This window comes from Anaerosphaera aminiphila DSM 21120 (genome assembly GCF_900129925.1).
In the GTDB taxonomy this organism is placed as follows: domain Bacteria; phylum Bacillota; class Clostridia; order Tissierellales; family Peptoniphilaceae; genus Anaerosphaera; species Anaerosphaera aminiphila.
In genome coordinates this window covers 115,344-167,496 of the sequence record NZ_FQXI01000002.1, presented here as the reverse complement: position 1 = coordinate 167,496, position 52,153 = coordinate 115,344, and the positions used below count along the sequence as shown (strand labels likewise).

Here is a 52,153-nt window from a genome sequence, read left to right as displayed (position 1 = left end):
CTGCTGTATTTTCGTAAGTTCCTGCTTCTGCATCAGCTTTTACTTTTGCTGTGATTATTACAGTGATTGTTTCTCCACCATTTAAAGTAGTTTCTTCTGTAGTTACCATATTTCCGTCTACATTTACTACTAAATCTGCAGCTCCTTTTGTAGCTGTTGCTGTTACTTTTTCAAATACATCTGGCACATTATCTGTTACTACTACATTATTTATTAATGTATTAGTTGCACCACTATTTTTAGCTGTAATTGTAAATGTTACTGTATCTCCTGGGTTAGCTGTTGATACGTCTACAGTCTTATTTGTTTCAAAAGCACCTGCTATAATATTATATTTATTCGTTACTGCAAATCCTGTATATTTATCACCTGTTATTTCCACAATATAATCTTTTGGAGTATTAGGTTCTTTTGCGTAGTATTCAAATTCTCTACCACTTGGGTCGTGTTTTGCAAGTTTTTCAAATGTTGTTGATATTTCGTCTTCTTCAACACCTTCCATCTTATCTGGTGTTACTAAACTTGCTTTTCCATCTTCATATGGAACATGTTCATCAATTGCAGTTCCATCAAGTTCTACGCCTTTTCTCCATAACTCTATAGTTGTTGATGGTTTTGGTCCGCCATCCCAAACTTTTGTTACTTCAATATCCAATCCGTTTGTATCGGTAGGTCCACCTTCTCTACTATTGGTTACTTTAATATTAGCTTCTTTAACTGCTGGAGTTACTTCTTTTCCATTTGCATCTAATGTAGCATCTTTTAATACGATTTTTGCAGGTTCAGATGTTTCTGCTTCTTCTCCAACTTTGTAGCTAGGAACATAACCATGTTTTCCTATTTCTTCAATTTTGTATTCGCCATAATACATTTTATCAAGAGTTATAGAATCTCCTGCTTTTAATTTAAATGTATATTTTCCTTCGGCTGTTTTTGTTAAACCTGTGATACCATCTAAGGTTCCTTTAGGTCCTGTTATTTCAAATTCAAATTCAATTGGGTCTGTAGCCGCTCTCATCATACGAGTTTGCGGTTCTACTTCATTATGAAACTCTTTTGAAATAGTAATTTTGCCTTCCGGTGTTTTCAATTTATTTGTTATGACAAAACCTTCTGTTTTGTCTCCCGAATAACTTACTTCATAGTTTTCCGGAACATTTGATTCCACAACATAGTATTCAAATTCTCTTCCGCTTGGATCATGTTTTGCTAAACCTTTAAATTCATGGCTTAACCCATCTTCAATACTTGTTGTCGCTTGGAATTGTCCTAATTGTTCATTAATTGCAGTTCCATCAAGTTTTACACCTTTTCTCCAAAGTTCTATAGTAACGTCCGGCTTTACTATATTGCCTTCCCAAGCTTTTGTTACTTTTATATCTAATTTATTTGGGTCAGTAGTACCGCCTTTTCTACTATTTGTTACTATAATATTAGCTTCTTTAACTGCTGGAGTTACTTCTTTTCCATCTGCACCTAATTCAGCTGCTTTTAACGTAACTTTTGCAGGTCCTGTTATAGTTTCTACATCTCCCACTTTATAGCTTGGAACATAACCATGAGCTTGTGTTTCTGAAATTGTGTATTCACCATAGTACAAATTTTCAAGTGTATGGGATTCTCCTGCAGTTAATTTAACCACTTCATTATAACCATATGGTCCCGTTACTGTAACTTCAAAGACCAATCTACCTTGGTCATCTATAGATCTCTTAGCACGTGTTTGTAGTTCATTTTGAAGTTCTTTTGTAATAGTAAGTTTTCCTACTGGGGCATTTACTTTATTTGTAATAGAATTTGTTTCAAAGTCAAAACTTCCCAGTGTCCAGTTACCATTTGTTACATTCTTTTCTGCAAAATTTTCTTTTACATAGAATGTATATCCTTCTCCAGCAGCATTTGTCTTGTTTAAGTCATTCCATATTGCTGTTGTCTCTGTTCCAGTTATTTTCCTAACAAGTTCTCCAGGAACCTTTTCATCGGTTTTCCCTTCAATTTTTCTCCACAATTCAAAATTCATGGTAGGACGAGTTACTTTTTCTTCGCCTTCCCATACTTTTGTTGCTGTGAAAGAAGATCTGTCATAATTGTTGGTAATATTAAAACCTTCAATTGTAGTTTTGTAATTTTCAACTGGATTTTCTGTAATAGTATAAACTATTTCTTTACCTTCTTTATACGTAGGCTTATTAGTAAATTCATAGCTCCAACTATCTTGTTCGGTTACTATTTTGCTTTCTACAATTTTACCATCTGCCAATAAATTTACAGTGATTTCACTTGGACGTTTCTCATATTTATTATCATCATCGTTCCAAGTCTTAGATCCCTTTAAATCTTCACGTACTTCCGGAACATGAGTATTAGTAATTATTATTACTCCTCTATCTCCAGTTGTTTGAAGACCTTGTTCTTCATCATTATATCCCGGAACCGGTATTTCTTTTACGCTATATTCTAATTCAGTTTCACCGTCATATTTCGGTAAATCTGTCCAGTTACAATACCATTTATTATCCTCGTTTAATATTTTTTCTTCTTTGAATTTAGCTTCTTCAGTTGAGCCTTTTGCTTTAACAAAAAGCTGAATTGTTACATTTTCCGGTCTTATACCATCCTGATTCTTTCCATCATTCCATACTTTTGACACTTCTAGTGATGTATTTCGTGGCGCATAGGTATTTTCTATGTCTGTACCAGGATACTTAGAAATATAGTCTAATTCTTTTTCTTTATCTTCGTCATAGAATTTTTCTTTTACAAAATAGTCAATTTCTTTTCCATTTTCATATTTTATTAAATCAGTGAACTTATAGTTCCAACCTCCAGTTTCAGTTACTTCTCTGGTATCTATCAGTACTGAGCTTTCATCAGTTCTCTTGTATAACTCCACCTCTATTTTAGAAGGACGTTCCTCCTCTAAATTATCTTCGTTTATCCAAATCTTAGTTCCTGAATATTCTGTATATATTTGTTTTACAACAACATTAGCACTATCAGTTGTTTTACCTTCAGTAAGCCAAAAAACTTTTCCGTATACTACACCAGTTTTTCCACTTTTCAAAGTAACAGTATCACCATCGTTTGCTCTATTTATGGCTATTCTGTCAGCTGCTGTTATTTCTCCTGTATACTCTGTTAATTTATCTGCAGATGCTATATTCGTTATGGTTTTTCCTACTGCTGATAAACCAATTTCAGCCTGATAAATATATGGCTTTGTTTCTCCAGAAGCAAGAGTGTCCTCAATAAAAATATCCACCCCATCATTTGACATAAATTCAGAAGAAATTAGTTTTAAATTTTCCAAACCATCTTGGATTGGATCTTCTATATAAATCTTTTGTGTAATATTTGAATTATTAGTTACATCAATTTTATATTCTACAATTTGCCCTGCTTCAGCATCCACAGTATCTAGATATTCTGTATTAGTAATTGTGTTTTTCACTGTTTTATTCAGCGCAATTCCGCCTAGTGGTCCTTCCGGTAGTGATACTTCTACAAATCTTATTGTAATTACAGGTTTCGCTTCAGTTCCACTTCCACCAGGTTTTACTGATAAATAACCTTCTAATGATGAGCCATTTGCTTTTTTAAATGAGCTCATGTCAAAAGACACTGCAAAGGTTGTTTCCAAATACTCATTACTGTCAGTGTATCCTTCAATTTTTACCGGTATTATTTTAGAAGCACCATTTAATACATCGTCTATACTGAATTCATAATCTTTTGGAGTTAATTTGTCAGTAACATCAATTCCTTCTTCTGTACCACCAGTTTCTCCACCTTCATATTTAGCTTGTAAATATATTTTTAAAGGATTATTTAAATAATCGTCCAATTTATATTTACTATTTGCCACTGGCTCATATACAGTTTTTAATTCAATATCTATTCCCTCTGATGATACATCTCTTTGTGGAAGCATACTTCTAAAAGATATTTCATCATTTTCTTCCATGGCTTCTATTGCTTCTTGAATCGCTGCTGTTAAATCTACTAACGGATCTCCACTATCTATCGTAAATTTAACTTCTCCAGTTGAAGCTCCCGGATAAGTTCCTGCCTTTATTATTGACTTTTCACCCTTTGCGACAACATTGAAGCTTGTAGAACTTTCTACTTCACTTATATTATCTCCTTGCACAGTATTCATGAATTGAATTCTTCCGGATTCTACTGTTGCCGTTGTCTTTAATGTTATTTCTACATTAATTACCTCATTTGGATTTAAGTCTCCAAAATAAGCACTGTAAAAATTACCATTGACTTCCATATTTGAGGAATAATTTATATTTACAAATTCAAGTCCTTCCGGAAGTTCAAAATTGTATACAAGGTTTCTAGCAACATCATTGCCATAGTTTCTAATTTCTGTATTGATTACAACTTCTTCTTCACTTGTAATTTCTTCTCTCTGTGAATTTGTAACTACCTCTACTAATGCTTGTACTTCCTCCGATATTTCTTCTTCAGGAATTACTTCCTCCGGAAAACCAACTTCCGGATTATTTCCCTCAGAATTGTCAATATCTTCGTTTTCTTCTACACTGTTTCCAGTATCCTCACTCTCTGAAACATCTTCGCCATTGTTTTCACTTTCAACAATTTCCACTTCATTGTCATAAGCATTTTTAACTTGGGCGAAAGCTTCAATTGGAGTGGATAGAAGAATTATTAATGCCAAAAATAAAGATATTTTCTTAGAAAAATGTTTTATCGTCTTCGACATATTTCTTCACTCTCCTTTTTTTATTAACAGAGTAAGTTATTTCTCAAACTTACTCTGTTAATATTTTATTACACTGTCACATCAATTCTAGATTCAGATTTATCCGGTGCTTTAACAACAATTGTAAGTGTTGTTCCTGGAGCTTGTTTTTCTGCAAATATAATATATTTAAGTTCTTCATCTAAACTTGTGTCTGCTGCCTTTAATTCTTTTCCATTTGCATAAACTGTTACAGTTGCTCCATCATCTGTATAGAACATGATTAGCTCTTCATCTACGTAATCTATTTCTATCATTGTTCTTTCTTTGATTACTCTGTCTTCTACTTTTGCTACATCGCTATTTGATAGTAGTTTTTGTCCTGGTCCAAATTCCATAGGTTTTTCTGTTTCTTTATCTACTGTAATTGGCCCTTCTTGGAAAATGACTTCTATTGGGTATGACCCTCCACTTTCAGTGTCATCTCTTCGAACTTTTCCAGCGCCATTTCCGCCATAAACTCCGGCCAACGCTTCATAAAAAGCTTTGTCTTGCTCATTTTCACCATTAGTTATAAGAACACCATTTCCATCAGATTCAAACACTCCTATAAGATTTTTATATTCATTATTCTCATCTTTTTCTAATGCATTTATAGGTTTTTTATCCAATGTAGTCTCTTCAGAATATTCCTTCTTAAATACATAGAACCTTCCAAATTTTTCATCTGGATTTGTAAGTTTAACATATCCATAATGTTCATCTATTTGTGTTGAGTTTTCTATAGGTAGAAATTCTGCGTTTACTTTAGATAAAATATTTCCATTTGCTATATAATTGAAAACATATTCTATTTCTTTAATTTTTTTCTTAGTCTTACCTGTTTCTTCATCAATATTTTCAATCAATTTTTCTTCATCAGTATCTCCAACCCACTCAATTGTCTGTTTATCATCTAATGTTATTGTTGGATGTTTTTGGATTGTTGTAGCAATATCTGTTGTTCCTAATTTCAATAAATCCCAACCATCTGCCTTAAACTTAGTTGGTTCATAACTGGAAACTTCTACAGTGTCATAACCAAAAGTTGGTGCTACATCTTTAATAACTGAGTTTCCACCAGGTGTAGGTCTAGAATTAATTACCTTTCCATTGACATCTAATGGGAAACCAATTAATTTTTTAGATTGTTCTTCTGGTAGTTTAGTGTCTTTACTATCGTCTTTAGTTTTTACAACATTTTCTGATGTGTTTGCATATACAGGCATATTTTCTTTGCCACCATTATCTGCAAAATTCTTTGCATCTCCAACACCATTATGAACTATCGGCGCTTTAGTATAGAAATTATCTATTACTACTGCCTCTACTGTTCCATTTGATGTTCCATATTGGTTAAAAGATGATCTAATAAACAAAATGCCATTATCTGTTACAGGCACAGAAACATCTATTTTAGTTTCACCTGGTTGTAATGCTTCATATTCTCCATCTCTGACTCTTTCACTTATATATAGTGGGTTCCCATCCTCGTCTTTTTTATTCACTAGTTGATCAAAATCACTTTCGATTTCCTGAACTTGTCCAGTAGACATATCTGTTATAGTTTTAGTCTCTCCAGATATATCTAAATTAAATGCATCTGAGTTTTCCATATTGTATGGTACAAATACCCAATCAACTGATTCTAGTTCTGCATCTATAACCAGTCCTAAATTATCATCCCTTATTTGTTCCGGTATCTCTGCCGTTAATGTAACATTTAAAGGTTTGAAGCTTTCATCGTCCTTATATATCTTTATATTTTCCATAGTTGGTTTTGTAATAGTAGGATTTGTCTTAGAAGGTAAACCTCTCATATATACATATTCATATACATAAGCATCAGCTATTCCATCTTCTGCATTTTTAGAAGCATCCGGTCCAGCAAAATATTTTGAATCCCAGTCCCAACCCCATGCAATAGAGCCTGATCCATCATAGGATGTCTTGAAAATATTGCCCGATAAATCTAGGAAAACCGAAGATGATCTTTCTGTTGATATATCATATGTATATCCTGGTTGTAAAAATGTAAGACCAATCCAAGATTCTTTAGGATCAATTGCAGGCATTCCTTTTGTGTTAGTACCTTTTTCATAATAATATCCATCAGATCTATATTCCAATTGTTTGCCGTTATTATCAAGAACTACTCCACTATCATCTTTAAGCATATACTTCTCATCCCAAGCAGTTGGGTGCAAATTGTTGAATCCATACCCATGTTTATTCGCAAGGCCAGATTGTTTCAAATCCTCGGAATCATTTGTTGCATATATTGGAAATTTTTTATCTCTATCTCTATCTTGTGTATCACCATCACCTGTTATTCTTGGATATAGTGTAGCTTCTGTTTGCCTAAAATCAAGAGCATCCATATATCCACCTTCTCTTGCTTGACCATGATATCTACCGTCACCCCAAGCCCAAGTACGCCCCTTTTGGTCAATAAAGAATGATACGGATTCACCAGCAAAAACTTTTTGAGCTTTTGGCGTATATCCTACGTGGTTTATATCTTCCGAATTAATGATAACTTTTGTAGGTGTACTTACTACACGAGAACCTCCTCTACTTGGTCCTCCACCAAAAATTTGCCCCCATTCAAAAACATTTCCATCCTTATCCATAGCAACATTTCTTGAATAACTAGTGTCTATTGCTGTTATATTTGATAATGCATTTATTTTACTAAATGTGGTAGTCGTTCCTGTCGTACTACCATCTCCAAGTACTCCTCTTGCCCTACTGCCCATTGCCCAAACCGTTCCATCATCAGCTAATGCAAGTGTGTGATGGTCTCCAGGAGATACCTTAATAAATTTTACCCCAGCGGATAATGTAGGTAGCGAAACTTTTATTGGAGTACTATTATAACCTGTTGATCCTGGTATTCTACCTCCAGATCCATATCCCCACATGAAAATATCTCCATTTTCATCTACTGCTGCTATATGATGTGCCTGATTTGCTTTTGCAGGATAAAAATCAACTATCTTCGTTGAAATATTAACTTCAACCGGAGTTACATTTGTAGTTGCATTTGTTCCGTTGCCCATTTGACCTTCTAATCCTCTACCCCAAGCATATAGCTTACCTTGGTCTGAAAGTGCATAGCCGGTTTCATAACCTGCAGCAATTTTTACAATTTTGATATCCTTATCTACAAAATATGGAATTCTCCTAAGTCCTCCAAGGTACATTTGTTGTGCTGCAGTTTGTCCTATTCCAGTTCTCCCTGAAAGATTATATCCCCAAGACCAAACTTTACCTTGAACATCCAGCGCATGACCTCCAAGTTTACCTGACGCCGTTTGAGTAAATCTAATTATAGACAGTTGATCATATATTGGTGCATCTTTACTATAATCAAATGTATAATTCTGCGTTTGGGTGGTTCCTCCGGTGGCAATTTTATATCTTTCATATAAGTCAGCTGCCGTTAAATAATCTGTCTTCTGTTCCGGTTCCGCTATTGCACTAACATTTTCTTCAGCATTAACCGGGGTAATTAATCCTGAAAGCATTACACCTACAAGTGCTAAGCTTAAAAACTTTTTCTTTTTCAACTTTTTATTCCTCCTTTATATTTAATTTATTTATAAAATTATTGTAACTAAAATGTAAATCAAGTGAGTTTAATTGAGAAGTTTCAGTTACAGCAATTGCAAAAATAACTATCCACTTAGTTGTTGTCTTATTTAAAGCTAATATAATGTACTATATAGTTTAAATTTTTAAATATGTATTTTTTGAAAAGTATTATGTGCCTTAAAATTAATTACACCAATTTTGTATATTTTAATTTTAAACTACATTAATTAATTAATATTATATCATATTTTTTTCGTATAGAAACAATTTTATATACAATTTTAATATTGTATGCCAAAATATCCAATGTTTTAATTTCCGAAACACATAACCTTTTAATTCAACCTTTTCAAGCTCTTATTAAGATTCCTTTTTTTATTTAATTAAATAATATTTTTAAAATTTTTAGTTTTAAAATTTAATATACATCTTTAATTTAGTGTACATTTTTAGTTTATTAATAATCATTATTTTTTTAAATAATCTGCCTTATCATAGTACAGTATAGTAAGTTTATATTTCCAAAACTATTAATTCTTTATTCAACATAAAAATTTCCTTTTCTCATGTTTTTAAACCCTTCATACTAGTATTTTAAATATTTATTTATATATGGGTTAATCACTATTTTAATCTACATAAAAAAGCACAGTTGATTTTTTATTTTCAACTGTGCTTTTTTATGATTTAATCTTCTGCATAATTTATTTTGCAAAAATCTCTATTAAATTATTTAATTACACTGCCTCCACCTGATACAGAGTTTGTACTGCTCCTTGCTTTTTCAAGTGCTGCCCAATCTCTAACCGGAAGTAATTCTTTCCATATTTCTATATTTGTCTTTGACGCTCTTGTATAAGTGTGTGAGTTTGTAGCTTCTTGAATTTGTGCGTAGTACCATGCATTTCTATTAGAGTTGTCTGTCCATGTCTTCATGTTAGATAATAAGTGGTCTTTATCCGGTGTTCTCTCTAATACTGCATTCACTAGTGTTGCTGCTTCTGCTCTTGTGATTTCCTGGTCCGGTTTAAAACTTCCATCTGTATATCCGCTTATTAAACCAAGTGATGCTAATTTATTTATTTCATTTTCTGCCCAATTTCCCTTTACGTCTGTAAATTTATTATTTGCTAATGAGCTTGTATCTGACAGGAATCTGGATGCCATTGTTGCAAATTCACCTCTTGTGATTTTCGCATTTGGCTTAAAGCTTCCGTCCGGATATCCTGTTACTGCCTTTGCATTGCTTAGTGTTGAGATTGCATTGTTATACCAAGTTTCTGCTCCAACATCATTGTAGTTATTTATACTACTCCAATTACTGTTTCTTGAGCTATCTGTCATCATTCTAAAGAATATTGTAGATACTTCTGCTCTCGTTATTTTTCCTTCAGGTTTTACTGTTCCATTTGGATAACCTATCATATATGCATAGTGGTCTTCTTTATTTAGTGTAGTAGTTGTACTTCCTCCACCACTCCATGTCCAACCTGTTGATGTTGATGGTTCATCTACTATAAGTTCTCTACTTGGAACGTCTTCACCATCTACTACTGCAATATTTTGTATTTTATCCCCGTCTTTTGCTGAACTATTTACTTTTACTTCTATAGTAATTGTAAATGTTTCGCCAGCTTTAATAGTTGGCACAGTATACTCAACTAATTGACCTGTTATTTTAGCAGCACTTGGAACTACATTTCTAATATCAAGTTTACTTGGAACTCTATCTAAAATCTTTATATTTTTAACGTCTATGGCTCCGGTGTTTTTAATATTAATATAGTACTTAAATGTATCTCCAATTTCTACTTTATTGCTTAATAAATTATCTGTTTTTGTAATTACCAATTTAGGATCTGTTGGTTTTATTTCTGTCCATTGTGCATATAATGTTATATTTTTAGTAATATTAAACTTAGTACCAGCTGCATAAGCTGTTCCAGTTCCATTTTTTTCAGTATTCCAGCCAGCGAAAGTATGATTAGCTTTTACTAGATCACCTTTATCTTTAACAGTTACTTCATCATTTAAATAATATTCTGTTAAATCATTTACTGCACCACTATCTGCACCATTTCCATCATATGTTACTTTATACTTATCATTTTCTATCCATTGTGCATAAAAAGTCATATCTTCAGATATTTTAAACTTAGAATCAGCTGCATAAGCTGTTCCAGTTCCATCTTTTTCAGTATTCCAGCCTGTGAAAGTATGATTTCCTTTTTCCATATTTCCTTTGTCAAGAACAATTACTTCGCTATCTATTATATATGGGCTATTTGTATCAGTTTGGGAACCTGTTCCGCCATTTGCATCATATTCTACTTTATATAACGGTTTAACTTTTACCGTAGCTGTTACAGTATCTTTTACTTTTACAAATGGTTTACCACCATAAATAAATATTTCCGTTCCATTTTTAGCTATAAAGGAATCTCCATCTTCTCCCAAGTCTACTTCATCCTGATTATCATCAGTTAATTCACCTTTGTATTGTTGCAATTTTTCATATTCCGCTATATTGATAATATTTTCTACAGCATCTTTCGCTACTACAGCCTTGTATATAAACACCTTAGGATTATTTTCTTTTGACCCTACTGTAGTAGATATATTTATTTCTCCATCTTTGTTTTCAAATATATCATCTTCAGTTAATCCATCCTTTACTAATTCAATATTAGTAAGCTTTTCATTTAATTTATCCTTTACTGTTACAGGATTATCTATATTTGCTGAATTGGATATTTCAATTTTATAAGAAACCTTATCCCCAGGGTTTGCAACTATTTCCTCTGAGTATTCAGTTTCACCTTTAGTTTCATTTAAAACCTGCTTAGTAATCACAGCGTCTCCTAATACACCATCCGGCTGTGCTTTTTCTCTCAAAATTAGTCTTAATTCAGGAATAGCTACTGATCCTCCACCACCAGTTGAAATAGCTAAATATGCATCTAATTTTTCACCGCCTACTTCTTTAAGTACACTTTTATCACATCTCAATAAAAAATTTGTACACAAATAATCTGCTATATGATCATATCCATCTACTGTCATATCTTCAGTAAATAAATCTTTGTCTTCAACTCCACCATTGCCATATATATCGGATATATTTATATCAAAGCCTTCTGGATTTATTCTATCCGTTATATTATCACCGTTTGTTATGTTACCAGCAGGTTCGTCACCTACATATATTCCTTCAAAGTGTAGTGGAATTATATCTTCTATATAGTCGGACAATTGATATTTTGAACCGGGTACTGCTTCAAAAGTTGCTCTTACTATTATATCAATTTTTGTTACAAGTCCTCCTTCATTATCGTCAGAAGGAATTGATCTCTTTTGTCTTGGTTTAGGCATACTTTCTAAATAATTGTGAATTTCTTCTGTTATATCAATTTTTTGATTAGAGTCAGTATTTAGCTTAATTATTCTTTCCGTCGGCTCTATTCTTCGTGAATTAAACTGCTCTAAATATTTTTCTAATTCAATCTGTTCTAGTTCTTCTTGCCTTAGTTCTTCTTGTCTCAGTTCTTTTTCTAAATTAACTTGATTTAATTCTTCTTGCCCAATCTCTTCCATGCCTTCTTCTGATCCTTCTTGGTCTAAGTTTTCTAAATTATTTAAGTTATTATTAGCTTCTTCAGCATCTTCAACATTTATTACTTGTTTCTCGTTCTCCTGTGTTTTATCAGCATATGAAATGTTTGAAGGAAAAAATGTTGAACAAATTATAACAAAAGCTAGTATAAAACTGGTTAATCTCTTAATGTTTTTATTCATGTCTTATCATCCTCTTTTCAATATCAATATTACAAATTTTCTTTGTTCATTACCATAAATTGCAGTTCTTCACAAAGACAAATAATCTTCTTTCATACTACATATATTTAATATAGTATTTAATCACCTCCATTTACCTTTAGGTAAAACTCATCGTTTTTATGTACTACGAAAACCAAATTTACTATTTTTACAAAAGTAAAAAGTAAATTGAATATGTGCATTATATCATACTTTTTAAGTATAGTAACTATTTTATATACATTATTTTAAATAACGCTAATAATGCATTAAAAAAAACTCAACATCAGTTAAATTCTAGTTTTACAACTTCAAATTTTTTTATTTTTTCAAATCTCTGATCATTGTCTACCTTTTTAATTCTCTTTTTGGTGATTTGTTTATCTTTAATATTATTTCCCGATTGTTTGTAAACTACATATTTTTAATGGATATTCCCTAAAAAAATCAAGAACACATCACAACAAAAAAACTTATTTATTCTATATTAATACATATTAAAAGGACTTCGTCATTTTAGACAAAATCCTTTTATTATTTCAATAACTAGATATTGAAATGTTAAATTTCATTTATTTAACCACACTACCTCCACCTGATCCAGAGTTGGCACTACTCCATGCTTTTTCAAGTGCTGCCCAATCTCTAACTGGAAGTAATTCTCCCCATGTTTCTATACTTGTCTTTGATGGTCTTGTATAGGTGTGTGAGTTTGTGGCTTCTTGTATTTGTGCATAGTACCATGCATTTCTATTAGAGTTATCTGTCCATGTCTTCATATTAGATAATAAGTGGTCTTTATCCGGTGTTCTCTCTAATACTGCATTCATTAGTGTTGCTGCTTCTGCTCTTGTGATTTCCTGGTCTGGTTTGAAGCTTCCATCTGAATATCCACTTATTAAACCAAGTGATGCCAGTTTATTTATTTCACTTTCTGCCCAATTTCCCTTTACGTCTGTAAATTTATTGTTTGTCAGCGAGCTTGTATCTGATAGGAATCTGGATGCCATTGTTGCAAATTCTCCTCTTGTGATTTTTGCATTTGGCTTAAAACTTCCATCCGGATATCCTGTTACTGCCTTTGCATTGCTTAGTGTTGATATTGCGTTGTTATACCAAGTTTCTGCTCCAACGTCATTGTAGTTATTTACACTGCTCCAATTGCTGTTTCTTGAGCTATCTGTCATCATTCTAAAAAATATTGTAGATACTTCTGCTCTTGTGATTTTTCCTTCAGGTTTTACTGTTCCATTTGGATAACCTATCATATATGCATAGTGGTCATCTTTATTTAGTGTAGTAGTTGTACTTCCTCCACCACTCCATGTCCAGCCTGTTGATATTGACTCATCTACTATAAGTTCTCTACTTGGAACGTCTTTTCCCCATTGTGCAAATAGCACAACATTCTCCGTAATAATAAAGGTGTCTCCTGATTCATATTCTATGCCATTTCCATTTGGCATTGTGTTCCAACTCTTAAATATATGATTTGCTTTTGTAAATTCATTATCTTTTACAGTCACTACTTCTTTATTACCGTATTCTACAATATCCAAAACAGTTCCAGCATCAGCTTCGTTTCCATCATACAACACTTTATATTTTCCAACTGGAAGTTTATCTATTCCAACAGTAAGTGTCATCGCATTTTTTTTGCCTTCATACACACTAGGGTAATGGGCATCTCTACCTTCCGGAGTTTGTATCCCATAGTATTCATAGGAATAATCCATCGAATTTTTCTCATCTTCACACAACGGAGGCACCGGAAAGGCAAAATTAATTTTTCCTTCAACTTGCATTTCAATTGTATTTATATCAACGCCCTTATCACTAATCACCAAATTATCTTTCATGTATAAATAATTGTCTACACTTGAAAATATCTCTTGGGTAATAGCTCCATTTATCTTGCTTTCTAAAAAGCTCAGTGGCGTACTTTTATAATCTTCCTCTTCTTTAAAGTCAACTATAATTTTTTTGCTACCATCTTTAAAACCATCCTCATATTTAACATTTTCAATTTTATAGAAACTTGCATCATTACCCATTTTATATTCCAAAGATTTTTTAATTCCAGCGTTTGTTCTATCAATTAAGTCTATTCCATTGGGAATAGTTAACTTTATTTGAAAAATGGATGTAAAATTCTCAACTTCCACAGAATCCGTAGCTCCTCCAAAATGATAAAATATATTTTTAAACAATTTCATAGCCGGATAAATATCTAAAGTTCCTAATATTGTAAGCACATCTCTTTTTTCCACTTTAAAAACCTTTTTATTTTCTGTATCATAGTCATCTAAAATTGACATTTGTTGATTATTCCCCTTTTTATTTACAAGTAAGTCTCCATTAATTCTAAATGGAGCTAGAACTGTTAAAGTTGGCTTGTACATATACTTTTTATGTATCTCAAGTAGTTTATTGTTATAATCCTCTTCACTTGTCCCATTTACATCAATAAGAAATTCATTATTTAAGATATAATCTTCCCCTCCAGGCAACTGATCTAAATTACAAAGATGAAATATCTGATTTAATGTACTCTGCTTAGCTTCTTCAACACGTGTTTCTGTTGTTTTAAACTCCCCATCAGAGGATACAAATGTAGTTGAATATCCGGACATATTGTCATTTGTCATTAATTTAATTTCTATAAAACCTTTTAATTGATAGCCATACTCATTTAAAGCTGCACTGCTTCTTAAATCTTTTAAAAACTCAGCAATACTCTCATCATCATATTCCTTTTCCAAGGTAATCGGAATTTTTAAAGTATTCAAATCAGAATCGTAGTCAACACCTTTTGTATCATCTAATTTAAATAAACTTCCCCTTCCCATTTCAAAGGAAATACTACCATTAATATAATCCAAACCTTCCGGCAACTCTACAGTAAATGTTTGATTCAAAGTTGCAGAAAATTTGGTGCCTTCTCCTTTGTTTGCAAGTTCTTGTTCCCTTTCAATTTTTTTATCTAGTGATTCGTTTAACTCTGAAAAATATTGTATTAGCTCATTCCAATCAACCTCTATCCTAACTTTAAACTCTTCTTCACCTGAGCCATAATCCATTAAGTTTCTAATAGTCGGAATACCTTCTTTTTCAGTGTTCCAAATTCCCACATTCCTATCATAGTACTGTATGTCCGCTCCTACACAAACTGATTGTAGACATTCTTCATAGTCATCTCTATTAATCCATTCTAAATATAAATGCAAATCCTCCTCAGACGCTTTAAAAGTCGGAAACTTATTTTCATCACTATCTGCATACTCTATTATATTATATTTATTTCCTTTCCCATCGTTCCAAGTTCCCGAAAACATCATATCCGGATTTTTATTTGTTATTTTTTCTCCATAGGAGTTTCTATTCACTTCTTCTAAAGATAATATACGCACATCATCCCCTATTTTGTATCCATTGTTTTCAAATCCTTTATCAATATAGACGGCATTCTCTCTAGTCTTAGCATCCTCTTCATTTTTATAGTAATTTATGTAAATTTTTCTATCTGTAACCTCATAATTCGTATCTATCCTTTCTAAACTATCACTCTTTGTCTCATCATTCTGCTTCTTTTCTACTTCTGTTGGAAAAATACTCTTCATTTCTCCAAATTCTACACGCTCAATTCTATCCCCAATGTAGGCGCCTTCTTCAATAGCAAATCCCGAAAATGATGATATTAGAATAAACAGTGCTAATAAAACAATAGTTCTCTTTCCTTTTACTCTTCCTTTCATTTTGATTCTCCTTTCTAACATTAAGTTTAAGCTTCTTCTCTCATATACTCTTTATGTACTCTAATTTATACAATAAAAGCACAATATTGCAATATAAAATTTACTTACACATTATCTGCTTAATTCATTTAGATCGAAGTATTTTTATTCTCTATATATAAACAACAAAAGACAAATATTCCTTTCTAAAAATTTGTCTTTTGTGTTTTAATTTATGCACTTTTAATTTTATTAATCACATAATTTAATATCTTACTATTTAATTACACTACCTTTTCCAGATACAGAGCACTGCTCCATGCTTTTTCAAGTGCTGCCCAATCTCTTACCGGAAGTAATTCTTTCCATGTTTCTATACTTGTCTTTGATGGTCTTGTATAGGTGTGTGAGTTTGTAGCTTCTTGTATTTGTGCATAGTACCATGCATTTTTATTAGAGTTATCTGTCCATGTCTTCATATTACTTAACAAGTGGTCTTTATCCGGCGTTCTCTCTAATACTGCATTCATTAGTGTTGCTGCTTCTGCTCTTGTGATTTCCTGGTCTGGTTTAAAGTTTCCATCCGAATATCCGCTTATTAAACCTAGAGATGCCAGTTTATTTATTTCACTTTCTGCCCAATTTCCCTTTACGTCTGTAAATTTATTATTTGTCAGCGAACTTGTATCTGACAGGAATCTTGATGCCATTGTTGCAAATTCACCTCTTGTGATTTTTGCATTTGGCTTAAAGTTTCCGTCCGGATATCCTGTTACTGCCTTTGCATTGCTTAGTGTTGATATTGCGTTGTTATACCAAGTTTCTGCTCCAATGTCATTATAGTTATTTACACTACTCCAATTGCTGTTTCTGGAATCGTCTGTCATCATTCTAAAGAATATTGTAGATACTTCTGCTCTTGTGATTTTTCCTTCAGGTTTTACTGTTCCATTTGGATAACCTATCATATATGCGTAGTGGTCATCTTTATTTAGTGTGGTTGTACTTCCTCCACCACTCCATGTCCAGCCTGTTGATATTGATGGTTCATCTACTAGCAGTTCTCTACTTGGAACGTCTTCTCCATCTACAACTGCAATATTCTTAATCTTATCTCCGCCTTTTGCTGAACTATTTACTTTAACTTCTATAGTCATTGTAAATGTTTCACCTGATTTTATTTCAGGCACTGTATATTCTATTTTTTGCCCTGAAATTTTCGCTGTACTTGGGGTTACGGACTTAATATCTAGTTTACTTGGAATATTATCTGTTATTAAGATATTTTTAGCAGCTGTGTTTCCAGTATTTTTTACAGAAATTGTATATTTAAAAGTGTCTCCTATTTTTACTTTGTTGCTTGATAAGTTATCTCTCTTCGTACTTACTAAATCTACTTCTGTAGGTATTTCCTTTTCCCATATTGCATAAAGAATAGTATCTTCTGTTATTACAAAAGTATCACCTTCAATAAATTCTGCCGCATTTGCATTTTTATCTATAGACCAACCTGAAAATACATATCCATCCCTATATAAATCATTTTGTCCCAGTACTGTTACCTCTGAATCACTCATATATTTCCTGCTATCTACCGGGGTTGTTCCACTTGTATGACCGTTCCCGTCATAGGTTATTTCACATCCTGCTCCGGTAAAATAAAATGAAAATCCAAAATCAAAAAACACTTCTTTCTTCCAAGCATTTGGGACTTCAATATAGCCTTTAACCTCATCAAGTTTTATAGATTCTCCATCTTGTAGTATTTCTCCATCATTCATAACTTCTCTTATATGATCATTTGCAAGTTCAGATTTATCATAATATGATTTAATTCCTGAAAAATCTCTTTCAGATGTTTGATAGTAGTCCGGTTCAATACTAATAGGTCTGGAATTGTTATCGAATGTCAGTCTGATTGAACTGCCATATAAAAAATCAATTGCCATAGCTAAGACTTCCGGGTCTGATTCCATTAGATAAAAGTTTCCGCCATATGCATACGTTGCCGCTTCATCAGCTGATATAGTACCTCCACCCTTTAACCACATATCTCCTTCTTCGACGAAATCTTCTGCATATCCCCAGGTTTTAAAAAAATCTAAAGTTCCATCATTTAATTTTTCATAAGGTATGAGCCAATTCTGTTTATTGCTTTTCCCTGAGCCATTTGCATAGTACGGGACGATTTCAACTTGAGCTGAATTTGGTTCCCCAAGAACATTTCCCAATACAGCATACTTTTGAACACTGTTCAATTCATCTAATGATTCTACATTGTAAAATGCACATATTAAGTCTGCATATGTCCTGTCATAATCAGCCTCCATGGTTATAGCTATCCCAAGATAATTTTTAAATGTAAAAGCACTTTTAATCAATTCCGGAAATGCATTCATTTGTAACAGAGTTACTGATGCAGCAGTATTTGTTAAATTATTTCCCGTTAAACCTAAATTCTTTCCAGGATTGCTGGAAAAATAAGATATTATCACCGGATTTATAGCCCTTAATGGCGCCATTGAAAGGCGTGTATTCTTTCCATCAAAATTTTTACTCTCAAGTGTTTTTCCTACAACCTCTTCACCTAACATCATTGGAAGATATTCCTGCCACACGCTTCCATATCCATAAGTGTACATCTTTGAATATTTATGATTCAATATTTCTCCTGGGATTGGATGTACAGTTTCTCCTGCAGGTATCCAATTTTCTGTCCTGAATTCATAGTCTTTATATATTATCTCACGGCCTGATTCATTGACTATTTTTATAGGAAATGTTTCCAGCTCACCCCAATTCAAACTTACACGCATCATCATCTCCATATATCCTGAGAGCAAATCTCCATTTACTTCCACTTTATTTCCCACAAAATCATCGGATGTTATTGTGTAGACAAAATAACCTTCATCATCCTTCTTTAAATTTCCCATTTCATCTAATAACCACCCATGTTTAAAATTTACTGACTCATTTCCCTCTGCTTTTACTACATTTCTATTATTATTGCTTTCCATAGCAAATCCTTCAAAAGCTGTAAAAGATACCATTAAGAATACCAATATTAATGAAATTATTTTTTTAATTCTTTCTTTACTCATTACTTTTCCCCTTTAAATTAATAAATTTTTTTCCATTAATACCCAAATCTCTATTTTTATAACTGCAGAATAATAATTTATTTTTAAGCGTAAGTAAACAAAATCTCAATAGTCTCTGATTTTTTTTATACAAATAAGACAGTCCTTAATATTAAGAACTGTCTTATTTGTATTATTTAATTTTTAAAATTATTTATTATTTAATTACACTGCCCCCACCTGATGCAGAGTTGGCACTACTCCATGCTTTTTCAAGTGCTGCCCAATCTCTAACCGGAAGTAGTTCTCTCCATGTTTCTATACTTGTCTTTGACGACCTTGTATAGGTGTGTGAGTTTGTTGCTTCTTGAATTTGTGCATAGTACCATGCATTTTTATTAGAGTTATCTGTCCATTTCTTCATATTGCTTAATAAGTGGTCTTTATCCGGTGTTCTCTCTAATACTGCATTCATTAGTGTTGCTGCTTCTGCTCTTGTGATTTCCTGGTCTGGTTTAAAGCTTCCATCTGTATATCCGCTTATTAAACCTAGAGATGCTAATTTATTTATTGATTCTTCCGCCCAGTTTCCCTTTACGTCTGTAAATTTATTATTTGTTAGTAAGCTTGTATCTGATAGAAATCTGGATGCCATTGTTGCAAATTCTCCTCTTGTGATTTTTGCATTCGGTTTAAAATTCCCATCCGGATATCCTGTTACTGCCTTTGCATTACTTAGTGTTGATATTGCATTGTTATACCAGGTTTCCGTTCCAACGTCATCGTAGTTATTTACACTGCTCCAATTGCTGTTTCTAGAATCATCTGTCATCATTCTAAAGAATATTGTAGATACTTCTGCTCTTGTGATTTTTCCTTCAGATTTTACTGTTCCATTTGGATAACCTATCATATATGCATAGTGGTCATCTTTATTTAGTGTAGTAGTTGTACTTCCTCCACCACTCCATGTCCAACCTGTTGATGTTGATGGTTCATCTACTATCAGTTCTCTACTGGCAATATATTGCCCATCTACAAGGGCTACGTTTTTAATCTTATCTCCGTCTTTTACTGAAGTATTTACTTTCACTTCTATAGTCATTGTAAATGTTTCACCTGTTTTTATTTCAGGTACGGTGTATTCTATTTTTTGCCCTGTAATTTTTGCATCTTTTGGAGTTACAGATATAACGTCTAATTTGTTTGGTATTTCATCTGAAATTTTTACTTCTTTTTTATCTATATTGTCTGTATCTTCAACTGTAATTGAATATTTAAATACATCGCCTATCTTTACTTTGTCATTTGATAAATTATCAGTTTTTAAAATAATTAATTCATCTACATAGCTAATATCATAGTTATTATATGCTGTGTCATATTCTAAATCAGCTGGAGTTGACAATGACTTTAGCCCTTTAACATTAGTTTTATATACTCCATAAATTTTAGGAAAACTATCTTTCGCCAATCTATAGAATCCATTTCCTGCTGTATTTTCTGTAAATTTCGAATCACTTACTTTTAGTGGACTATAGTATATAAAGTCTTCATCTGTTGTAATTCTATCTTCTCTTGGAAACACATTTATAGCGCCACCATTTATACTTGCAGTGTTTTTAGTAAAGTTAGAATTAGAAATTTCTACAGAGTTTGCTAACTCTAAATGAATTCCACCACCATAAGTCGCCTTATTTTCATCAAAATCACTGCTTGCTATATTTAGCTTTCCCTTATCTCCATAGACGTATATTGCTCCTCCCAGTGATTCTTCAGGTTCTTCCTCACTACTAGTTTTATTATTTGTAAACTTGGAATTATTAACATTTGTAACAGAATCATAAACTACAACTGCTCCACCCCAACGATTGACACTATTATCAGTAAAAGTGGAATTATCTATTTTTGCATCAGAATCCATTATATAAAGAGCTCCACCTGAAGCTGATTTTTCTGTACTATTTTTAGCAAAGTTAACTGTATCTAATACTACTATGTCACTATTCGTAAATACTGCTCCACCATCTCCTCCGGAACCTGTTGTTTTATTCTCTTCAAATTTTGTATTTCCTATGGTTAAGGTATCTTTCTCTTCAACAGGTGATTTACCGCTGTATATTGCTCCACCAAATCCATTTTCATCACTGGTGCTGTTGTTTTTAAAATTTGCATTTGAAACAGTTAAATTAATTCCAGTCGGTTTTTCACCATAGGAATTTTCTGCATTGTCATTTATATAAATAGCACCGCCACCGGCTATTGCTGTGTTGTCTTCAAAATTCCCACCATTTATCTTTACAGTTGCATTATCAAAGTGTAGCGCTCCACCTTTCCCTGCTATTGCTCCAAGTTCAGGATCTCCATACGTTGCAATATTGCCAATGAAATCTGTATTGTTAATCTCTATAGATTTCGAAGATTTTCCCGGTGTGTAAATAGCTCCACCATTATTGCTTTTATTGTTTTTAAAAGTACTGTCATCTATTTTTAAGGAATTTTTCTCCGTAAAATAAATTGCTCCACCATTGTTTCCAGTCGTATTTTCTATAAATTTTGTATCTCTTATATTCATAGATCCGCCACCATTTTCATATTCTTGACCTGCTTCAAAGTAAATGGCTCCCCCTAGCTCCCTAGCAATATTCTCTTTAAAACACCCATCATTTATATTTATAGTTCCCGCATTTCTTATAACACCTATTGCACCACCTAAAGCAGTTGAATTTTTTTCAAAGTATCCATCATTTATATTTATAGTTCCGGAGTTGTCATTAATGCATATTGCGCCACCATAGTAATTAACTGAATTACCTTTGAATTTATTATTACTTATATCTATAGTTCCGGAATTACGTTGAATATTTATTCCTCCAGCGTAATAGTTATCTGATTTATTATTTTCAAATAGAGAATTTTCAACAATAATTTCAGCATCTTCTTCTGCAGCATCAATTATTAAAGAACTCATTTTATTGTTTATAAATTGTGAATCGCTAATCTTTAAATATTTTGCAAAACTGCTAATTGCCCAACTTTTCCCACTGCCATCAAAAATTAAATTTTCAAAAGTTACAGCGGAAGCCTCTTCACTTATAGTAAACATAAACCCATAATAATCATCTGACGGCTTTAATATTTTAAACGACTTACCTTTCCCTATTATAGTCAATGGTCTTCTGATATATATTTCCCCATTCATCTCAATGTCATTAGCAATTATTATAGTGTCCTCAGTTCCCTCTTCTATAGCTGTCTTTAATTCTTCGAAATTTGTAACTTCGATACCTGTTTCTAAATTTTCTTCATCTGATAGTACTGTAACTTTAGCAGATAAAATATGTTCTATATTCTCTACTGTTTGTATTTTTACATTTTCTACATCATCAATAGATTTGGAATCTTCAATATTTTTCAAAGCCTTATCTACTTCAGTTTCTATTAGTCCTACAACCTTTTCTTTATCATCTACTTTTATTTCACCTGATTTTACTTTTAAAATACTCTCATTTACAATTTTTTTTATTTCCTCCGTTATTTTTAATTTCAAATCAAATAATTCATCGCTTACCTCTTCTATATCTTCTTCAAGATTTTCAAGATTTTCCTCATTTAAATCATCATTTACTTCGGCCTCTTCATCGGTACCTTTCAGATTGGCATTTTCTGTCATTGATGATTCAACATAGTTATTTCCACCCATTGCAAATTCTTCAACTGGCGTTAAAACCACAATTACAAGAGCTAACATCACTAAAAACAACTTATAAATTTTACTTTTTCCCATTTATTAATCAACCTCATATTTATATTTTATAAAACTGTCTAAAATTCAATGTTATAATAGTATACCTTATTAATATTATTTGTAAATACACTTTTCCTTGAATCTTATATTAGCAAATATTCTTAACATCTAAATAAGAGTTATTACACCGCTTAATCACTCTTTCACTTTCTAATTCATCCTTTTTTAAAAGCTCTTACTTATAAATTTAATGTTTAGTTATTTTATGATAACACTTAAAATCTCCTTTCAAAGTAAAAGTAAAATTTATAAGCAAAACAACCTACTAATCCTAGGATTAATAAGTTGTCCAAATTTATTTAGATATTTAAAATCATGTATTTCTATATTTTAATTATATATCTACAACTAAAAACTTTCTATATTTCCAAGTATTTTTTTACTTATCCAAAACCAATATAATATAAAAAAGAGCAAACTACTTTAAGGTCCATCAACCTTTAAAAGCAATTTGCTCTTTATGTATTTTTTTAAATACCGATATATTTTAACTATTCTTTAACATCTCTTCATATACTACACAAAGTTCATCAGGTATTTTAAATGTATATAGTTTCCCATCATTTATTGTAAACAAAAACAGCATTCCCAAATTAGTAAATTTTTTTAAATTTACATATACATTTTCATCTGAATAGTCCACTACTCCATTGTAAAATTCATTAAATGACTTATGTTCTTCAGCTGAAAATTTTAATAATCTTTCTCTAAACTCCGCTTTAATTTTTTCATTTAATTCTGAAATCTTTTGATTTCTGGTAATTTCATCATCTACATAGTAATTTTTTACCAGCAATTCCAAGTAATCGTCCTGTATAATTTCCAATGTTTCTGAAAGTGTTTCCAACTTAGGATGTTCTATAGTTTCTACGCTAAATAGTTCTCTTACAAAGTTATTCATTTTATTCTCCTACTTGTAGTTATTTCGTTTCTATATAAATTATAGTACAATTTCACTTTAAAACAATTTAAATATTGAGACCTAACCTAACAATCTATAGGAACTTTAGTTCCGTCATAGATTTTATGCAAAAATTTCCCAAGAGAACAAAGTTCGATTGGTTGAAATTCACTGCTAATCTTTGATTTCGTTGTAGGTCCAATGTCAAATTTTCCCAAGAAAACGAAGTTCGATTGGATGAAATTTACTGCTAATTAATTCTTAATCTTATCCTTTGTCCATATACTCCAAGTTTTTTATCCACACTTATAAATATTCACATTAAAAAAGGCCGGTTACCCAGCCTTTAAACTTAAAATTTATCCTATATCCGCTTCTATTAAACCGTAGTTGTCGTCTTTTCTCTTATACAGTACTTCCACTTGATCTGTGTCAGCATTTAAGAATACAAAGAAGTTGTGATTTAGTAGTTCCATTTGAAGTATTGCCTCTTCTTCATTCATAGGGCGTAAATCAAATTTCTTTCTTCTAACTATTTTACCACTTTCAGCTTCCGGTTCATTTGAAGTTACATTTTCAAATCTAATAGTTTCTGAATTATCTTGATATCTTCTTTTAAGTCTAGTTTTATATTTTCTAACTTGTCTTGCCAAAGCATCTACAGCTTTGTCAATTGACATGTACATATCTTGAGTTGTCTCTTCAGCTCTTAAAATTGTACCTGGAAGAAAAACTGTTACCTCTACAGTCATACTATTTTTTTGTGTCGAGAAAACTACCCTACCTTCTATTTCCTCATCAAAGTAATTATCGAGCTTTGAAAATTTTCTTTCCGCTTGCTCTTTTAAGCTTTCAGTAAGTTCTAGGTTTTTTCCAACTAATTTAAGTAACATATTATACACTCCTCTCAGTCTTGTTATTTACTTCTACCCTATTATTTTAATTCTATTCACAAAGTTTTCCTGTGGATAGTGTGGATAAGTCTGTGCACAAGTGTTGTTTTCTCATTTTAGGGTGTGGACTTATTGTGGATGGTTTCTTGTGGATGATTTTTTAGTTTTACTCTGGTATAATTAAGTATTGAATGGTGGTAATTATGAGCGTAAAAAAAGTGAATTTTAAAATAAAAATAGGTATGAGGGTAATAAAGACTGCAATTGCAGTTATTTTAAGTCTTTATGTTTCAATTTTATTTAAACTTGACTCCCCAATATTTACCTGTATTCCCGCTATTACGTCTATGAAATCATCTTTTTCAGAAAGCTACAATGACGTTAAAAAGAGGATGTTTTCTGCTATTTTTGGTGTAATTCTTGGTGTGTTGTTTTCATATATAACTCAGAACCAATATATTAAACCTCTTTTAGGTGGTTTGGGAATAGTAATTATAATATATATACTACAAGTTTTTGACATGAAAGAAATGGTTCTTTTATCATGTCTTGTTTTTATTGCAGGTTTTACATCAAAGTCAGATAAGTTAATATATGGCTTTAATAGAATATTCGGAACTTTTTTGGGAATTGTAATTGGAGTGGCTGTAAATTACTTTATTTCTTCTCCAAATGTATATGAGGACTTTATTTCAAATGCCAAAAAAACTTTGGAAGAGACTAAAATATTTATAATCGAGTTGATTTCTACAAAGAACCATGATATTGAATCTTTTGACTCTGCTTTTAACAAGACTATTAAAAATTATGACCTGCTTCTGTCTGAGCTGTCCACTCCATTTCACGTAAAATTTGACATGGACTCAGCAAAGACAATTACAGATCTATTTAAGGATATAAGTTTGAGATTTAACTTGTTAAATTCCTTTGACAAGTCGCCCTATGTATATAAGTCAAATAAACTTTTAATTAACAAAATTTTTTCCTTTGACTTAATAAAAGATGGGGACTTAGATGGAGAGTTAAATTCTGTATTTAACTACCATATGCACAGAATATTGGAAAATATTCTAAAATTAGAAAAGATTATTGGTGAACATGATGAATAATATTAATTTGTTAGTATCGCAAACAAAATTTAATTTTGCACTACAATTTTATGAACAAATTAATGACTTTATTGCCTTTACGAACTCTGAAAGTGAAGTTTACGATTTTTTAAAACTTTCCATTGATATTAGAGAACTAAAGGCATTTAGAATTTTAGACGATAAGAGTTTTAGTGATGATTTAAAGTTAATTTTAAGATCTTTTTCTAAATCTACTACTCACTTAAATGACAACATAATTGATTCCATTTCCAAGTCAATGTCAAATAGTTACTGTACCGTTATTGATATTGAATCCGTCAGTGAAGAGAAATTTTTCGTATTTGACAGGTTTCTCAAAAAAAATATAGAAGTAGAACACTCCTCTCTACCCAAAGACTATTTTAAAGCCTCTGACACGGCCTTTGTAAGACTTGTTGAGTTTGATGGGTATGTATTTGTACTAAGTGTTATAAACACTCTGGAAAGGGCACAGGAGACTGTATTTGTGCAAATGGTGGACAGCTTTTTAAAAGAAAACTTATCCGTAGAAAATGATAAGTCAAATACTGAATCTCAAAAGATTTCGCTTTTAAAAAGTAACTTAATAGACATATTCTTTTTATTTTCTATGTCACAAAGCAGTTTTTCAGACTACGATATGGAAATTGGAGCTAATGAGCAAAGTGAATCTATAAGTGTGATGTTTAATGTAAAAGACCAATTAATACTTGAAAAGTTTTTAGAGTATTCCGCTCTTAAAGATGTCATTGACGTTGAAGAATTTTTCTACTATGTCTCTGCACTCTATTTAAATCAACTTGAACCAATTGGAGAAACTTATTCTACTTTTCAAAATTACGACTTTAAAGTTATTTTTGATAGAGCCTCTAAAGATGGTTTTGTCCACTCAAAAGTTGAACTCTACAGGTCTATTTACTATTTAAAAGAGTACTATGAATATGCCCTTAAATTTGATGAGGTATATAAAAATCCCCTTATCGAACTTGTAGACTGCATGGATAGATTTTTTTACTATGAGAAAAATTTATCTAGTTCAACTAAACACTTTTACTTTGATGAAGATTTAGTTGAACTTATCCCTGATGACATGTCTATTGAGTTTTTAGATAACTTCAATACTTTTTTGGAATTTTTCACACTACACAATGTAAAAATTTCCAAGGGAAAAAATACTATTACACCCTACTTTGTAGGTCAAATTGCAGCTGAATTAAATTTAACTCCCACAAGAGATGTAAAAGTTCTAACTCAGTCGCACTATCCTCTCATTGAATTGTTTTTTAACTTTTCCATGAGTACCGACCTCATAGAACTTGAACAAGACTTTTCCACTTTGGACTTAACTGACAATATTTCAAACTTCTTTTCCTTTGAAGTTTCAGAACAGTTTGCAATATTTATTCACTATCTGTTTAACAGAGAATTTTTAAGTACTTTCTTAAGTGAAAAAAAGATTAAAGACATCTCCTCTATATTTTACAACTTAGTAAAAAAACTTGAAGAAGATAATTCCGCCTCTCTTGAGGGGTTAAATATATCTCGTGAGGATTTTTTTATATTTCAAATACTGGAGAGGTTAGAGCTTATAAATGTAAATAAGGGCATTATAAAAAGCACTGAACTTGGAAGTGTTGTACTAAAACACTGTTTCAAATACTATAATAATTCAAAAGTCATTGAATTTAAAAAAGCAGCCAAGTAGGCTGCTTTTTAAGATAAATCTCTCTTTACTTTTAAATAGACTTTAAATACATTGTATTCTATTTTAAAGATTTTTTAATATTCGAGAGAGGTCGAAGGGAATTGCGATTTTCCCTCATGCCCTCCCTCGAGCACCCTCCCCTTTAACAATCTATAGGAACTTTAGTTCTGTCATAGATTTTATGCAAGAATTCTCCACGAGCATTAGCGAGTGGATAGAATTTACTGCTACACCCTTGAAACGCTTTGAGACCTAACAGAAATCTTTGATTTCGTTGTAGGTCCAATGTCAAGTTTTCCCAAGGCTGAAAGACTTGGTTGAAAACTACGGCAAGATTTCGTCATAAAATTTACTGTTACACCCTTGAAACGCTTTAAAAATTTAATGTCTCAATATTATTTTAATAACTTTTAAATGTTAATAATTTTTAAATATTTTATCAAAAGAATATAAGCAGACAAGTAGGCTGCTTTTTAAGATAGGTCTCTCTTTAATTTTAAATATACTTTAAATACATTGTCTTCCATTTTTAAAAATAAATTTCCTCCAAGTATCTCTGTTAGGTTTTTAGCTATATAAAGTCCCAGCCCTGAACCTTCAGTGTTTCTGGATTTTTCCGACTTTACAAGTTCGTTAAATAGATCTTTTTCACTTAACTTTATTTCAGTATTGGATATATTTTCCATAGAAAAGAAAATATATTCATCTGTACACTCTGCATTTGCAATTATCTGCGTTCCCTCTTTTGAGTACTTATAGGCGTTGGAAATTAAATTTTGTATAATTCTGGAGAGTATATTTCCATCTGAGTACAGAGATATTTCTCTATCTCCATAGTTATATATAAATTCTACATTTTTTCGCTTCAGTACTTCGTCAAAATCGCCATATATTTGAGATACCAATTCATTAAAATCTATAAATCCCTTTTCCACTTTTACATCGCCGGATCCGGTCTTTGAAGCATAAATTAAATCTATTACTAAGTTTTTTAACCGCTCTGAATTTCTACCAAGTACTTTAACATATTCCCTAGCTTCTTCATCCATTACGTCTTTTTTCCCAAGTATGTCTGTATAATTTACTATTGATGTAAGTGGTGTCTTTAAATCATGAGAAATATTTGTTATTAACTCTGTTTTTAAATACTCTGTCTCCATTTGCTTTTCTACAGATTCTCTTATTTGCTCTTTAATAGATTTTAAAAACTTTGAACTCTCAACTGTTTTTTTTGACGCCAGTGATGGAACTTCACTAATTTCGCCCCAATTATATAAGTCCTCTATTAAGTCTGTGAGTATTAAATTTTGAGTGTACATATTTTCAATTCCCAGTACTATTCTGATTACCACTAATACTAAAAAACTTGCAAAACCCGAGTAGTCAATTTGAATTAGCAGCATTCCCATAAATAAATTTAAAAATACAAACACCAAGTACATCTTATTTTTTTCTGATTCAAGTGCTAACTTTAAAGTAAATATTGAGTTTATTAAATTTTTAGAAAACAACTTTATAATCACTACGCCTAAAAAAATCAATAAACCTGAATAGTAGCCAATTTTTCCATATATTAAAGAACCCATTATTAGACAGTTTAGCAAAACCCACTCCAAGTCAATATCATCTCTAATATATCTATAGGCCTCTTTTAGCTCCAATTTTATACTTTTTACAGAAGCCATTATTTTTCCTCTATCTTATATCCCATTCCATAGACACTTTTTATTAAGTCGGGCTTTCTGGGATTAATTTCAATTTTATCTCTCAAATGCGATATGTGAACTGAAATTACTTTTTTTACATCGTGGGCTTCTTCTTCCCAAACTTCTTTATATATTTCATCTGAACTAAACACTTTGGACTTGTTCCTTATTAGCAAGAGCAAAATTTTGTATTCATAGGGTGTTAAACTCACAGACACATTATCTACTAGCACTTCTTTTGAGCTGTCATTTATTGTAACTCTTCCAATGCTGTAGACGTCTTTGTCTATTTCCGCACTTCCAAGTGTGGTAAATCGTCTTAACACTGAATTTACTCTGGCAACCAGTTCTATTGCATTAAAGGGCTTTACAATGTAGTCATCTGCCCCCACATTTAACCCTATTATCTTATCAGTTATCTCAGATTTAGCTGATAGTATTATAATTGGAATGTTCTTCTGTTCTCTTATCTTTAATATTGTGGAAATTCCATCCATTCCGGGCATCATCAAATCCATTATAACTAAGTGAATTTGCTCCTCTTCCAATATTTTTAGTGCTTCTAATCCATTATAAGCTTTAAAAACTTCATAGCTTTCTGCTTTTAAATATATTTCTATTGCTAAGACTATATCTTTTTCATCATCACAAACAAGAATATTATAACTCATAGTATTCCCCTTTCTTTACTTTTTCATTTTACCATATTAGAATTTTTTATGGTATAATTTTACATTATGAGGTGGTAAAATGCTTGATTTTCTTAAAAAAATAATATATAAATACCAAGACAATAGCATCTTTATATTTTTTGATAAGTTGACATACAGATTTCTGGAACATAGAATTTTTGAAATTAGTGCAAGCTTAGTATATTTTACCATTCTATCTTTATTTCCATTTTTAATTGCACTGTTAAATGCAATTAACTTTACAGATATTTTAAGTTCAGAGACACTTCTAAGCTACTTAGAATACATTCCTCAATATGCAAAGGACATAGTGATAAATTTTATAAGTGAAATTAACACTACCAGTTCCGGAGGCCTCTTCTCAATATCTGTGATCTTGGGTCTGTGGACTTCTTCAACTATTATAAAACAAATTATGAAAAATATAAATTTAGCTTACGGTTCAAAGGACAAGAGAAACTTTTTTAAGGCCAAGGCAATTGCATTTGTATTTACACTGGCTTTGATTTTTATGATTATGCTCCTACTTTCAACTCAAGTCTTTGGAGATTTAATAGTTGAGAGAATTGTAGATTATTTTAATTTAGACAGTGCAGTTTTATCCACTTGGAATTCTTTAAGTTTATTTTTTCCAATTTTATATATAATTGTCATGTTAGTGCTCTTATATAGGTACAGCTTAGATCCAAAGCTCAGACGAACTGTAAAGTTTAAAGTCTCAATCCCCGGAGCTGTTATTGCAACTTTCGGATCAATTTTTGTAACTAAACTCTTTGGATATTATGTGAAGAATTTTAGCAACTACTCTATTACCTACGGTTCTATTGGAAGTATTATAGTGCTTTTAATTTGGATATGGCTTATGAACATGATTATACTACTTGGCGGAGAAATAAATGCAATTCTCTTTTCAATGTACAGCGAAAAAAATACAGACATACTTCAAAGAAAAGAGTCTGTACTAAAAAATTTAATTAAAATGATTGACGAGTAGCTACTACTAATGCAGCTACTTTTTTCGCGCCTGCTTCCTTTAATACTTTTGCCAATTCTTCTATAGTAGACCCCGTTGTAATTACGTCATCTACTATAATAACACTCTTTCCATCTACAGCTTTTCTACAGCTAAAAACTCCCCTTAAATTCTCCCCTCGATCAAAAGAAGACAACTCCACTTGTTCTCTGGTTTCGCTATTTTTTTTAAGAAGAGGTCTATAGTCTATTAGTGTGTTTTCTGAAATGTATTTGGCAATTAATTCACTTTGATTGTATCCCCTCTTCTTTAGGGAAGTCTTGTGCATTGGAACTGAAGTAATGGTTTCATAATTTTTATGCAAATTATTTTTCAAAAGTTTTCCAATTAACAGCTCCCCAAAAAAACTATATAGATATGTCTCATCTTTAAATTTAAACTTCACCATTTTATCTCTTAAGAAGCTGTCATATTCACAGCCTATATAAATTTCATCTACATACTTAAACTTCTTGTAAAAAGATATATTTAAATTTAAATTGTCATAGCAAGTTTCGCAAATTCCATATTTGTATAGTTCTTTGGAATCACAAAACGCACATTTTTTCTTCAGTACTTGCACTTCTTTAAACATTAAAATCTACCAGCTTTTTACACAAATTTGAATATCTCTTAGACACTCTGTTATTTTTTATCATTATGTCCAAGTACTTATACTCTCCAACTAATACTACAGCTTGTTTTGCTCTGGTAATTGCAGTGTAGATTAAATTTCTGGTTAAGAGTATATATGGTGCGTAGTGTAGAGGAATTATAACTATTGGAAATTCAGAACCCTGAGATTTGTGAATAGTAGAGGCATAGGCTAGCATTAAATCATCTATGTCGCTATATTCGTATTTAACTTTTTTTACATCGTCATATAGCACTACTACAGACCTGTCTTCTTCATCCACTTCAACTATATATCCAATATCTCCATTAAATACACCTTTCCCATCTTCTACATAAAAATCCGACTCTATTCTAAATTCAAGGTTGTAATTGTTTTTAGTCTGCATGACCTTATCGCCAAGCCTTAAAATATTTTCTCCAACTAAAATTTCACTTCCCTTTGGGTTTAGCGTTTTTTGTAGTGTCCTATTTAAATTCGCCACTCCCACCACTCCCTTTTTCATAGGTGAAAGCACTTGAATTTCTTTGCTTTCAATACCATAGTAGTTGGGAAGTCTCTTACTTACAAGCTCTGAAATAGTATTTAATGACATATTTTCATCTGACTCATTTATTAAGAAGAACTCTCTATTATTTGTTATTTTAGGCGGCTTGCCACTGTTTATCAAGTGAGCATTTTCTATTATCATAGACTCTTCAGATTGTCTAAAGACCTCATTTAAATTTACAACTTTAATTTTTCCACTTTCAATTAAATCAGCCAGAACGTTCCCTGCTCCCACTGACGGAAGTTGATCTTTATCTCCAACTAAAATTAATCTGGTTCCCAACTTTATTGAGTGAAGTAAAGTATTCATAAGCATTAAATCTACCATACTCACTTCATCTACTATTAACACATCACACTCTATTAAATTTTCTTCTTCATATCCATAGTTTATACTCTCATCGTTGGAAAAACCTATTTCCAAGAGTTTGTGAATAGTAGATGCATCTCTTGATGTGGCTTGTTTCATTCTCTTTGCAGCACGTCCTGTGGGCGCAGCAAGTAACACCTTTTTCTCCATTAGCTCAAAAATTTCTATAATGGCCTTAAGTGTGGTAGTCTTTCCGGTTCCCGGTCCGCCTGTTATTATAAGCATTCCATTTTTTACAGCTTCTTCTACTGCCAAACTTTGATTTTTTGCAAATTTAAAATTTTGCTTTTCTTCAATTCCCTTTAGATAGTCAGAAATTTCCATAGAATCATCAAATTTATAGTTTACAATTTCATTTAACTTTCCGGCAATGTAATTCTCCGCTCTTAAATATGGTGCATAGTAACAATTTACTTCATCTTCTGTCTTCTCAATAAAAAATCTGTCATCTAGAGAAAGTTTTCCTATTTCACTTTCCAAATCTTCATCGCTAGAGTTTATTAGCTTTTTAGTTCTCTTTATTAAGACGTCTTTTGGAAGAAAGCTGTGCCCTTCTAGAGCTGCCATTGAAAGAGTATATTTTAATGCAGCCCGTTTTCTATCTTGAGAGTCTTCTTTAAATCCCATTGACCTTGCAATGCCATCTGCTTTTTTAAAACCTATGCCCTTTATGTCCTCAGCCAACCTATAGGGGTTTTCTCTTATTACGTCAATTGCCATTGCATCGTATTCTTTGTATATTTTCATAGCAAGACTTGTGCCCAAATCATATTTATTTAAAAAAATCATAATTTCTCTAAGATCTTTATTTTCACTTAGAGCACTTTTTATCTTTTCAAATTTTTGTGGTCCTATTCCATCAATTTCAAGTAATCTTTCAGGATTTTCCTCTATTATTTTTAAAGTTTCCTCTTTAAAAGAATCCACTATTTTTTTTGCAGTTTTTTCTCCTATAAAGGGAATTATTCCACTAGACAGATATTTTATAATACCCTTCTCAGATTGGGGAAGTATTTCACTTACTTCCTGAATTTGAAACTGTTCGCCATACTTTTTATGGTGAATAAAATCTCCCTTTAGCTCATATTCCATTGAAGTTTTAAGCTCTATACAATTTCCCACAATGGTCAAACTCTCATTTTCTGAGGAAAACACTGCAACAGTGTATCCATTTTCTTCATTTCTATATATAATTTTTTCTACTATTCCATTAATTTCAATCATTGTACTCTCCTAGACTAATTGTATTATAAAGAAATGAATAATAAAAGATTATAAGTACATTTTATAAAAGATACTAAGTAATTTACTTAGTATCTCCTATTTACTTTAAATATTCTCTTAGTGTCTCAACTTTGTCCAACTTTTCCCATGGAAGGTCTAAATCATCTCTGCCAAAATGTCCATAAGCTGCTGTCTGTTTATAAATCGGTCTTAGTAAGTCCAGATTTTTTATTATTGCAGCCGGTCTTGCATCAAAATTTTCTTCAACTATTTTTTCTATTTCATTATCGGATAACTTGCCTGTTCCAAAAGTTTCCACATAAATTGAAGTTGGCCTTGCAATTCCAATTGCATATGCAAGTCCTATTTCACACTTATCTGCAAGTCCTGAAGCCACTATATTTTTAGCAATATATCTTGCATAGTAAGTAGCTGACCTATCCACTTTAGTTGGATCTTTTCCTGAAAAAGCTCCACCGCCATGACGGGCATATCCACCGTAAGTGTCTACAATTATCTTTCTACCGGTAAGCCCTGCATCTGCAATTGGACCGCCCAATACAAATCTTCCCGTTGGATTTACATAGTACTTTGTATTTTCATCTATCATATTTTCCGGAGCAACTTTTAATATAACTTCTCTTAAAATATCTTCTCTTATAGTTTCTAAATCCACCTCAGGATTGTGCTGTGTAGAAACTACTACGTTTTCAATTCTAAGAGGAATTCCATTTTCATATTCTATAGTAACTTGAGTTTTTCCATCAGGTCTAAGATAGTCAAGTGTGTGGTCTTTTCTTATTTCAGTAAGTCTCTTTGCCATCTTATGGGCTAGAGAAATTGGAAGTGGCATATACTCCTTTGTTTCATTGCAAGCATATCCAAACATCATACCTTGATCCCCTGCTCCAAAAGAATCTAACTCATCTATTCCCTCATCTTGCTTAAATCTATCTACCCCTAGAGCAATATCCGGGCTCTGCTCTTTAATTGCACTTAGAACTGAGCAAGTTTCATAGTCAAAACCAATTTTTGCCCTATCGTATCCTATTTCTTTTAATGTATTTCTAACTACTGATGTAAAATCAACATATGTTTTTGTGGAAATTTCTCCAGTAATTAAAATTAATCCTGTTGTAGCCACAGTTTCACAAGCGACTCTGGCATTTTTATCTTTTTCTAATATTGCATCTAAAACAGCATCAGATATTTGGTCACATACCTTATCAGGGTGTCCCTCTGTAACTGATTCAGATGTAAATAACCACCTGTCCATTTTTTACCTCCTAAAGCATTTAATACTCTGCAAATCATAGCATTTGCTTAAAATTCAAATAAAAAAACCTCATCCAGAGGAAAAGGCAATAAATGTCCTTATCTTCCAGATTTCTCTGTGGGATTTGGCACCACATAAAAGGTTGCCGGGTTTCATCGTGCCCATTCACTCCACCACTCTCAATAAGGTTTAAATTAAATTGTCAATTTAGTATATCACTAAGAAATAATAATGTAAACTATATTATCCCAAAATTGTTTAATAGCGCTATTCCCACTGTATAGGAAATTATTGAAAATGCAAAGGAAGCCGTTACTATTTTTGATGTCAATACGGCATCTGAACCCATTTGTTTTCCCATTATAAAACAATTTACTGCACAGGGTGTTGCAAAAAATAAATAAGCAACTACTAATTGCGAAGAACTAAAGCCCATAAAATATCCTATAGGTATAAAAATCGCTGCACCTACAACATTTTTAATTAAAGTACTAAATACTATTATCACATTATCCGACTTGCTCTTTTTAAAATTTAAAGATCCACCTATTAATATTAGAGATAATGGAGTTGAAAGAGTAGATACTAATGTAGCTCCATCTTCTATACCACTGTAAATAGGAAGATTTATAAACTTTGCAACCAGCCCTAAACAAACTGAAATTATCATTGGGTTTTTTAACACTTTTAAAAAAAATCCCTTAAATGTCAACTTAGAGTCACTGTAGTAAGTTAAAAGTATTATTGCAAGCATATTGTAAAGTGTTAGTCCAAATACTAATACAACTATTACGGAATCCATTACATCCCCATCAAAAATCAAATCAAGTATTGGCATTCCTATGTATATAAAATTTGACCTATATGAACAGTGTACAAATGCAGAAAGTTTTTTATCATCTTTAATAAAAAATCTTCCAAAAAACCAAGACAGCGAAAATACTGCCAATGTTGCCAAAAGCAAATACAAAGTATATTTAACATCAATTGAATCCACACTGGAATTTTTTATATCAAAAAACATCTTCGCAGGAAGAGCCACATAAAAAACAAGAGTGGTACTCTTGGATACAAAATTCTCATCTATTATATTTCTCTGTTTTAAAAAAAATCCTATGAATATAACAAAAAACACAGGAAAGATTATATTTAAGCCCAACGTTAAATTTTCCATAGCACACTCCTAAAGTAAATTATATAATAGCTCTATCAATAAGTAAACTCACTTTAAAACAAAAAGAGACATAATTTAAAAACTATGTCTCCTTAAAATACTATTCAGCCTTTGCCTTAACTTTTTGTCTATTGGCACTTGCTCTACTTAGTATTCTATTTTCTTCTATTTCCTTTTGTCTTTCATAGGCGTGCATTATTAGAGCAATTGTAACTACTCCATAACTTAAAAATGTTCTGAAGTACTCTCCAATCATTGCATCTCCAGTCAATGCCTTGCCTGCTTGAGGCATTACTATAAACATCAAGTGAAATAGTGCAGTTCCAAATATTGCATTTGGAATAGATGCCTTAGATACACTTGCTCCTCCAACTAAGAGTGACGCTGCTGCATATAATGCTGCTTGATCTTGACCTGCATAGGTGTTTAATGTTCCTATATTTTGTAGATATATTATTTGACCATAACAAGCCAGTACTGTGGAAATAACTATTGACTGAATTCTTATCTTATCGGTGTTAAGTCCTGCATTTCCAGATACTTTTTGGTCTTGTCCAACAGCTCTCATATCGTGACCTATTTTAGTTTTCTTAAACCATATAATAAACACGCATAGCACTGCTATTACTAAAATTGTCACAACAGGTATTTCAAATACTACTTTTTCACCCATTATAGCAAAGTTCACTTTGAAATTTAACAAGTTGTCTAATCCCTTTGCCACATCAAGTTTTAAGGCATTTTTTATACCATAGCCCTGTGACAATATTATTTTTTTATTTCTAAATGGAATTAGCGAACCACAGAAATATAGTAAAAATAGCATATATAATCCAAGTGTAAAGAAAGATAAAATCATAGAAGTAATCATTTCTCTTCCTCTTGCTCTGTTCATTATTCTACCTGAAAAATTTCCCAGAAGTATTGCTATAGGTGTTCCAACTAATGCTGCAAGCATTATTCCCGCAACTCCCGTTACGCCCCAATCAGTTACAAATATAAGTCCAATTTGCCCTGCCATAGCTCCCAGTGGAATTCCAAAGTTAATACCCATTCCTGCAAGAATCGGAATAATTAAAGACAACACTAAAAATGAGTTTCTAACCATTCTTCTTGCAAGTTCACCTGTTAAATATGACAATGGCGGCTTAGCTATAATTATACCTGCTCCACAGATAATTATAAATAAGATAGGAACCATATATCTGCTTAAAAATCTTCTTATATTTTTATTCATTTAATCGTTCCTCCTTGTCATTGCATAAAGTATCATTCCATTAGTAACTATCATACGCAGTACGTCTGAAATATCTATGTTTAAAGCTCCATTTATTACAGTTGGAGTCATTGTCAGTATTCCTTGAAACAGTATTGTTCCCACAATTACATTTACTATTGATGCCTTGTTTAAACTTGCCCCACCTATTAAAATAGCTGCAACTGATTGAAATGTAAATGAAAGTGGAGATGTATAGAGCTGAATATATCCATAGCTCTGTTGATAAACTATAATTCCTATTGCTGCAAGAACAGTTGAAAACATTACAGAAATTAGTCTCATCTTGTTAATATTAATACCTGATGCTTTGGCATATTCAGGATTAGAGCCTACAGCAGTAATACTTGTTCCAAGCTTAGTTTTAAAAAATGCCCATACAATAAATGCCATAAGTGCAAAGAACAGTATCATTCCAGTTGGAATAACAAAACTTGGAGTTATTTCTATATCAAATAATCCTGATAAAATTCCAACAGTCTTACTTGTTCCATCTGCAAATATAGTTTTATTCATCCAGTAGTCAGATACGGGAATTTGTTGACGAAGTCCACTTCCCCCATAACTCATTACACTTACAGGATTTTTATAAGGCAATATAATCCACATAATACTCATAAGTGCCACAAAAAAGTAGCCTACATAAGTTGCAATTAACATTTCATCGCCCTTGATTTTATTTAATAGAGCTCCATATAGTGCACCAAATATTAAAGCAAAAAATGTTCCAATAAGCATTGCCATTAAAATTCCCATGATTCCGCTAAATCCAAATTCAATACTTGTAACTGAACCTAAAATTCCGGCTATTATTCCAACTGGAATACCGAAGTTAAGTCCACAACCTGATTGAATCATTGGAACCATAGAAAGTACAAGCACTGAAAACATTCCAAATCTACCTACTACGTCACTAAGTGATTGGTCTATTCCAACACCTATCATTGGAGATACTATAAAAAGTGCCAGTAAAAATAAAGCGATAATTACTCTTGGCCAACCAAACTTTTTAATAAAACTTTGTCGTTTATACATTAGTTATCTCCCCCTTCTATAGACTCCCCACTCATTAGCAGTGCAAATTTTTCAGGAGAATTGTCCGGAGAAAGTATTCCCGCAATCTTGCCCTCACAAATTACTGCAATTCTGTCGCAAATTGATCTAAGTTCTTCTAACTCTGATGAAATCATAATTATAGTAGTATCATCTTCTATATTTGTCTTTTTTAGAGCGTCTAACACTAACTCTTTAGCTCCAATATCTATTCCCCTAGTTGGCTCTGATACAAATAACAACTCCGGTTCCATGGCAAATGCCTTTGCAAGACAGACTTTTTGTTGATTTCCACCTGACAGATTTTGTGCTTTTTCTCCTGAACCTGTAGTTTTAATTGCAAGAGTTTCTATATACTCATCTGCAACTTCTTTCATCTTTGCTTCATCTCTAAATTTTATTCCCATTATTTTCTTTAAAAATTTATCTTGAACTTGCATTGCATTAAAGGCCACATTCCAGTAGATAGGCTCTTCTAATAGCAGTCCAACTCCACGTCTATCCTCTGATACAAAGGCAACTCTTCTCTTTAAAATACTAAGAGTGTCTCCAAGTTTTAAGTCCTCGCCTTTAAATTTAACTTTTCCACCTACGGGATAAGTGCCCAAAATTCCATTTGGTATTCCAAGTTTTCCCTGTCCTGCAAGTCCTGCTATTCCAAAAATTTCTCCTGCAACTATTTTTGCACTTACATCTACTACTTGTTCACCAGGCATGTCCACCCAAAGATTTTCAATGTCCATTATAATATTGTTCTCATCTAAAGCTTTTCTGTCTTTTTGAACAACTTTTTCATTTTCTCCATCGCCTCGACCAACCATAAGTCTTGCAATCTCATCAATATTTAATTCTTTTGACGGCTTGTTTTCAACTACAAGGCCATCTCTTAGAACTATTATATCGTCACAAACTGTTAAAATTTCTCTCAGCCTATGTGATATAAATATTATAGAAATTCCTATAGACGCCAATTTCTTTAGAGCTTCTATTAAAATATCCGCTTCAGTTTCTGTTAAAACTGCAGTTGGCTCATCCATTATAATAAGTTTTACGTCTTTTCTAGTAATCTCTCTTGCGATTTCAATAAATTGTTTATGTCCCACCGGCATTTCACTTACATACTCTTGTGGATTTATGTCAACACCCAGTGTATCCAGTGAATTTCCTGAAATAGTTAGATTTGCCTTTTCATCTATAATTGCATATTTACTTCCCAATACCTTTGATACTACACTTCCACTTGTCTCTTCCATATTCAGTGTAATATTTTCTGCAACTGTAAATCCTGGAATTAAATTAAATTCCTGATGAACCATGCCCACTCCTGCATTTAGTGCATCAATTGGATTTTTAAAGTCAATTTTCTTTCCATCTAGTAAAATCTCACCGTCATATCCACCAGTATCGGCTATTACACCCATACCAAAGATAATATTCATAAGTGTCGATTTTCCAGCTCCATTTTCCCCAACTAGTCCTAAGATTTTTCCCTTTCCAAGCTCAAAGTTCACATCTCTTAAAACTGTATTTTCGCCAAAACTCTTCCCTACATTTTTAGCCTGTAATAAAACTTCTTCCAACCAATATCACCTCTTTAATTAAAAAGAACCAATGGCCAGATATATGTCCACTGGTTCTATAATTACTATACTTTATTTTATTGACCTTCTTGTTGAATTGCTTCAAGATCAACGTTCATATTCATATATTTTTCAGGAACTTCTATTTTATCCATTCCCAAGTATCCATTTCCATATACATAATCATCTTTTGTCTCTTCAGTGTATCCCTTACCATATACATATGTGTCTTGAGAAACTAAAACGTGATTTGTTTTTTCTTCTCCTGTTGCTCTGTCAACATAGTAAGTTCCCATCCAATTTGCACCTTCTGTATACTTGCCAATTGAAGATTTTATATCGTCAATATTTGTCAATTCTTTTTTACCATCAAGTACATCAATAACTAAATCTACTGCCCCAAGAGTGTTTGAGTATCCTAGAGAATAAGCCCAAGATCCCATTCTTCCTGCTCCACCTGCTTCAATAACTGCTTGGTCTACTTTTTCATTAATTGCCGGCCAATCTCCTGCTTCTTTTTCAAGATCTATAGAGAATGCTCCAGGGTATCCCATTATTGGAGAAGGTAAGTCTTGCTCTACAAATATTGCTCCACCTGCTGCAATTCCTCTTAAAAGTGGCTCTGTATGAGCATCATTTGTACAGAAGAAAGCTGTGTCTTTGCCATATTTTTCAATCCAAGCTGGAATTTTTTCAGCAATAAATTGTTGTGCTCCTGGAATACCAACGTCACTTGTTGGATCTGGTGCTGTTTCAGATATAAACTCTACACCTAAGTCTTTACACGCTTCTTCCATTATTGCACGTCTAAGTGCTAGAAGTTCAATACTCATATGTCTTGGGAAAGATATGTGAACAAATTTAGTTGCTCCCATTTCCTTAGCTGCTGCTATAATTCTATATCCCCTTGAAATGTTGTCAGCGTCAATAATTAAATCTGATGCTTCTTCAATCATAGCTGTGTCTTCTTGAGGAACAAGGTTAATTAATAAAATATCAGGGTTATTTGCCCTAACTTGTTCAAAAGCTGCAGTTGTTCCCGGTACTGATTGGTTAACTATAATTGCCTTCATCAGTGGATCATCTGCCATAGCTGTAATTTTAGAAATAGTCGTTTCTTGCTCAGCCATAAAGTTATCTGGATAAGTATCGTGAACAATCATTCCGCCGCTACTAGCGTCGCCATATAGTTCAATTGCCTTTTCTGCTGCTCTTAGCTCGTCTTCACTTTGAGCTACAGTTCCTGTAACTATACCAATGTGATATTCTGCTTCGCTTCCCTCTGTTGCTGCTTTCTCATTTCCCTTGTTTGTATTGTCAGTTTTCCCACAAGCTACAAGGCTTAACATCATAACAAAAACAAGTCCTAGAGAAATAATCTTCTTATAATTCCCTTTCATACTCCCACCTCACTAAATATTTTTATAAATTATACCACTTTAAACTAATACATTATGGGTATACTATCACACTTATATAGGGGTGTCAAAGGAAAATATTAGATTTTGTCACACAATCGTAATAATTAATTTAATCTATCATATCCATAGTTTTTACCTATAGTTTGGTTTTTAAATTGCTTTTTCCTAATTTTTATAGTATTAAGGTAAAATTTGCATAAAAAAAAGAAGCTAGTACTTAAAGTACCAACTTCTCTTTACTTAGTATGGTATATAAATTAATACCATCCTCTTAATTTCATAGCTTCATCTATTGATTTAATAGCGTACATATAAACAGCTTCTCTTAGAGAAACGTTAAATTCATCAGCTACGCCAAATACTCCACCAACAGCTTTCATCATGTCAGCTTCTTGTTTTTCTTCAACTTCAGCTACTGACCAATAGTATCCGTATTGGTTTTGTACCCATTCGTAGTAAGATACTACTACTCCACCTGAGTTAGTTAAAATATCTGGAGTTAAGTTAATTCCTCTTTCTGCTAGAACTGCATCTCCTTCTGGAGTTACAGGGCCATTAGCTGCTTCACAAACTAATTTTACGTTTAATTTTTTAGCAACTTCGCCTGTAATAGCATTTTCTAGAGCTGCTGGAATTAAGATATCATATTCTTTTGTCCAGAAGTCTTCTGCAGAAATTTTTGTTGCTCCTGGGAATCCAAGAATAGTTTTATTAGCTTCTTTGTATGCTAATAGTTCTTTAAAGTCAATTCCTGACTCATTGTAAAGTCCGTAGTTGCCTTCTTTTTTGTCCCATTCAGCAATTGCACATACTTTTCCGCCTTGTCTTTCAATGTTTTTAACTGTGAAAGATCCAACGTTTCCGAAACCTTGAACTGCAATTTTAGCAGTAGAAATATCAATGCCAAATCTCTTAGCAGCTTCTCTAGTAACTACAGCTACACCAAATCCTGTAGCTTCGTTTCTTCCTTCTGATCCACCAAATGCAACTGGTTTACCAGTGAAAGTTCCCATGTCCATATTACCGCCATTAAGTGCAGCATATTCGTCCATGAACCAGCTCATAACTTGACCGTTAGTTCCAACATCTGGAGCTGGGATATCTATTCTTTCGCCAAGATATTTATGAATTCCTCTTATATATCCTCTGCAAAGTTGTTCTAATTCTCTTTCTGATAATTCTGATGGATCAACACTGATTCCACCTTTTCCTCCACCGTATGGAAGTCCTAATGCTCCACCTTTGAAAGTCATCCAAAGTGAAAGTGCTTTAACTTCGTCCATGTTTACATCTGGATGGAAACGTACTCCACCTTTACCAGGTCCTACAGCGTCTGAGTGAACACTTCTCCAACCTTTAAAAGTTTTTACTGAGCCATCATCCATTTTAACCGGAATAGTAACTTCAATAACTCTCTTAGGTTCTTTTAGTAGTTCATAAACTGCTGGATCAGTACCTAATTTTTCACATGCGATTCTTACTTTTTCTTGTGCAGATTCTAGTGGATTTAAAGTATCTGTCATATTAAACACTCCTTCTTTTTTAACTATTCGAGGTAAATCTATGTAAATTCAAACTTACCTTTAGAACAATATTCTAATTTTTGCTACTACACTATGTGGTAGCCTTTTTTCATACAAACTAATTATAACAAAGAGAAACTACATTTTCAACCTTGCAAAGGTTATTTTACATAATACAATATTTTATCACAGAACTCTTACAACGCTACCCAATATGTGGCTTTGCACCATCTGGAATAGGGCTCTCAAAAGCCTTATAATTATGCCTTTTTGCCAATTCTTCCTTTGCATCTACTATTATTTCCGGATCTTCAAAAGCTGCAATTGCAGACTCTCCCATGACATCTGCTGCCGTTTTCATCCCTTTAAATGCATAGTCAGTCTTTCCCTGTGAAACTTCTTGCCAAGAGTGCCCCGGTGTTCCTATTGCAAAACAAGCTACCATTGCCTGAGCAGTTGGAACTACATTACTTACATCTCCCACGTCTGTTGAACCCATGAAGGTCTTTTCACTGTGTGCATATTCTTGAAGTCTTTTAAATAAAACATTTTCATTTAAATATTCCAGAAGTTCTACGGGATCTTCTGCTAATCCCAATAACATCTCACCTTTTATATCATCTTCAGTAAAAGTTTTTCTATACTCACTTGCTATTTTTTCATCTTCTTCGCTATAATTTGAAATTCCAACTTTTTTAAAGCTATTGTATATTAATTTTTCAAGTACAGTATTTGGAACTACATGCGAACAAGCCTTGTCAAATATAATTTCATACTCTGTTTCAGTTATCAGTGCAGCTCCCTTTACAATTTTTATAAATCTCTCATAGAGTTTTTTTACATCTTCAGTTGTCTTGGCACGAATCAAATAAAGTCCACTTGCACTGGCTTGAACTACATTTGGAGAAATTCCACCTGTATCTGTTATTGCATAGTGTATTCTCTCTTCGTCTTTTATATGCTCTCTTAAAAAGTTAACTCCTATATTTACTATTTCCAGTGCATCTAAGGCACTTCTTCCAAGATTTGGAGATGCGGCTGCATGAGAGGATATTCCCTTAAAGTTAACTACAACTTGAATATTTGCAAGCATAGAGCCACTCATTACTGCATTTACATTATATGGATGCCAAGTAAGTGCAATGTCAACACCATCAAAGATTCCATTTTTTACCATAAATGCCTTTCCTGAGCCGCCTTCTTCCCCTGGACAGCCATAGTATACAATAGTTCCCTCTTTATTATTTTCTCTTACATAGTCTCTTACATTTAAAACCGCACCTATTCCCGCAACTCCCAGTAAATGGTGTCCACAGCCATGCCCATTTTCTCTTACTTCTGCCGATTGTTTTTCGTAGCTGTTTTCAACTTGACTCATTCCTGAAAGTGCATCAAACTCTCCTAAAATTCCAATTACAGGTTTTCCTGAGCCATAACTTGCAGAAAATGCAGTTGGAATTCCCGCTAGATTTTCCTCTACGCTAAATCCCTCATCTTTTAAAAGTTTAATCATTGATTCTACTGACTTATACTCTTTAAATTTAATTTCTGAGTAGTCCCAAATTTTTGAACTAAGTTCTTTTAATTCTTTAAAATAATTATCTTTCATTTCACACCTCTTTTAAAATATTTAACCTCTATTATGTAATTCAATTTTAATTTTTTTATACTCTATATACTATAATACTATATTAATGGGCTAAATCAAATTTCCCTATAAAAAAAGCACTTCTTTTTGAAGTGCTCATACTAATTTTTCTGTTTATTTGAACCCATAATATGGTACGGAATTGCCACTAACATTCCCCCAATTATATTTCCAATTGTTACAGGTATTAAATTCTTAAACATCATTCCAAAGGTAAGTTCCGGTGACAACATTCTAGCCAAAGTAAAACAAGTCATATTTGCTATGCTATGTTCAAAGCCCAATGCGACAAATGGAAGTATACACCAAAACACCATCATTAATTTTGCCGCTTCATTTTCCAATTTGTTATAGGATAAAACTCCTAAACACACTAGTACATTACACAGTATTCCCTTAAATATAAGAGGTACTACATCATAGCTGACTTTAGTCATTGCAAGGTTTACTATTGCATCGCTCATTCCATCAGTTGGTATACCCGAAGCAAAGTACAGCCCACTAATTACAAGTGCACCTACAAAGTTTCCAAAATAAGAAAATGCACATATTTTTATTCCATCTAAAGCTGAAACTTTTTTATTAAGCACTCCCATAGTAAAAACTAATACATTTCCTGTAAATAAATCTCCACCTGCTGCTAACACTAGAGATAGTGCCAATGTAAACATAAATCCATTTACTAACTTTACTATTGGAAAACTCACTGGTGCAAAAATGGCAATTGTCAAACACATAAGTATAAGTCCTATTCCCACATAAAAACCTGCCACTGCAGCTGAAACTAAATATTTAAATTTAGATTCTTCATACATACCCTTTTTTGAAACTGATAAGTTTGCTAATTTTGCGACTATTCCTGAATACATATTTTCTCTCCTAATCTACTTAAATTATATTATAATATTAAACTCTATAGTATATAAGTCTAAAATATATCTAATTAATGACCTAACCTAACAATCTATAGAAATCATTGATTTCGTCATAGATTTTATGCAAGAATTTCCCAAGAGAACAAAGTTCGATTGGTTGAAATTTACTGCCAATTTACTTTGTAAATTGTTTATAGGTCTGCAGACTGTTGTTCCCAATCACCTGCGTTCTTGGACAACAGATTGCATAAGTTTTATATACTAAATCAAAGATTTAGATAAAACTTTAATAAAAAAACAGAGCAGAAATATTTGCCTTTCTGCTCCGAAAAATTTAATTTTTAAAATAATCTAAGTACTTTAATTATTTTTATATTTTTTATAAAACGGAAAAATCTTCATCTACAGGGTCACAAATTAACATATATCCTGGTGAATGTGTAATCATAATTTCCGGTTTTGAAGTCATAGCTATTGACTGTGGTGTAACTCCACAAGCCCAGAACACAGGAATTTCTCCCTCTTTTATTTCTGATTTCTCACCAAAGTCCGGTTTATCTATGTCTTTTATTCCAATTAGTGCAGGATCTCCAACGTGTACTGGCGCTCCGTGAACTGATGGAAACCTTGAAGTTACTGTTACAGCTCTTACAACTTGATCATATGGAACAGGTCTCATTGAAACTACCATTTTACCATGGAACATTCCAGCCGGAACAGTTTCAATATTTGTAAGATACATTGGCACATTGTGTTCATCTTCAATGTGTCTTACAGGAATTCCCGCATTTAACATTGCAGATTCAAATGAAAATGAACAACCTATTACAAAGCCAACCATGTCATCTGTCCAATATTTTTCAATATCAGTTACTTCTTCAACTAGTTCACCTTTTTTATATATTCTGTACTTTGGAATGTCATATCTTAAATCTCCGCCCTTTGCCATTAATTTTGGCTCAGGATCTCCAATATCTGTTACATCCAATATTGGACATGGCTTAGGATTTCTCTGTGCAAATATTAAAAAGTCAAAGGCAACATCCTTTGGTAAAATCGCAAGATTCCCTTGAATATGTCCCTTGCTAATTCCTGATGTTGGAACGATTAATTTGTTTTCTCTAATTAAAAGTCTTGCTTCCTGTGGCGTCAATTTTGATAAATCTTTCATTTTATTCACCTACTTTAACGAATCTATAGCAGTGATGATCTTCTCTTCAAATTCTTCATAGAGTACTTGTGCATCGTGAAGAGATACTTCTTCAAAACACAGTTTATCCAAAGCGCCCATCTGAGCTATTTTTGCAATATCTTCTCTAATAATAGTTGCTATTTTTGTGTATCCACCTGTTGTCTGTCTGTCGGCCATTAAAATTATTGGAAGCCCATCTGATGGCACTTGCACTGTTCCCATTACTGTACCGTCTGATACAATATCAGCTCCACCCTTTGACTCTAAAACTGCACCATCTAGTCTAATTCCCATTCTGTCCAAACTCTTAGTCAGTGTATAGCCACCGGATCTAAAAAATTTATTAATTCCCTTTGCTGTAAAATAATCATCTTGAGGTCCTAGTACTGCCCTCATAACATTAAACTTGTCAATTATAGGATAGTATTTAGGATCTAAAACTTTTCCTGCAACTGCATCTTTATTTACAATTATGTTTAACTCATCTTTTGACTTTAAAGGTCTTCCCTCATAGCCACCTATTTTACTTTTAACTAGAGTGGACTTACTTCCATTTACTATTGGAACATCTATTTCTCCACCGAAAGCAAGATATGCTCTAACTCCATTTTTAAGTTTTCCAAATGACAATGTGCTACCTGCTTGAACTAAATGACTCTCATGCATATTTATTGGCTCATTGTCTATTTTAGGACTCATATTGGCACCAGCTACTGCTATTACCATATCTTCTTCAAATTTTAACATTGGTCCAAAATAAGTTAACTCAAGAGCTGCTGTTCCTCTTTCGTTTCCCACAAGTGCATTTGCCATTGCATAGGAGTACTCGTCCATAACTCCTGTAGTTGCAATACCAAACTTTTGATATCCTATTCTGCCATAGTCTTGAACTGTAGTATAAATTCCCGGAATTATAACTTTTACATTAGCCATTGAGTTCACCCCTATCTACAGTTTTTATGCTAACTTCATATTCGTCTTTTTCAACAAGTTCTTTTATTCTATTAAACTCAGCTTCGTCTATTTGAACGTATCTTATATAATCTCCTGCATTTATAAATACAGGTGGATCATTTTTTTCATCATATAGCTTTAGAGGTGTTCTACCTATTAACTGCCAACCTCCCGGAGACTCTGAAGGGTACATTCCCGTTTGAGCTCCTGCAATTCCAACTGAACCTCCCGGAATTTTAAGCCTTGGCGTCTTAAGCCTAGGAGTTTCTATTCTCTTATCCATTCCCCCTAAGTAGGTAAATCCGGGTGCAAATCCAAGCATATACACTAAGTAGTCTGTACCTGTGTGAATTTTTATAACCTCTTCTTTTGAAAGTCCCGAATTCTCTGCAACAAAGGAAATATCAGGTCCATATTCTCCGGCATATACTGTTGGAATTTCTATTAGCTTAACTTTTTCTTCAACTGAATCACTGTCAAATGCCTCAAAGCTTTTTAATTTTCCCATTAACTCTTCATATTTTATTACAAGTGGGTTGTATGAAATAGTAATTGACCTATATGTCGGTACTAATTCTATAATTCCACTTATTTTTTCCGCTTCAATTTTATCAATTGTGCTTCTAATTCTAGCATTTATTTCCTCTGAAATTTCATTTCCAAATTCCATAATAATTGCACTATCTCCGGCAACTAAGTATCTAACATCTTTATACATTTGTTACCTCCTAAAATAATTTAGACATACTTGCTCCAAATGATGTTACTCCAACATAAGCTGAAATTAAAACTACTATCCAGCCCAATACAAATAATAGATTAGAGTGTTTGTAATCTCCAATAATACTTGTCTTCTTACTAGCAATCAGCATTACACAAAGTGTTATAGGAAGAATTAATCCATTTACAGCACCTACTACAACTAGAACAGTTTGAGGGCTTCCAATTAATATAGAAATAATTGTAGAAACAACTATAAATATTATCGTTACTTTATTTTCGTTTCTCTCTACAGGTTTAAATAATGTCTTTAAGAAAGATACTGAAGTATACGCTGCTCCAACTACTGAAGTTGCTGCTGCTGCAAGCATTACCAGTCCAAATATTTTATATCCTATAGTTCCAGCACCTATTTTAAATGCAGATGCAATCATATTGTCAGGATCAAGTACTCCACCAGAAGTAATAACGCCAAGAACTGCTAAGAACAATAGTACTCTTACTATTGCAGTTACACCAATTCCCATCATTGCAGATTGGTTAACTTGACTTAAACTCTTCTTTCCAGTAATTCCAGCATCAATAAGTCTGTGGCCTCCTGAGAATACAATATATCCTCCAACAGTACCACCAAGTAATGTTAAAATTCCTGACTGAGTAGCCATTATATCTTTTGGAGCTATTGCTCTAAGTGCTGCCTCAGCAACTGGAGGGTGAGTTTTTACACATACAAAACCAATTAAAACAATCATTGCAGCTCCAAGTATTTGAGTCATCTTGTCCATTGCATTTCCTGCAGATTTCGAAGAAAATATTCCTATACCTATAAGTCCACCTATTACAGAACCTATTCTAACATCAAGTCCAAATACTACGTTAAAACCAATTCCCGTTCCACCAACGTTTCCAATATTAAACGCAAGCCCGCCTGCTGCTACTAAAAATGCAATTACATATCCAAGTCCTGGAAGAACTTTATTTGCAATATCCTGACCTCTAAGTCCTGATACTCCAATAACTCTCCAAACATTTAGCTGAGTTACTAAACTCATTATTAATGTAACTACAATTACAAAGGCAAAGTCTGCACCAAGTTCTTGTGTAAAGTTCGCCGTCTGTGCCATAAATCCCGGTCCTATTGCAGATGTTGCCATTAAAAAGGCAGCTCCTAATAAAACCGACATATTACTTTTTTTCTTCTCTCCCATTTTGTCACTCCTATTTTATAAATTTGTCTATTGGAGCTATTTCAATTCCAGCTTCAATTAGACCTTTTTTAATTTCACTTACAAATTCTATTGCCTTTGGATTATCTCCATGTACACAAATTGAATCTGCTTTAATATCCATCTCTTCTCCATTAGAAGCCACCACTTTACCTTCTTTAATCATTTTTATAACTCTAGGTATTGCTTCTGCAGGATCTGTTACAAATGCTCCCGGTAGAGAACGGTTAACTAGTGTCTTGTCAGGGTTATATCCCCTATCTGCGAAGACTTCTTCAGATATTCTAAGCCCTCTTCTCTTTCCCTCTTTAGCTATGTAACTTCCACTTAAAACCATTAAAATTACATCTTTGTCCAGTGCTTCCATACCATCTAGTACAGCGTTTGCAAGACCCTCGTCATTACAAGCAGTGTTATAAAATCCTCCATGTAATTTCATATGTTGTAACTTTACTCCATAAGCTTTAGTAAACGCCATTAGAGCTCCTGTTTGATACATCATATAGCATCTTGCTTCTTCAGGCGTTACACTTAAGTTTCTTCTTCCAAATCCCAATAAATCAGGATATCCGGGGTGAGCCCCCACCATTACACCTTGTTCTTTTGCCATTTTAACAGTTTTATCCATTATTAATGGGTCTCCCGCATGCCATCCACAAGCAAGATTTATACTTGTAACATGCTTAATAATTTCTTCGTCCATTCCCATTTTATAGGCTCCAAAACCTTCACCTATATCACTGTTTAAATCAACATAAAAAGTCATAATTTTTACCTCCTCTTAATTTTTTGAAATTGTTTTCTTATTTATAATACATAGCTAATTATACCATTTCAGCCGCAACTTTACTATGCTAATATATTGATTAGCTAGGTTTTTGCACTATTAAGTGTAATTTTTTATTTACAATGAAATTATTTTTTACATTCTTTCAATTCAAAAAATTATATTTTAAAACAAAAAAAGAGCTGCAATATTGCAACTCCACTAATTTTAAAATTTAACTGTCATAATTTACCCTAGGTAAATTTAAATTGTACTTCACTGCTATAATTCTCGTTATTACCACTACAACGGCACTTCCAATCATAAGTGCATCTGCATTTATAATATTTCTAAAGGCTAAGTAAAAACAAGCTCCCAGAAAAGATGATATGGCATAAATCTGCTCTTTAAACACAAAGGGCACTTCATTTGAAAATAAGTCTCTTATTATTCCGCCACCAATACCTGTTACCATTCCCACAAATATAAGTAAAAACTTATCATCTACATACCCAAGTTCTACAGCTGTATTTATTCCCGTAACTGTAAATGCTCCAAGACCCACTGCGTCAAAGACTATCATAATATTTTCATAGGTCTTTAAAACTCTTGCCTTAAAAAAGTCTTTTTTATAGTAAAAAACTACAAATAAGACAATAGAAGCTAGAACAGCGCCTATTGCATAGGAAGAATTTCTAAACATATTTGGTGGTGTAATACCAAGTATAATATCTCTTATACAGCCTCCACCTAGCGCAGTTACAACTCCCAGGACTATAGTTCCGAAAATGTCCATATTCTTTCTAATTGCAACCATTGCCCCTGAAGATGCAAAGGCCACTGTTCCTATTATTTCCAATATAATATTTATCTTGCTATAAACTAACACTGTTCTCACCTAGCTACAGAGAAAATATTCTATCTTTTAAATTCTCTACACTTTCTTCAATATAATTTGCATTGTAAGACTCCAACTCATCATAAGTTCCATAGCCCCACAATACTCCTATAGACTTTAGCCCGGATTTGCTGGCACCTAGTATATCGGGATACCTATCTCCTATCATGTAAGTATTCTCTCTACTACCTACATTTAAATTGTCTAATACATACTCTATTACATCGTGTTTTTTTATTCTGCTGTTGTCCAGTGTAGCACCACCTACAAATTCAAAGTAGTCGTATAAACCATGGTTTTTTAATATTTCACGAGCTTGCACTTCCGGCTTTGAGGTTGCAACTGCAATTTTATATTTTGAGCTAACTTCTTCCAGTAGGTCTTTCATTCCGGTGTAGGGTTCACTTTCATACTTTCCGTTTTCAACATAGTACTCTCTAAACACTTCTATTAAATATCTGGACTTTTTCTCTGAAAATCCCAGCTCTCTAGTAAAAGTATCCATAAATGGAGGTCCTATATACTTTCTAATGGTCTCATTATTTGGAATTTCATCTCCACTTTTTTCAAAGGCATAGGTTAGTCCATTTATAATTCCCTCTGCTGAATCTACAATTGTACCGTCTAAATCAAATAAAAATATCATATACACCTCAACAAAATTTATTTTAAAACTTCAAAAAATCTTCCCCAAATATATCTATCTGTATTAAAAGTTCTTGCCTCTTCCATTTCCTTTTGCTTAGAATAGTAATTTAACTTGCTCTTTATCATTTCCAAGTAAAAGTCCACTCCGCTTTTCATTACTGGAGTAGAACTCTTTGAAATCACAGGCAAACTCACTTCTTTAAGAGCCTTGGCTCTAGGTGGATATAGTTCAATTACAAGTTCCCCAAAGTTACCTTTTTCTAAGTCTTTTCGCTTAGATTTTTTACTTGGCTTTTTATAGGGCAAAATCCCATAGTTGTTTTTTATTTCTACAAGA

At 32.6% G+C, this 52,153-nt stretch carries 32 protein-coding genes and 1 riboswitch (1 of these 33 running past the window's edge); of the genes, 3 read left to right on the top strand and 29 right to left on the bottom strand.

The window, feature by feature from the left end:
* From BUB47_RS03120 to hpf, 8 genes are all read right to left on the bottom strand, one after another.
* On the bottom strand, positions 1-4,735 hold a 4,735-nt coding region (locus BUB47_RS03120), incomplete at its 3' end, for a Cna B-type domain-containing protein (RefSeq protein WP_143270595.1).
* Positions 4,736-4,803: 68 nt separating this feature from the next.
* Positions 4,804-8,325: an RCC1 domain-containing protein gene (locus tag BUB47_RS03115; RefSeq protein WP_073183680.1), complete on the bottom strand. Its 3,522-nt coding sequence runs from the start codon at positions 8,323-8,325 to the stop codon at positions 4,804-4,806.
* 754 nt (positions 8,326-9,079) lie between these two features.
* Positions 9,080-12,145, bottom strand: a complete 3,066-nt coding sequence (locus BUB47_RS03110; protein WP_073183679.1) for an S-layer homology domain-containing protein — start codon at positions 12,143-12,145, stop codon at positions 9,080-9,082.
* Positions 12,146-12,738: 593 nt separating this feature from the next.
* Positions 12,739-15,921, bottom strand: a complete 3,183-nt coding sequence (locus tag BUB47_RS03105; RefSeq protein WP_073183677.1) for an S-layer homology domain-containing protein — start codon at positions 15,919-15,921, stop codon at positions 12,739-12,741.
* 263 nt (positions 15,922-16,184) lie between these two features.
* The gene (locus BUB47_RS03100) at positions 16,185-19,004 is read right to left on the bottom strand and encodes an S-layer homology domain-containing protein (RefSeq protein ID WP_073183675.1); all 2,820 of its coding nucleotides are present in this window, start codon (positions 19,002-19,004) and stop codon (positions 16,185-16,187) included.
* A gap of 196 nt (positions 19,005-19,200) precedes the next feature.
* Entirely contained in the window at positions 19,201-22,770 is a 3,570-nt protein-coding gene (locus BUB47_RS03095; protein WP_073183673.1) for an S-layer homology domain-containing protein, read from the bottom strand.
* Between the two features lie 508 nt (positions 22,771-23,278).
* Positions 23,279-23,692 (bottom strand): hypothetical protein, encoded by a 414-nt coding sequence (locus BUB47_RS03090; protein ID WP_073183671.1) that lies wholly within the window; start codon positions 23,690-23,692, stop codon positions 23,279-23,281.
* Positions 23,693-24,051: 359 nt separating this feature from the next.
* Entirely contained in the window at positions 24,052-24,585 is a 534-nt protein-coding gene (gene hpf, locus BUB47_RS03085; RefSeq protein WP_073183669.1) for a ribosome hibernation-promoting factor, HPF/YfiA family, read from the bottom strand.
* Positions 24,586-24,788: 203 nt separating this feature from the next.
* On the opposite strand from hpf, the gene BUB47_RS03080 reads away from it, so the two are divergent.
* Both BUB47_RS03080 and BUB47_RS03075 read left to right on the top strand, forming a co-directional pair.
* Positions 24,789-25,694: an FUSC family protein gene (locus BUB47_RS03080; RefSeq protein WP_073183667.1), complete on the top strand. Its 906-nt coding sequence runs from the start codon at positions 24,789-24,791 to the stop codon at positions 25,692-25,694.
* Positions 25,687-27,399, top strand: a complete 1,713-nt coding sequence (locus tag BUB47_RS03075; RefSeq protein ID WP_073183665.1) for a hypothetical protein — start codon at positions 25,687-25,689, stop codon at positions 27,397-27,399. The genes BUB47_RS03080 and BUB47_RS03075 overlap by 8 nt, the downstream gene beginning before the upstream one ends.
* Positions 27,400-27,872: 473 nt before the next feature.
* Here BUB47_RS03075 and BUB47_RS03070 read toward each other — a convergent pair whose 3' ends face one another.
* Positions 27,873-29,084 carry a sensor histidine kinase gene (locus BUB47_RS03070; RefSeq protein WP_073183663.1) on the bottom strand — a complete coding sequence of 404 codons (1,212 nt, stop codon included), beginning with the start codon at positions 29,082-29,084 and terminating at the stop codon, positions 27,873-27,875.
* Positions 29,084-29,776: a response regulator transcription factor gene (locus tag BUB47_RS03065; RefSeq protein ID WP_073183661.1), complete on the bottom strand. Its 693-nt coding sequence runs from the start codon at positions 29,774-29,776 to the stop codon at positions 29,084-29,086. The genes BUB47_RS03070 and BUB47_RS03065 overlap by 1 nt, the downstream gene beginning before the upstream one ends.
* A 79-nt stretch (positions 29,777-29,855) precedes the next feature.
* On the opposite strand from BUB47_RS03065, the gene BUB47_RS03060 reads away from it, so the two are divergent.
* On the top strand, positions 29,856-30,791 hold the full coding sequence (locus BUB47_RS03060) for a YihY/virulence factor BrkB family protein (protein WP_073183659.1): 936 nt from the start codon (positions 29,856-29,858) through the stop codon (positions 30,789-30,791).
* On the opposite strand, the gene BUB47_RS03055 is transcribed toward BUB47_RS03060, so the two are convergent.
* The 19 genes from BUB47_RS03055 to BUB47_RS02965 all read right to left on the bottom strand — a co-directional run.
* Positions 30,772-31,404 carry a ComF family protein gene (locus tag BUB47_RS03055; RefSeq protein WP_073183656.1) on the bottom strand — a complete coding sequence of 211 codons (633 nt, stop codon included), beginning with the start codon at positions 31,402-31,404 and terminating at the stop codon, positions 30,772-30,774. The genes BUB47_RS03060 and BUB47_RS03055 overlap by 20 nt on opposite strands.
* The gene (recD2, locus tag BUB47_RS03050) at positions 31,397-33,586 is read right to left on the bottom strand and encodes an SF1B family DNA helicase RecD2 (protein ID WP_073183654.1); all 2,190 of its coding nucleotides are present in this window, start codon (positions 33,584-33,586) and stop codon (positions 31,397-31,399) included. The genes BUB47_RS03055 and recD2 overlap by 8 nt, the downstream gene beginning before the upstream one ends.
* A 100-nt stretch (positions 33,587-33,686) precedes the next feature.
* Positions 33,687-34,862: a methionine adenosyltransferase gene (gene metK / locus BUB47_RS03045; protein ID WP_073183652.1), complete on the bottom strand. Its 1,176-nt coding sequence runs from the start codon at positions 34,860-34,862 to the stop codon at positions 33,687-33,689.
* A 95-nt stretch (positions 34,863-34,957) separates the two neighbouring features.
* A riboswitch (SAM riboswitch) is annotated at positions 34,958-35,051 on the bottom strand.
* Between the two features lie 49 nt (positions 35,052-35,100).
* Positions 35,101-36,036, bottom strand: a complete 936-nt coding sequence (locus BUB47_RS03040) for an AEC family transporter (protein ID WP_073183645.1) — start codon at positions 36,034-36,036, stop codon at positions 35,101-35,103.
* Between the two features lie 100 nt (positions 36,037-36,136).
* The gene (locus BUB47_RS03035) at positions 36,137-37,273 is read right to left on the bottom strand and encodes an ABC transporter permease subunit (protein ID WP_073183635.1); all 1,137 of its coding nucleotides are present in this window, start codon (positions 37,271-37,273) and stop codon (positions 36,137-36,139) included.
* A complete protein-coding gene (locus tag BUB47_RS03030; RefSeq protein WP_073183633.1) occupies positions 37,274-38,347 on the bottom strand; it encodes an ABC transporter permease subunit in 1,074 nt (357 codons plus the stop codon).
* Positions 38,347-39,945 carry a sugar ABC transporter ATP-binding protein gene (locus BUB47_RS03025; protein WP_073183631.1) on the bottom strand — a complete coding sequence of 533 codons (1,599 nt, stop codon included), beginning with the start codon at positions 39,943-39,945 and terminating at the stop codon, positions 38,347-38,349. The genes BUB47_RS03030 and BUB47_RS03025 overlap by 1 nt, the downstream gene beginning before the upstream one ends.
* 77 nt (positions 39,946-40,022) lie before the next feature.
* Complete coding sequence (locus BUB47_RS03020; RefSeq protein ID WP_073183629.1) at positions 40,023-41,345, bottom strand: DUF3798 domain-containing protein; 1,323 nt, start codon at positions 41,343-41,345, stop codon at positions 40,023-40,025.
* Between the two features lie 278 nt (positions 41,346-41,623).
* The gene (locus tag BUB47_RS03015) at positions 41,624-42,889 is read right to left on the bottom strand and encodes a Glu/Leu/Phe/Val family dehydrogenase (protein WP_073183627.1); all 1,266 of its coding nucleotides are present in this window, start codon (positions 42,887-42,889) and stop codon (positions 41,624-41,626) included.
* Between the two features lie 205 nt (positions 42,890-43,094).
* Positions 43,095-44,498 carry an amidohydrolase gene (locus BUB47_RS03010; protein WP_073183626.1) on the bottom strand — a complete coding sequence of 468 codons (1,404 nt, stop codon included), beginning with the start codon at positions 44,496-44,498 and terminating at the stop codon, positions 43,095-43,097.
* A gap of 140 nt (positions 44,499-44,638) precedes the next feature.
* Positions 44,639-45,406, bottom strand: coding sequence for a formate/nitrite transporter family protein (locus BUB47_RS03005; protein ID WP_073183624.1), 768 nt, complete (start codon positions 45,404-45,406; stop codon positions 44,639-44,641).
* Between the two features lie 385 nt (positions 45,407-45,791).
* Positions 45,792-46,583, bottom strand: coding sequence for a putative hydro-lyase (locus tag BUB47_RS03000; RefSeq protein ID WP_073183622.1), 792 nt, complete (start codon positions 46,581-46,583; stop codon positions 45,792-45,794).
* Positions 46,584-46,592: 9 nt separating this feature from the next.
* The gene (locus BUB47_RS02995) at positions 46,593-47,537 is read right to left on the bottom strand and encodes a 5-oxoprolinase subunit C family protein (RefSeq protein ID WP_073183620.1); all 945 of its coding nucleotides are present in this window, start codon (positions 47,535-47,537) and stop codon (positions 46,593-46,595) included.
* Positions 47,530-48,276, bottom strand: a complete 747-nt coding sequence (gene pxpB, locus BUB47_RS02990) for a 5-oxoprolinase subunit PxpB (protein WP_073183619.1) — start codon at positions 48,274-48,276, stop codon at positions 47,530-47,532. Before pxpB ends, BUB47_RS02995 begins: the two co-directional genes overlap by 8 nt.
* Before the next feature lie 10 nt (positions 48,277-48,286).
* Complete coding sequence (locus BUB47_RS02985; RefSeq protein WP_073183617.1) at positions 48,287-49,486, bottom strand: NRAMP family divalent metal transporter; 1,200 nt, start codon at positions 49,484-49,486, stop codon at positions 48,287-48,289.
* A 10-nt stretch (positions 49,487-49,496) separates the two neighbouring features.
* A complete protein-coding gene (locus BUB47_RS02980; protein WP_073183615.1) occupies positions 49,497-50,270 on the bottom strand; it encodes a LamB/YcsF family protein in 774 nt (257 codons plus the stop codon).
* Between the two features lie 235 nt (positions 50,271-50,505).
* Entirely contained in the window at positions 50,506-51,159 is a 654-nt protein-coding gene (locus BUB47_RS02975) for a trimeric intracellular cation channel family protein (RefSeq protein WP_073183613.1), read from the bottom strand.
* 13 nt (positions 51,160-51,172) lie between these two features.
* Positions 51,173-51,814 carry an HAD hydrolase-like protein gene (locus BUB47_RS02970; RefSeq protein ID WP_083529049.1) on the bottom strand — a complete coding sequence of 214 codons (642 nt, stop codon included), beginning with the start codon at positions 51,812-51,814 and terminating at the stop codon, positions 51,173-51,175.
* A 17-nt stretch (positions 51,815-51,831) separates the two neighbouring features.
* A protein-coding gene (locus tag BUB47_RS02965) for a hypothetical protein (RefSeq protein WP_073183610.1) crosses the window boundary here: on the bottom strand, positions 51,832-52,153 show its final stretch. Its footprint extends 503 nt past the window's final position; the window shows 322 of its 825 coding nt (coding positions 504-825); the start codon falls outside the window, past its right edge; it ends in the stop codon at positions 51,832-51,834.

Excerpts from the sequence above, each read along its gene's own strand:
- BUB47_RS03110 (WP_073183679.1), bottom strand. The coding sequence starts at position 12,145 with ATGAATAAAAACATTAAGAGATTAACCAGTTTTATACTAGCTTTTGTT.
- BUB47_RS03105 (WP_073183677.1), bottom strand. The coding sequence starts at position 15,921 with ATGAAAGGAAGAGTAAAAGGAAAGAGAACTATTGTTTTATTAGCACTG.
- BUB47_RS03100 (WP_073183675.1), bottom strand. The coding sequence starts at position 19,004 with ATGAGTAAAGAAAGAATTAAAAAAATAATTTCATTAATATTGGTATTC.
- BUB47_RS03095 (WP_073183673.1), bottom strand. The coding sequence starts at position 22,770 with ATGGGAAAAAGTAAAATTTATAAGTTGTTTTTAGTGATGTTAGCTCTT.
- BUB47_RS03090 (WP_073183671.1), bottom strand. The coding sequence starts at position 23,692 with ATGAATAACTTTGTAAGAGAACTATTTAGCGTAGAAACTATAGAACAT.
- hpf (WP_073183669.1), bottom strand. The coding sequence starts at position 24,585 with ATGTTACTTAAATTAGTTGGAAAAAACCTAGAACTTACTGAAAGCTTA.
- BUB47_RS03080 (WP_073183667.1), top strand. The coding sequence starts at position 24,789 with ATGAGCGTAAAAAAAGTGAATTTTAAAATAAAAATAGGTATGAGGGTA.
- BUB47_RS03075 (WP_073183665.1), top strand. The coding sequence starts at position 25,687 with ATGAATAATATTAATTTGTTAGTATCGCAAACAAAATTTAATTTTGCA.
- BUB47_RS03070 (WP_073183663.1), bottom strand. The coding sequence starts at position 29,084 with ATGGCTTCTGTAAAAAGTATAAAATTGGAGCTAAAAGAGGCCTATAGA.
- BUB47_RS03065 (WP_073183661.1), bottom strand. The coding sequence starts at position 29,776 with ATGAGTTATAATATTCTTGTTTGTGATGATGAAAAAGATATAGTCTTA.
- BUB47_RS03060 (WP_073183659.1), top strand. The coding sequence starts at position 29,856 with ATGCTTGATTTTCTTAAAAAAATAATATATAAATACCAAGACAATAGC.
- BUB47_RS03055 (WP_073183656.1), bottom strand. The coding sequence starts at position 31,404 with ATGTTTAAAGAAGTGCAAGTACTGAAGAAAAAATGTGCGTTTTGTGAT.
- recD2 (WP_073183654.1), bottom strand. The coding sequence starts at position 33,586 with ATGATTGAAATTAATGGAATAGTAGAAAAAATTATATATAGAAATGAA.
- metK (WP_073183652.1), bottom strand. The coding sequence starts at position 34,862 with ATGGACAGGTGGTTATTTACATCTGAATCAGTTACAGAGGGACACCCT.
- BUB47_RS03040 (WP_073183645.1), bottom strand. The coding sequence starts at position 36,036 with ATGGAAAATTTAACGTTGGGCTTAAATATAATCTTTCCTGTGTTTTTT.
- BUB47_RS03035 (WP_073183635.1), bottom strand. The coding sequence starts at position 37,273 with ATGAATAAAAATATAAGAAGATTTTTAAGCAGATATATGGTTCCTATC.
- BUB47_RS03030 (WP_073183633.1), bottom strand. The coding sequence starts at position 38,347 with ATGTATAAACGACAAAGTTTTATTAAAAAGTTTGGTTGGCCAAGAGTA.
- BUB47_RS03020 (WP_073183629.1), bottom strand. The coding sequence starts at position 41,345 with ATGAAAGGGAATTATAAGAAGATTATTTCTCTAGGACTTGTTTTTGTT.
- BUB47_RS03015 (WP_073183627.1), bottom strand. The coding sequence starts at position 42,889 with ATGACAGATACTTTAAATCCACTAGAATCTGCACAAGAAAAAGTAAGA.
- BUB47_RS03010 (WP_073183626.1), bottom strand. The coding sequence starts at position 44,498 with ATGAAAGATAATTATTTTAAAGAATTAAAAGAACTTAGTTCAAAAATT.
- BUB47_RS03005 (WP_073183624.1), bottom strand. The coding sequence starts at position 45,406 with ATGTATTCAGGAATAGTCGCAAAATTAGCAAACTTATCAGTTTCAAAA.
- BUB47_RS03000 (WP_073183622.1), bottom strand. The coding sequence starts at position 46,583 with ATGAAAGATTTATCAAAATTGACGCCACAGGAAGCAAGACTTTTAATT.
- BUB47_RS02995 (WP_073183620.1), bottom strand. The coding sequence starts at position 47,537 with ATGGCTAATGTAAAAGTTATAATTCCGGGAATTTATACTACAGTTCAA.
- pxpB (WP_073183619.1), bottom strand. The coding sequence starts at position 48,276 with ATGTATAAAGATGTTAGATACTTAGTTGCCGGAGATAGTGCAATTATT.
- BUB47_RS02985 (WP_073183617.1), bottom strand. The coding sequence starts at position 49,486 with ATGGGAGAGAAGAAAAAAAGTAATATGTCGGTTTTATTAGGAGCTGCC.
- BUB47_RS02980 (WP_073183615.1), bottom strand. The coding sequence starts at position 50,270 with ATGACTTTTTATGTTGATTTAAACAGTGATATAGGTGAAGGTTTTGGA.
- BUB47_RS02970 (WP_083529049.1), bottom strand. The coding sequence starts at position 51,814 with ATGATATTTTTATTTGATTTAGACGGTACAATTGTAGATTCAGCAGAG.